This is a genomic window from Methylobacterium symbioticum (assembly GCF_902141845.1).
Taxonomy (GTDB): Bacteria; Pseudomonadota; Alphaproteobacteria; order Rhizobiales; family Beijerinckiaceae; genus Methylobacterium; species Methylobacterium symbioticum.
The window spans coordinates 1-56295 of sequence record NZ_CABFPH010000004.1; the positions used below are offsets into that span (position 1 = coordinate 1).

The window sequence follows — 56295 nt, forward strand, 5'->3', positions numbered from 1 at the left end:
CGCTTCAAGTCTGCCGGGGTGAGGCTGGGCGAGCCGGGCAACGGCGCTACGCAGTCCGCCACGATCGGGGTCGATGCAGGTGAGCAAGAGACCGCGACGATAAACGGACGAGGCCGGCCACACGCGGCCCCCTCGTCCGCGGGACGCCGGGGAGCTCGGTATCCGTACGCACATCAGTTTGGGTTCCGCGGCGTCCCGCGTCTCCCTCCAGCCATGCCTCCGGCGTCAGGCGACGCGCGGAGCCGAAACCGCGTGGGGTCCCGGGTGTCGAGAGGGGTCACCCCTCTCGCGGGTGCGGGCGGAGCCCGGAACAAGTGCCTGACGCGACGCCGGCCACCACCGCGAGCGGCCCTCGCCCAGGGCCTGGACGCTCAGTCGTCGCGATAGACCCGCTCGCGGCGCTCGTGGCGCTCCTGCGCTTCGAGCGACAGGGTGGCGATGGGGCGGGCATCGAGGCGCTTCAGAGAGATCGGCTCGCCGGTCTCCTCGCAATAGCCGTAGGAGCCGTCCTCGAGGCGGGCAAGCGCGGCGTCGATCTTGCCGGTGAGCTTGCGCTGGCGGTCCCGGGCCCGCAGCTCGATCGCCCGGTCGGTCTCAGAGGAGGCCCGGTCGGCGATGTCGGGATGGTTCTCGTTCTCGCTCTGCAAGGCGACGAGCGTGTCCTGGGCCTCGCGGAGAATGTCGTTCTTCCAGCTCAAGAGCTTGCGCCGGAAGTACTCCCGCTGCCTTTCATTCATGAAGGGCTCGACGTCGGAAGGCGTGTAACCTTCCTCCAGCGTTACCTTCGCCATGTGTCGCCCTCACACTCGCGTCTGTGCCTGCTGACGGCCATGAACCCGTGCCGTATAGTCGAGGCGCCGTCTTGCCACAACGGAGGCGAACGCAAGGTTCGGACCCGGGACATCACGCCGCGCGCAGATGCGGCATCCCGGACACGGTCGCGCAGCGGATTTCGGCTCCTGACCCCTGCGGGGCGCCGCTGTGGCATTCGGGCCACGCCTCACGGGCTCCGGAGCCGGGCGAGCGCCGCGGCGATGTCGTCGGCAACCCGGCGCGCCAGCGTGTGCCGGTAATGGCTCCCGTCGAAGAACAGGTCCGGGTCGCGCGCCTCCGGGCCGTCGCGGCGCCAGTCGAGGAGCGCGCTGCGCGGATGGCTCGCGAGCGCCGCGCCGATCGCGGCCTTGCAGGCGGCCTCCGCCGCCGCGCGCGGGCTGCCCGGCCGCGGCAGAGCGGCGTGGGCGACCGGGGGCAGCACGGCGATGACCGGCGTCTGCGCCGGCACCGTGCGCAGCGCCGCCCGCAGGGCGTCGGCCGCCGGGAACGGCCCGGCTCGTCCGGGTTCGGGCCCGTCCGGCACCGGCTTGTCGCGGTAGGGCGCCCGGTGCGCCTCCTCGCCGAAGCCGAGCCTCAGGTAATCCGGCTCGTAGTCCCACCAGCCGTCGGCGCGGGCAAGCGGGCGGCGCCGGCGCGTCAGCCAGCCGATCCGCTCGATCACCTCCTGGGCCACGGCGTAGCGCATCAGCCCGCGCAGGTAGCTCGGCAGGTCGGCCGCGAAGAGCCAGAACGGGAAGGGCTTGTCGTTGCGAAAGGCCGGATCGTCGCCGCACCAGAAATCGTCCGGTGCCAGCACGATCGCCTTCGGATCCGGGTGATGGCGCAGGAACCAGTCGAGGACGACGAACTGCTCGCCGGGCCCGGTGGCGGGAATCGCGAGCTGTACGAAGGGGATGCCGGTGAGCCCGCTCAGCCGCTCCGGCTCGATGAGCTGGATGTGCGAGTTGCCGATGATCGCGCCCTGGAAGGCAGGGTCGCGCCCGCGGCTCGCGGCGGCGGTGCGCGGCCCCTGCGGGCGGATGCCCACCGTGCCGAGAGGCGAGCGCCCGCTGTCATAGGGGTCGAGCGCGAAGGCCAGCACGAGGTAGCCCGCGACCAGGCAGAGCGCGGAGACGAGGAAGCCCCGCACGAAGCGGCCCCAGGCGGCGTCCGGACCGGAGGGAGGGACCGCCATCGCGTCAGAACTGGAAGTAGATGAACTCGTAGTTCGCATCGTCCCCGATCTTCAGGAGCACAACCACGAACAGGAGCCCGAACAGGATGGCGAGGCCGCGACGGGGCGGCAGGCGGTGCACGGCGGTCCAGGCGGTGGGGCCGACCATCGCGACCAGGGCCGCGGCGGCGATCGCCCGCCACTTGAAGCCGGAACCCGTGGGCCCGAGGCCGAGGAGTCCCTCGTAGATGCGCAGCGCCCCCCCGAAGCTGCCGGCCCGGAACAGCACCCAGGTCAGCACCACGAACAGGCTGGTGAGCGTCCAGCCGGCGAGTGCCGGCATCGGCAGCCGGGCGCGCCGCCAGAGCGTGCCGGCCCCGAGGCCGAGCCCGTGGAGCGCCCCCCAGGCCACGAAGGTGAGGCCCGCCCCGTGCCAGAGACCGCCGAGCGCCATGGTGGCGAACAGCGCGCCGACCTGGATGCCGAGCCCGCGCCGGTTCCCGCCCATCGGGATGTAGAGGTAGTCGCGCAGGAAGCGCGACAGGGTCATGTGCCAGCGGCGCCAGAACTCGCGCAGGCTCGTGGCGCGGTAGGGCACGTCGAAGTTCTGCGGCAGCACGACGCCGAACAGGAGCGCGATGCCGAGCGCCATGTCGGTGTAGCCGGAGAAGTCGAAATAGATCTGGAAGGTGAAGCCGAGCACCGCCTGCCAGGCCTCGCCCGCGCCCACCACGCGCCCCGCCTCCGCCGCCTGGAAGACCGGGTTGACGTAGGCCGCCAGCGGATCGCCGAGAAAGACCTTCTTGGCGAGCCCGACGGTGAGCAGCATCAGCCCGCGCCCGACCCGCTCCGCCGCATCCGGCCGCGCGTAGGGGCGCTCGTCGAACTGGTGCATGATCTCGCTCCAGCGCACGAGCGGGCCGGCGAGAACCTGCGGGAAGAAGGCGATGTAGAGAGCGTATTTCACGAGCCCGAAGCCCGGCGCGCGGCCGGCCCTCAGGTCCGTCAGGTACATGATGTGGTGGAAGGTGAAGAAGGAGATGCCGAGCGGCAGCACCCAGCCGGGCCGCGCGAGGTCGATCCCCGGCAGGAGGTCCGCGAGATCGGCGAAGAAGTCGAGATACTTGAAGAGGGCGAGCACCAGGAGGTTGCCCGCGATCGCCCCCGGAATCAGCCAGGGCCGCGGTGCCTTGAGGAAGGCGCGGGCGATCCCCCAGTTCAGCAGGATCGAAGCCGCCAGAAGCGGCACGAAGCGCGGGTCCCACCAGCCGTAGAATACGAAGGACAGGCCGACGAGGACCGGCAGCCGCCAGGCGGGGCGGTAGCGCTCGGCGAGCCCATGCAGCGCGAGGGCCGCCGGCAGGAAGGCCAGGAGGAAGACGAAGGAGTTGAACAGCATCGGCCGCCGAACCGGCGGCGCCGCCGGACAAGAGACGTCGTGGGCGCGCCTTGTCGGGGATCGCGGCCGGGGCGTCAATCGCACCCGGCCGCGGATCAGCCCGGACGGGCCCCGTCAGAAGGACCGGGGCAGGCCGAGGATGTGCTCGGCGACGTAGGAGAGGATCAGGTTCGTGGAGATCGGCGCCACCTGATAGAGGCGCGTCTCGCGGAACTTGCGCTCCACATCGTACTCCGCCGCGAAGCCGAAGCCGCCGTGGAACTGGATGCAGGCATTGGCCGCCTCCCAGCTCGCTTTGGCGGCCAGGTACTTGGCCATGTTGGCCTGCGCCCCGCAGGGCTCGCCTGCATCGTAGCGGCGGCAGGCCTCGTAGCGCATCAGGTTCGCCGCCTCGACCTCGATGAAACTCTCCGCGATCGGGAACTGCACGCCCTGGTTCTGACCGATCGGGCGGCCGAACACCGTGCGTTCCTTCGCATAAGCCGAGACCTTGTCGATGAACCAGTAGCCGTCGCCGATGCACTCGGCCGCGATCAGCACCCGCTCGGCGTTGAGCCCGGTCAGGATGTACTTGAAGCCCTGGCCCTCCTCGCCGATCAGATTCTCGGCCGGGATCTCGAGGTCGTCGAAGAACAGCTCGTTGGTCTCGTGGTTGACCATGTTGAGGATGGGCCGCACGCTCATGCCCTTCCTCTGCGCCTCGTGCAGGTCCACGAGGAAGATCGACAGCCCTTCCGACTTCTTGCGCACTTGGTCGAGCGGCGTGGTGCGGGCCAAGAGGATCATCAGGTCGGAGTGCTGGATGCGCGAGATCCAGACCTTCTGGCCGTTGATCACCCAGCGGTCCCCCTTGCGCACGGCGGTGGTCTTGATCTTGGTGGTGTCGGTGCCCGCCGTCGGCTCGGTCACGCCCATCGACTGCAGGCGCAGTTCCCCAGCCGCGATCTTGGGCAGGTAGCGCCGGCGCTGCTCTTCCGAGCCGTGCCGCACCAGTGTGTTCATGTTGTACATCTGCCCATGGCAGGCGCCGGAATTGCCGCCGGAGCGGTTGATCTCTTCCATGATCACGGAGGCTTCCGTGAGCCCGAGGCCCGAGCCGCCGTACTCTTCGGGAATGAGGGCGGCCATCCAGCCGGCCTTGGTCAGCGCCTCGACGAAAGCCTCCGGATAGCCGCGGGCCTCGTCGATCTTGCGGTGATACTCAGCCGGGAACTCGGCGCAGAGCGCGCGCACCGCGTCGCGGATGTCCTGATGCCGACCCTCGTCGATCGTCTGCATCGCTTCCTCCCTGGCTCGTCTTGTCGGTCGCGGCGCTGATGGCTCCTGCCGGTGGCCGCGCGCAACGCGGCACGCGAGGAACCGTCCCGGGCCGGCGCCGCACTCGTCTTCTGGATGTCGGTGAGCCCTAGCGAAGGCCCCGGTCCGGCGCCAATACAACCTCCGACAGCGCACCATATCGGAAAGTTATATCGTACCGGTGGACCGCTCCGGAGGTTGCGCGCGGGCGTCGATGGGCCCACTCAGGCGCCCTCCCCTCCCCGATCCGTCCGGAGCTTCCCCGCCGTGTCCCACCCTGCCCCCGATGCGGCCCAGGCCACGCGGCGCGGCGCGCCCACGCTTGCCAGGAACGCGGCACTCGGCATCACGCAGATCATCCTGTGGGGCGGCTCCTTCTTCCTGATCGCAGTTGTGGCCGATCCGATCGTCCAGAGCACCGGCTGGCCGCAGGCGATCGTGGTGGGCGCCCTGTCGCTGGCCATCTTGATCTCCGGCCTGCTCTCGCCCTGGGTCGGGCGCATGATCCGGCGGCACGGCGGCCGCCCGGTGCTGATCGCGGGCACGCTGACCATGGCGGGCGGTCTCGTCCTGATGGGCGTCGCGCCGAACCTGCCGGTCTTCCTGCTCGCCTGGACGGTAATGGGCCTCGGAATGGCGGGCGCGCTCTACGACCCGCTCTTCGCGGCGATCGGCCAGGCCTACGGATCGGCGGCGCGGGGCGCGATGACCCAGATCGCCATCGCCTCCGGCTTCGCCGTCACCCTGTGCTGGCCGGCCACCAGCGCCATGGTGGCCCAGATCGGCTGGCGCGGCGCCTGCTTCACCTACGCGGCTCTCTCGGTGGCCGTGGTAGCGCCCCTCTTCGCCTGGGCGCTTCCCCGACAGGCGCGTGCGGAGCCCGTTCCCGCTGTCGCCGCCGCGACGCTCGCCCTGCCCACCGCACCGGCCCGGCTGCCCGGCGAGCGGGTCCTCGCCGTCACTTTCACCACGGCGGCCGTTCTGATGACCGCGGTTTCCGTGCAATTGCTGCTGCTCCTCCAGGCCCAAGGCATCGCGGCCGGAACAGCGGTGGCCCTGAGCGCCCTGATCGGACCGTCGCAGGTCGGCGCGCGCATCCTGGAACTTGCCTTCGGGCGGGGGGCGCACCCGATCTGGGCGCTGCTCGTCTCGAGCGGCAGCGTGGCACTCGGCCTGTTGCTGCTCGCCGTCGCCCCCGGCCTCGCCTGGCTCGCCATCATTCTCTACGGAGCCGGCAACGGCATGCGCACGGTGGTGCGCGGCACGCTGCCGCTCGCCCTCTACGGCCAGCAGGATTACGCCGCAGTGATGGGCCGGCTGGCACGCCTCCCCCTGTTCGGACAAGCGGCGACGCCGGTGGCCTGCGGTGCCCTTTCGGACTGGCTCGGCCTCGACGCTCTGCTCGACATCATGCTGGGGATCGCCGCGCTGAACCTCACCCTGTCTCTGATCGTCGCCCGCCGCACCCTGTCGGAGCGGCCGACCTGAGACGGATCTTCACCGCTGTCTTGCCGCTTCGCCAGTGGGTCGCAGATCGGCCCGCCGGCGAGCGTCCACGGCCTTCGGGGACGCAGCGCGGGTCGTCTCCCGGCATCACAGAGATGCCGAGAGCGCACCGATGGTCAGCCCGGCACGACCTCGTCCGCCCGCCGCATCGCGCAAGCGGCCAGCGCCCGCGCCACCGCCTCTGGTTCGACCGGCTTCTGACAATGGATCGTCCGGCAATCCGCGGCCGGAAGGATCCCGCGATCATATCCGGTGGCGAAGACGATCGGCACGCCACGCGCGCGAAGGGCGTCGGCGACGGCAAATGCCATCTCGCCCTGCAGGTTGATGTCGAGGACGGCGGCGTCGATCCGTTGAGTCGCACCAGCGATGTCGAGCGCGTCCGCGACATTGCTGGCCGGTCCGAGCACGGTGGCGCCATGACGCTCCAGACCGTGTCTGAGGTCATCCATGATGAAATAGTCGTCTTCCACCACAAGTACGTGGCAGCCGGATAAGATTCCGCCGCTATCCATCGCCGCAGCCTCCTCATCCATCGGCCGCGCGCGGGAGCCGCTCATTCCGCGGCCGGCCCAGGACGGAGCCGACGCACCGTTGTCGGAATATAAATGGCATATCTGCGCAGATACGGAACGGAGAACCTCCAAAAACTTGATAATTTTTGCCCCTCTGTCGCGTACACCTGCACGGCTTTTTGAGGGATGCTCATTGATCCAGATCAACTACGCTCAGGCAACCTCGGCCGCACACAGCAAAAATCAACACCGTGGCGTTCTGATCTGACAGTTGCTTCAGATTGCCAGGAACCGCCTGAGCGCCATGAAGTTCAATTCCTAGCACTGACGGTTTGCCTTGCCCGTTTCATCCAAGCTCAGACAAAGGGACCAACACAACCTCTGCGTGCCGGCCCTTCCGATGACCGCCGATGAACAGGCGTCGCCACACGTCGCCTGCGGATGGGACACGCTCGGTGGGCCTACGGTGCAATGGGTGGGGTAGGCTCATGCGCGAGACGGCTGGAGCGGGCACGCCTGGACGGCGCGAAGCCGGCCCTCAAATCCATGGGGGCCACCACCGAAGGAGACGATTGTCGCGATGCAGTCGGGTTTGGGACTACGCTTTGGCCCCTTGGGCAAGCGGACGGTTCATCTCTGCGTCGATGCGCAACGCATGTTCGCGGAAGAGACCGACTGGCACACACCCTGGCTGCGCCAAGTTCTGCCGGCGATTGAGCGGATCGCCTCGAGCCATGCCCAACGCACGATCTTCACCCGCTTCGTTCCAGCGGAGAGCGCCGCGGCCTGTGCCGGGACGTGGCGGCGCTACTACGAGCGCTGGCCCAACATGACCCTGGAGAGACTCCCCGCCGACATGGTCGATCTGCTGCCGAGCCTCGCTGATCTGGTGCCGCCGGCCCGTGTCTTCGACAAGCGAACCTATTCACCGTGGATCGAGCCCGGCTTCGAAGCACTCCTATCGGAGGTGGAGACCGTCGTCGTCACGGGCGGCGAGACCGATGTCTGCGTCCTTGCCACGGTCCTCGGAGCGGTCGATCGCGGCCAGCGGGTGATTATCGCGGCCGACGCCGTATGCAGCTCCGCCGACGAGACCTACGATGCGACGGTGACTCTCTATTGCAGCCGGTACGGCGCGCAGATCGAGGTCGCGCCGACTTCGGAAATTCTGGAGGCTTGGCTCCCGACTTAAGCGACAGTGCGGATTTGGAGCGCAACGCGGGACCTGCATTGCCCTCAACCCTGGATCATGCCGGACTTGGCGACCGGGATATTCGTGGCGAACCCGCCCGCAGGCTGCGCTGCACCGATCACGCCATTCGCGAGCCGTCGAGATGACACATCTTCAGGAAGCCCTAAGGATCTTCGAGGATCTGCTGGTGGCCGAGCAGCCGGCCAATGCGGGTGAGGCCGATGCGGCGATCTGGGCCTATCTCACACCGTTCGAGGGCCTCGGCTCCCAAGCGGAGGCCCTCGGCCAGATGGAGCGCGCCGTAGCGGAACTCGACGCAGGCTCGGCCTTCATGCCGATCCTGCTCAACACCCTGGAACGGCACCGGGCTCGCCTGTCCGAACCCTCGGCCTGATCGCTGCAAGCACAGCCACGCTCTTGCCGGGGCGGCCTCGCAGAAGGCATGGGTCCGCCATGTTCCGGAGGTCCGTCACCGTGCCAAGCCGCCCGACCTGTCCGACGTTCCTGCTCGCTGCGCTCACTCTTCTGAGCATCGCGGCATCAGCATGGGCCGAGCCCGCGGACGGCCCGATCCTGCAGACCCTCGATTACGCGAACACTCGCTTCTCGCCCTTCGACCAGATCGACGCGGGCAATGTGGGCCGGCTCAAGGTGGCCTGGACCTTCTCCACGGGCGTGTTGCGCGGCCATGAGGGCGCGCCGATCGTCGTCGGCTCGGTGATGTACGTCCACACACCGTTTCCGAACACGGTCTATGCCCTCGACCTCGACCATGACGGGCGGATCCTCTGGCGCTACAGCCCGCGACAGGATGCGGGTGTGATCCCGGTAATGTGCTGTGACACGGTCTATCGCGGCCTCGCCTACGCCAACGGGCGTCTGTTCCTGCATCAGGCCGACACCACGCTCGTCGCCCTCGATCCCGGCAGTGGCCGGGTCCTCTGGTCGGTGCGGAACGGCGACCCGGCCCGCGGCGAGACCAACACGGCGACGGTGCTGCCCGTCAAGGACAAGCTGATCGTCGGCATCTCAGGCGGCGAGTACGGCGCCCGCTGTCACGTCACGGCCTATGATCAGACGACCGGGCGGCGGATCTGGCGCGCCTACGCGACAGGGCCGGACGCCGACATCCTGTTCGATCCGGAACGGACCACCGCCCTCGGGCGACCCGTCGGGCCAGATTCCTCGGTGGGAAGTTGGGAGGGAGACCAGTGGCGCATCGGCGGCGGCTGCAGCTGGGGCTGGTTCTCCTACGATCCGGATCTGAACCTCGTCTATTACGGCACCGGCAATCCCTCGACCTGGAACCCGACCCAGCGCCCCGGCGACAACAAGTGGGCGATGGCGATCCTGGCCCGCGACGCGGATACGGGCATGGCCCGGTGGGCCTATCAGATGACGCCCCATGACCAGTGGGATTACGATGGCGTCAACGAGATGATCCTGACCGAGCAGGAGATCGGCGGCGAGCGGCGCCGTCTCCTGACGCATTTCGACCGCAACGGCTTCGGCTACACCCTCGATCGTGGGACGGGTGCTCTGCTCGTGGCAGAGAAATTCGATTCGAGCGTCAACTGGGCACGTCGCATCGAGCAGAACCCGGCGAGCTCCGCCTACGGGCGGCCCGTTGTCGAGAAGCGCTACGCTCCTGAGGAAGCTGGTGAGGACGAGACCACCACGGGGATCTGTCCTGGCGCGCTCGGCGCGAAGAACCAGCAACCGGCCGCCTACGCGCCGACGACGGGGCTGTTCTATGTGCCGACGAACCACATGTGCATGGACTACGAGCCCTTCCGTGTGAGCTACGTGCTGGGCCAGCCCTATGTCGGCGCGACGCTGGCGCTCCATCCTCCGGCTGGCGATAGCCATACCGGCGCGTTCATCGCCTGGGACGGCGCGGCGGGCCGGATCATCTGGTCGATCCCCGAGACATTTTCGGTCTGGTCGGGCGCACTCGCCACGGCCGGCGGCGTCGTCTTTTACGGGACCCTCGAGGGCTACCTGAAAGCGGTCGATGCACTGACGGGCCGGGAATTGTACCGGTTCAAGACCCCCTCGGGCATCGTCGGCAATGTGACGACCTACCAGCATGGCGGCCGGCAGTACGTCGCGGTGCTCTCGGGCGTCGGCGGCTGGGCAGGGATCGGCCTCGCAGCCGGGCTCACCGACCCAGCGGACGGATCGGGTGCGGTCGGCGGCTACGCGGCGCTGTCGCAATACACGGCGACGGGCGGCCAGCTCACCGTCTTCGCGCTTCCGGACTGAGCGCGGCGAAGGCAGCCGACCGCCCGGATCGTACCGACCGCTAATGACAATAGAGGTTAATCTGCCTTAAAATCCGGGTGAGGCGCTGGGGAGCCATCGGGAATCGCGGAGTCGATAACGATGAGCAAAAACACCGACGCCATACGTCGCCGCCTATCGAGCGGACGATATCCGATTCTGATCGCGCTGACGCTATTCGTCATCGTGGGCTACGCGGCCGTGCTGATGCGCCTAGAATAGAACCAGCCTTGATCGCGCAGTGATCGGCGACAAGACCATCGCTCTCGTTTCATCGCGCCCCCCCGCGATGGAGCAGCACTGGGATCGATTCCGGTGGTGAGCTTCCTATGTCGGCAACTCCCCTCAGATCGGCTTGCACGAGCCGTAGCTCACACGCACCGCGGCGCGGTCCTCAGGGTTCAGCTGAGCTCTGACGAACCGGTTGCGATTCAGATCCAGTGTGATGAAATATATGCCATTCTGACACTTGATCGTGTTGCGCGGTCGCCCTTCGTTCAATCGAGGATTTGCAGCCGAACATTCATAGAATTCGGATCGACCTGAGGAGATCAGGGTCATATAATCGCCGCTGACCGTCAGAGAGAAAGTTTGCCTGACGAAGACGGCTGGCTTGATGTCATCGCCCTCGATGCTATTACCCAGACCGACAGCAGAATCCTCGACGCAGAGCACAGGCCGCTTCGATTGGGCATGAGCTGGTATAATGCTTAATGCCACAACAGCGATCGCGATTACCGCTCTCATGGCCCCCTCCGATCCGCACCGAAGCGGCCCGCGAGCATCGCACACGACTCCCGAGCATCAAAAGCCCGCCGTCGTCACGCAACGACGCGACGGGAGTTCGGCGAGAACTCGCGATGCCAAGTCTCCGCAGTTCCTACGTAGACGACGGCCAAGCCTTTGTCGCGACAAATCATCGCTCGGTCAGCCGCGACACACGGGCGTTTGATAGGGGACCCAGCGACGTCACGGAGGCCTCCGATCGCTCGCGGTCATCCGAACCGAAAAGGCGACCCGAGCGCGGGTGGGGCTCGGATCGCCGATGAACGCTGCCCCGGTGTTGAGACGGTGACCGGCAGCCTGAAATCTGCGCTACGCCAGTATGGTTAACGAGATCTTATGCCAGCCGGCAATCAGGACGAACCACAACCGTCCGGCACCACGTCTGCGGGCGATTGGCCGTCGGGCGCTCGGCTCTCAGCGGCTCGACAACTGAGCTGTCGGTGGCGCGAACTCACCGGACCACTGCGTGACGGCATCGGTCTTCGAGGTGAAAACCGTCGAGAAGGTGCCGCTGCCCTTCAGGCCGGTGAAGGCACCGTTGGCGTCCCGCGTTTTGAACCGGCCTTGCGCGGTCATGCGGCCCTGGGCATCGGTGGTCACCCGTCCTGAATAGCTGCTGACGGTCGAGCCAGCAGGCGTGTTGAAAGTGATCGTACCCTGAACCGGCCCATTTCCACGCTTCAGGACCACGATCTCGCTGATGCCGACGGCAGCTCCGTCGAGCGGCAATCCTGGACTGCGGTTGATGCCGGATCCACTTTGCTGAATCTCCAACCGATCGGGTGATCCGAGCGGTCGGACATCCTGCTTCCCGACATGGGTGTCGAAGGTGCCTGACATCGGCATCGCAATGGCCGGCGATGCGAGCGTCAGAGCCGGCAGAGCGACAATCGAAATGAGGAAGTTCCGCGACATGTCCAACCTCCCATGATCATTGCTTTCGTTGGCGAAGCATCCCGCTTCGCCAGCATCATCAGGAATTTGGACACATATGACTATAGCCCAGATGAGGTATCCGAACCGGTCATTGGTTCAAACCTCAGATATCTGCCTCCGACATCGGCCCGATGCTTCGACTCGCCGCGACCTCGGTCGGCGCGGACGGCCAAAGAGATCCCGACGACTGCAGGCAATGGCCGCCCCCCCGGCGGAGCTAGGGGATCGGCTACTTCAGGAACAGAGGCTGATCAGGCACTCGGATGAGCGGCCTCGCGCACGGCGAGATTACGCTTGACCGCTTCTTGGACTTTTTCGAACGCGCGCACCTCGATTTGACGAACACGCTCGCGCGAGACACCAAACTCGCCCGAGAGATCCTCAAGGGTGATCGGGTCATCGGCGAGCCGGCGCGCCTCGAAGATGCGACGCTCGCGTGGGTTCAGGACGCCAAGGGCGTCCCGCAGCGCGGTGAGTCGGTTTTGGCCCTCCTCCTCGCGCACCAGGACGGTCTCCTGGCTCGGGCTGTTGTCAACGAGCCAGTCCTGCCACTCACCCTCGCCCTCCTCGCGTAAGGGGGCGTTGAGTGAGGTGTCGCCGGACAGGCGCCGATTCATCTCGACCACGTCCTGCTCCGGCACCCCGAGGCGCGTGGCGATCTGCTTGACCTGATCGGGTTTGAGATCGCCCTCGTCGAGCGCCGAGATGCGGCCCTTGGCCTTGCGCAGGTTGAAGAAGAGCTTCTTCTGGTTGGCCGTGGTGCCCATCTTCACGAGCGACCACGAGCGTAGGATGTATTCCTGGATCGCGGCCTTGATCCACCACATGGCGTAGGTAGCCAGCCGGAAGCCCTTATCCGGATCGAAGCGCTTGACCGCCTGCATCAGGCCGACATTGCCCTCGGACACGACCTCGCCGATCGGCAAACCGTAGCCGCGATAGCCCATCGCGATCTTGGCAACGAGGCGCAGGTGCGAGGTGACCAACCGGTGAGCGGCCTCACGGTCGCCGGCATCACGCCAAGCTTTCGCCAGCGTGAATTCCTCCGACGGTTCCAGCATCGGAAACTTGCGGATCTCGTCGAGGTAGCGCGATAGCCCACCTTCGTTGGCGAGCACAGGCAAAGCGCCGGCCATATGCATCTCTCCTTAGTGGTCCCCCTATCGGGCGGACGCGTGAAGCGGACGACCGCTCCTTGAGCCGGCCTCCCGAATCCCCATCTGTACCGGGGAAGCCATCAGGCCGGTAGCGGGTCCACGCCCCGAATGTCGTGAACAACGCGTGACGGCCTGAAGAGGTTGACCCTGCCACGAACGGTCGCGGCGGGAGGTGTCCCAGCGCACCTATCCCGACGCCTGCCTTGACTGTGCTGCCATGGCAACGCCCTCCCCCGGATCTTCGCGCCCCAACCCGGGGGGTTACGTGGCGAGGGTTGCGAGGAGTCGCGCGAGGTCGGCCGGGGCCGGACTCTCGAACCGCAGAGGCTTACCCGTGCGCGGATGCGCGAATCCGAGGAGTCCGGCATGCAACGCCTGCCGATTCAGGGCGGCGAGCGCGGCGCGCGCCGCCTCGGGCAGCCGGGATGCCTTGGTCTTGAAAGCCCCCCCGTAGACGGCATCGCCGAGAAGCGGATGTCCGATATGGGCCAGGTGCACGCGGATCTGATGGGTGCGGCCGGTCTCCAGCCGGCAGCGGACGAGGCTCGCGGTGCCGTACCGCGCCTCGACGGCATAGTGCGTCACCGCGTGGCGCCCCTCGCCGGGACGCACCACCGCGATCTTCTCGCGGTTGTGGCGGCTGCGCGCGAGATCCGCGGAGATCGTGCCGCGGGCCGGCTCCGGGATACCCCAGGCGAGGGCGAGATAGGCGCGCTCCAGCGGGCCGCTGCGCCCATGGTCGGCGAATTGGGCGGCGAGGCCCTGATGCGCGGCATCGTTCTTGGCCACGACCATGAGACCGCTCGTATCCTTGTCGAGGCGGTGAACGATGCCGGGCCGCCGCACGCCGCCGATCCCCGACAGGCTGTCGCCGCAATGGGCGATGAGCGCGTTCACGAGGGTTCCCTCCTCGTGTCCCGGCGCGGGATGGACGACGAGGCCCGCCGGCTTGTCCACCACCACGAGATCGTCGTCCTCGTAGGGGATCGCGAGGGCGAGGGACTCGCCTTGCGGGATCGCGGACACGGCCTCCGGGACGGTCACGGTCAGCGCCGCCCCCGGGCCGACCTTGAGGGCGGGATCGAGCACCACGGCCCCGTCGCGCCGCACATGGCCCGCCCGGACGAGATCCTGCAGCCGGGCACGCGAGAGATCGGGGAACATCTGCGCGAGCGTCCGATCGAGTCGGCCCGACGCCGCATCCATCGCCACCACGCCCTGCCGCTCAGCGCCCGACACCCCTGGCTGCACGTCCGTTTCTCCGAACCGGTTCGAAAAAGCTGCGATACGGGCTTGCCCGCCCGTTCGGGCGTCGCTATAGGAACCCCGCGCCGCAGGAAAGCTCCCATCGTCTAGCGGTCTAGGACGTCGCCCTCTCACGGCGAAAACAGGGGTTCGAGTCCCCTTGGGAGCGCCAGCGGTTCAATTTCCTCACATTCGATCAATGACTTGCCGGGCGTGGGACCTGAACCTCGTTTGCCGGTGGGATCGTCCGGTCGACGCTCAAGCACCGACATTCCCTGCCCGCAGATCCGGCTCGGGCCGCGAGGGCCAGCCTCGCCGGCGCGTGCCGGCCGCTCCGCCCGGAACGGCGCCCGGTTCGACGGACCGCTCACGCGCATCGCCTTCGCGCAGCGGGCACGCGGCCTCATCACCGGGTCGAGGCGCAACGGGCGAGAACGTCCGGACCGGCCGGGCGCTCTACGGCGTCTACGCCGGCAGGACGCGGGCGGCCCATCCCTGCGAGCCGGTGCCCGAACGTGCGGTTGAACGGACGGCCGTGGGCACCGAACGACGACCGCATCCGATCCGTGAGATTTGCCTCGCCCCAGCGCCCGCCTGCATCTATCTCGTGCTGCCCCTTGCTGGAGAGGAACCATGTTCACGCACGTCATGATCGGCAGCAACGATCTGGAGCGGGCCAGGAGCTTCTACGACGCCACCTTCGCCGCGTTGGGAGGCCGGGCCGGCAAGATGGATGAGAGGGGCCGGCTGATCTACAGCCACGCGGGCGGTCGGCTGATGATCACGAAACCGATCGACGGCAATCGGGCGACCGCGGCCAATGGTGGGACCATCGGCATCGCCGCCGCGAGCCGCGACCAGGTTCTCGCATGGCACGAGGCCGGCACCACGCATGGCGGGACCGCGATCGAGAGCCCGCCGTCCGAGCGCCCGAACGGGGCCTTCGTCGCCTACCTTCGCGATCCGGACGGCAACAAGCTCACCGCCCGAACGCCGCCGGCGAAGTGAGGGACGGCCGCTCCCTGCAGCGGGCTTTCGCGCCGGCCGGCATCCCGGCGCGCATCGACCGTCACGCCCGCGCACCGCTCTCTCCGACGCCGCCGTTCCCATCTGCCGGCTGAACGGCCCGCTCAGACACGGCTCAGCCGCGCGGTCGCATCGTTCTGACATCCGGTCCGATGGGTTCGGACCGAGGGTTCAGGAGATCCCGTCATGGTGCGCTTCACAGTGCTCGGCGTCGCTGCGCTGGCCGCGGCCGGTCTCGCCTCCGCGACGGCGGCCAGCGCCGCCCCGTTCGGGCCCGGCTTCGGTCCGCCCGAGCGAGAGGCGATCATCGAGCGTGTGGCCGGCGGCTGCGGGCCGGGCTTCCACCCGAACCCGTGGGGCCATTGCCGGCCGAACGGCTGGGGCTGGGGCGGCGGATGGGGCGGCCCGCGCGGCTACCGCGGCGGATACGAGCGTGGCGGGTATGAGGGCGGCTATGGTCGCGGCCCCGGCGGCTACGGCTATGGCGGCCCGCGTGGCCCCTATGGCGGCTGGTGAGCCTCCGGGGCGGCGTGTGACACGGCGCCCGTGGTCAGGCGTGGAACCGACGGACACGGGCTGTGTCGGCCTCCGCGCAGCCCGTGCCACCGCCAGGTGACGCCAGCAGCGGCCCGCGCATACGGCCCGCGAAGCGATCACACCACGCGGTCGCAGCCGGGCTCACCTCATCCGCTCTGCTCGTGACCGGCTGGAGCCATTCCCGATCGCGCTGCCATCGGGGATGGCTCGAGAGCATGTTCTTTCGCGGAACCGGCGACCATGTCCGCGAAAAATGCTCTCCGCCCTTGTTCTCACGCGCTCTCGTTCACCGAACCGGCATCCCCATCGTCGGAGAGCGCTCCAACGCCTCGGCTCGGCATCGCGACACAGTGGCTGAGGGCTCAACCAAGCCGGCAGATCGGCGTTGATGAGCATCGTCCGGAAAAACCATGGGCCTTCAGATGCGCATCGCCTTGGCAGCCCTCATCGTCGTCGTGTCGGGCCCCGCCTTCGCCTTCGGGGGTGGAGGTGGCGGCGGCAGCGGCGGGGGTGACGGCCTCAACCCCTACGCCGAGCTGAGCGGCAATGGCCGCACCGGCGGCGTGAACAGCGGCCCGTACAATCCACCGGCCTACAACACCTATCTGAGAGCGTATGGACCGGACGGGCCCGGCAGCCGGCGGGTCCGCAACCCCGACCGCTATGCGCCGCGCCCCTACTACGGCTACCCCTATTGATCCGCACGGGATGGCGGCTCGTCGCAGCCATCCCGCGCCGTTCCGCTCAAGCGGCGACTCGTGCTTGGGCCGGGCTTCACGCGAGGCCCGACGGAGCGGCGGTCTCGCTGCGCTCGGACAGGCCAGCCTCTGAGAGCCTGTTTCCACCTTGGCCGCGGATCGCGGGGCCGAAGAGGATCTGCTTGAGGGGGCGATCGCCGGGCGCGCGGTTCGCAAGGTAATCCCAGACCAGGAACGCCGGGAACGGAAGCATAATCGCGAAGAAGATCCAGTCGAACATCTGCGGCATGGCCAAGCTCATCCATCGATTGGCGTCATCAATGCCAAGGATGGCAACGACCCGGAGTTCCACGACTTCGCTCGCCGGCCGCCGAGAGAGGCCGCTCGGCGGAGACCATCCGCTGAGACCTGTCCCGCGTCATTCCGCGCCGTGCCGCATTCGCGCCACAGAGCCTCAGCGGACGGGTGGCGACCAGATCGCGAGGGCGGTCGTGTCGACGGCGCGCGGCAGCAGCCCCTCGGACCGGAATGCATCGGCAATCACCTGCTGCTCGGCGAGGCCGTCGCGGGTGACAGGCTCGACCCGGTAGCTGCGATGCGCGTTCGCTCGGGCCACGACCTCGGCTTCGAGCTTCCAGAGCGGCGCCAGGCGCCCGGCAGCCTCGGCCGGGTTGGCCTTCACCCAGCTCCCGGCCTGGGCGAGCTTGGCGAAGAGCAGGCCGAGCACCGGACCGTTCGCCGCGACATAGGGGTCGGCCGCGAGGTAATAGCGCTTGTACAGCGACAGCCCGCGGCCATCGCGAAGGACACGCGCGCCCGCCTGCTGCTGTGCCGCCGTCAGGAACGGATCCCAGGCAGCCCAGGCCTCGACACCGCCGCTGGCCAGCGCGGCGCGTCCATCGGCCGGGGTCAGATAGGCGGGCACGATGTCCCGGAAGGACAGCCCGGCCTCCTTGAGAGCGGCGAGCACCAGAAAATGATTGCCCGCGCCTTTGGTCACCGCGACGCGCTTGCCCTTGAGGTCCGCGACGGTGCGCGCGGTGGAATCCGGTGGCACGACGATCGCCTGCGCCTCGGGCGATGGCGCTTCCTGGGCCAGATAGGTGATGCGGGCGCCGGCCGCCTGGGCGAAGACCGGCACCGTGTCGGCGACATCGGCCGAGACATCGATCTGCCCGGCGTTCAACGCTTCCATGATCGGCAGGCCGCTGGTGAATTCGTGCCAGGACAGGCCGGTGCCCTGCGCGGCCAGCGCCTGCTCCAGGCTCCCGTCCTGGCGCAGCAGCGCGATCAGAGTCGAGGAGCGCTGGTAACCGATGCGCAGCACCGGGGCGGCGCGGGCCGCGCGGCTCAAGAGGGCCGGAGCCGCGAGGCCCGCGAGTATGGTTCGGCGGGAGAAGGACATCGGCTCCTCGAAATGGAACGGACGGACGATGTGAAAGGGCCCGCGCGGCGGCGCGGGCCCGGTGGCGTGGAGGGCGGAGCCGGGTTCAGCCCGGCTGACCGAGGATGCCCAAGATCTCGCGGCGCAGGCGGACGAGCTCGGGGTCGTCGCGGTGGCGCGGGTAGGGCTGACCGACCCGGATGTCGGCCCGTATCGCGGCCGGGCGGTCGGAGAGCACGATCACCCGCTCGGCCAGCACCAGAGCCTCCTCCACATCGTGCGTGACGAGAAGCGCGCTGAACCGCGCCTCCTGCCAGAGGCGCAGGATCTCGGCCTGCATGGCGAGCCGGGTCAGCGCGTCGAGCTTGCCGAGCGGCTCGTCGAGGAGGAGGAGGCGCGGCTCGTTCACCAGGGCGCGGGCGAGCGCCGCGCGCTGGGCCATGCCGCCGGAGAGCTGGTGGGGATAGACCTCGGCGAAGCCGTCGAGCCCGACGCGGCGGAGCGCGGCATCGGCCCGCGACGCCCGCTCGCGGCCGAGCCCCCGGGCCTCGAGGCCGAGCGCCACGTTCCCGCGCACGGTGCGCCAGGGATAGAGCGTCGGGTCCTGGAAGACGAGGATCCGGGAGGGGTCGGGGCCCGCGACGCGGCTGCCGTCGACCGCGATGCGGCCCTCGTCCGGCGGCTCGAGGCCCGCCACGAGGCGCAGCAGGGTGGACTTGCCGCAGCCCGACGGCCCGAGCAGGGCGACGAAGCCGCCGGGCTCGACCGTGAGGCCGATCCGGTCGAGGACGGGCAGCGCCGTGCCGCGGATGTCGAAGGCGTGGCTCACGCCCTCGACCGTCAGGCGGGCGCCGCCCGCTCCGGCCGTGTCCCGGACGGCCGGACGTGCGCGTGTCGCCGCTACCATTGCACCAGCCCCTTCTGCCAGGAGAGCACGCGGTCGCGCAGGCGGAACAGCAGGGTGATCAGCCCCGAGCACATCAGCGCCATCACGATCAGCGCCGCGTACAGGTTGGCGTAGGCCGCCCATCCTTGCGCCCATTGCAGGTACCAGCCGAGGCCGGACTTCACGCCGAGCATCTCGGCGACGACCAGCACCGCGAAGGAGCCGCCGAGCCCCATGAACAGGCCGACGAAGACGTGGGGCAGCGCCGCCGGGATCGCGACGCGGAGCACGAGGAAGCGCGGCGTGGCGCCGAGCGTGCGGGCCACGTCGAAATAGGCCTTGTTGACGCCGGCCACCCCCGACCAGGTCAGCACGGTGACGGGAAACCCGGTGGCGAGCGCGACCAGGAAGGTGCTGGCCGACCACGAGGACGGGAAGACGAAGAAGGCGAGCGGCAGCCAGGCGGTGGCCGGAAGCGGCCCGACGAAGCGCAGCACCGGATGCGCCCAATAGCCCACCGCCTTCGACCAGCCGATGGCGACGCCCGCCGCGAAACCGAGGGAGGCCCCGATCAGGTAGCCGCCGAGCAGCAGCTTCAGCGAGGCGAGGATGCTGCCCCCGAGCTTCGGCCAATCCTCCAGGAACACCTCCAGGATCGCCTGCGGCGGCGGGAAGAACGGCATCGGCAGGAGGCCGGACTTCGCGGTGACGAGCTCCCAGGCGAGGAAGGCGAGCGCCAGGGCCGTGAGCCACGGCGTCCAGTGGGACAGGGCGGCGCCGATCCGGCCGAGCCGCCCGGCCAGGGCGGATGCGACCGGAAGCGCCAGAGCGAGGGCGAGCGCGGCGCCCGCGAAGGCGGCCGTGTAGGGGAAGTCGCCGTCCTCCGGCAGGAGGCGGGTCGCACCGGCGAGCGCGAGCCAGGCGGCGCCGGCCGCGAGGCCGCGCCACGGCAGCTGCGGGAGCCGGTGGGCCCCCTGCGGGGCCTCGCCCGCGACGCTGATGAGGCTTGCCATGCCGGTCCCTTCAGCTCAGCACGTCGGCGTAGACGCGCTCGGCGAACTTCGCCGTATCGGTGGTGCGCTTGAGGACGTTCACCTGCTTGAGCTCGTCCCCGTAGAGGATGAGCTGGCGCTTGAGGTCGGCCCCGACCGGGCGGTCGCCGTGGTGCTGGCTGCGCAGCATCGCGGCGAGATCCTCCACCGAGCCCTTGCCGCCGTAGCCGGAGAAGATCCGCGCGGCGTCCTCCGGGTTCTCGTGGACGCGGTGGCCGGCCTCGAGGATCGCGCGGGTCAGCGCGGTCGCCGCCGCGCGGTCGTTGCGGATCAGGCTGCCGCGCACGGCCACCACGCAGCAGGTGCGGTCGGCATAGGCGCCCGACAGGTTCGTGGCGACCTCCGCGAAACGCGGGTCCTTCAGCCAGATCCAGGTGCGCGGGTCGGCATCGGCAAGGGCCTGCGCCTCGCCCTTCTCCACCGCGAGATTGAGGAGGTCGGCCGGGTATTGCCGCCACTCGACGCCGCTCTCGGGATCGATCCCGGCCTTCGCCAGGAGCAGGCCAAAGAAGTTCTTGGCCGGGCTCGCATGGTCGCTGATCGCGATGGTCTTGCCCTTGAGGGCCGCGATCTCCGTGATGCCGGCCGACTTCGCCCCGAGCAGCCGCAGGCAGCCGCCGTGCAGGCCGGCGGTGATCTTCACGTCGAAGCCCTGCTCAAGCGGTTTCAGCCAGCGCAGAGCCATGCCGATGCCGGCATCGGCCTTGCCGGTGGCGATCGCCTCGAGCAGCGCCTCGGTCGAGCCGCCGAAATTGACGAATTCCACGTCGAGCCCGTGAGCCGCGAAGATGCCGCGCTCCTTGGCGAGCGGCGCCGCCGCGGTGCAGATCGCGGTGGCGTTCCAGGCGAGCTTGATCGGCTTCAGCGGCCCGGCGGGCCCCTCCGCGGCGGCCGGACGGCAGAGCGGGCCGGGATCGAAGGGGGCGGCGGGGCCGGGTCCCCAGGCGCGGCCCGCGCTCACGCCGAACAGGGGCAGCGCCGCCGCGGCCGCGCCCGCGCTCAGCAGGAACCGGCGCGACGGCTGGAGGCCGGGGCGCCGAGGCACGTCAGTCATGGTGGTCTCCAGGTGCCGCGCCACGCGCGGCGGGTCGCACGGACGAACGACGCGCGCGCAACGGTCCGATGACTGGGACGGCGCACTGGCGGCGTTCGGGAAGCGGCTTTCTGGTGAAGCCGATGTATTCAGTCTTCAATCACGCGGCCGCGATGTCAACGAAAGCGTATTCTCATTGTCGAGCCCATTCGGAGACAGCGCGATCGCGATGAACGCGCCTGCGAGAAGGTTCTCGCGGCACGGCATGACAGCGCAATCTCGGATCCCCCGCCACACGGAGGCCCTTTTTCCAGAGACGACGGACGATAATGTGCGCCCCTCGGAGCCGGCACCGCAGGTTTGTTCCGCTCCATCGCGCGAAAACAGCGAGACTGTCCTCTCGGCGAGCGGATCTTTGGAACTCTGGTTCGTTGACGGGCCGCCGGTCCGGCCCGACCCTTAGGGCGTGGCGCCCGGATCCCACCGCGGCGGCCCCTCCCTATCAGAGTCCGATGACCGTCGCCGTTCCGCCGCCCGATCCTGCCCGCGCGCTCGCCGAGGACTTCGCCGCCCGAGCCGCCGGCTACGACCGCGACGGCGCCTTCCCGCACGCGAACCTCGCGGCCCTGCGCGCAGCCGGGCTCCTCGCCCTGACGGTGCCGCTCCGGCTCGGCGGCGGCGGTGCGGGGCTCGCGCGCGCCGCCGCTCTGGTCGGGACGATCGGCGCGGGCGAGCCGGCCACCGCCCTCGTCCTGGCGATGACGCTGCTCCAGCACGGGCTGATCCACCGGGACGGCTCGCCCTGGCCGCGCGCCATCTCGGACGCGGTCGGCCGCGACGCGGCAGCGCGGGGCGCGCTGATCAACGCCCTGCGGGTCGAGCCCGAGCTCGGCACCCCGGCCCGCGGGGGACTGCCCGCGACGATCGCCCGACGTGACGGCGAAGGCTGGCGCGTCTCGGGCCGCAAGATCTACGCGACCGGGGCGCCGGGTCTCGCCTATGGCGTCGTGTTCGTGCGCACGGACGAGCCCGAGGTGCGGACCGGCTCGATGCTCGTGCCTTTCGGCGCGCCGGGCATCCGGATCGAGGAGACCTGGGACCACCTCGGCCTGCGCGCCTCGGGCAGCCACGACGTGGTCTTCGAGGACGTCGCCGTGCCCGGATCCCACGCCGTGGACCTGCGGCCGCCCGCCGGCTGGCAGGTGCCCGACCCGTTGCAGCAGGCGTGGAGCTGCGCGTTGCTGGCCGCGCTCTACGACGGCGTGGCGCGGGCCGCGCAGAGCTGGCTCGTGGCCTTCCTGCGCGAACGGAGGCCGGGCAGCCTCGGCGCGCCGCTCGCGAGCCTGCCGCGCGTCCACGAGGCGGTGGGCGAGAACGAGCGCCTGCTCGCGGTCAACGCGCGGCTGATCGCGGGCCTCGCCGCCGAAACCGATGCCGGACGCGTGCCCGCTCCGCGCGAGGCCGGCTTCGTGAAGGTCACCGTCTCGGAGAACGCGATCGAGCTGGTGCAGCGCGCGGCCGAACTCTGCGGAAACGCCGCGCTCTCCCGAAAGAACCCGCTGGAGCGCCACCTGCGCGACGTGCTCTGCGCCCGCATCCACTGGCCGCAGGGCGATGCCGTGCGCTCCGCCGCCGGCCGCGCCGCCCTCGGCCTTTGAGTCCTCCGGAGATGACCCCATGAGCCTGCTGCATCCCGAACAGGCCGAGTTCATCGGCTTCGTCGCCCCGCGCGAGGTCTCGGAGACACACGCCGCGCGAGGGCCCGCCATCGACCGCGGCTACCTGCGTCTGCTCGCACAGGCGCATGAATGGGGCGGCTTCGACCGCGTGCTCGTCGCCGCCTACGCGACGGCGCCGGATCCGCTGCTCGTCGCCGCGCAGGTCGCCGCGGTGACGGAGCGGATCGGCCTGATGATCGCCCACCGCACGGGCTTCGTCGCGCCAACGGTCGCCGCGCGCCAGTTCGCGACTCTCGACCAGCTCACGGGCGGCCGTGTCGCGATCCACGCGATCAGCGGCGGCGACGACCGCGACCTCGCGAAGGACGGCGATCATCTGACGAAGGACGCGCGCTACGCCCGCACGCAGGAATTCCTCGACATCGTCCGCCTGTCCTGGACCTCGCAAACGCCCTTCGACTACGCGGGCGCGCATTACCGGGTCGCGGGCGGCTTCTCGGAGGTGCGGCCCGTCACGCAGATCCCGGTCTATTTCGGCGGCGCCTCACCGGCCGCCCTCGCGGTTGCCGGGCGCCATGCCGACACCTACGCGCTCTGGGGCGAGACGCAGGATCAGGTGCGCGAGCTGATCGGCCGCGTACGGGCCGCGGCGGCCCCGCACGGGCGGTCGCCCCGTTTCAGCCTCTCGGTGCGCCCGATCCTCGCCGAGACCGAGGAGCGGGCCTGGACGCGGGCGGAGGCGATCCTCGCTCAGACGCGGGCGCAGCGGGCGGCCCAGGGCCTCGGCCCCGCGGCGCGCCCGCAGAACGAGGGCTCGCGCCGCCTCCTGGCAGCCGCCGCCGCGGGGCCACGCCTCGACAAGCGCCTCTACACGGCGATCGCCGCCGAGACCGGCGCGGCGGGGAATTCCACCGCCCTCGTCGGCACGCCCGAGCAGGTGGCGGACGCCCTCCTCGACTACCACGCCCTCGGGGTGCGCACCTTCCTGATCCGCGGCTTCGATCCGCTGGAGGACGCCCTGCATTACGGGCGCGCGCTGCTGCCGGCCTTCAAGGACCTCCTCGCCCGCCGCGGCAACGCGGCGGAGGCCGCCTGATGCGCGCGCTCGTCCTTTCGCTGCTGGCTCTCCTCACCGTCGCGCCGGCCTTCGCCGAAACGGTGCTGCGGGTCGGCGATCAGCGTGGCAATGCCCGCGCCCTGATGGAGGCGGCGGGCGTGCTCGACGGCTTGCCCTACCGGCTCGAATGGAGCGAGTTTCCGGCTGCGGCGCCCCTCCTCGAGGCGCTCAATGCCGGTGCGATCGACGCGGGCGGGGTGGGCGACGCGCCCTTCACCTTCGCGGCCGCCGCCGGGGTGCCCGTGAAGGCGTTCCTGGCCTTCCGCAACCGTCAGGACGGGCTGGCGATTCTTGTCCGGCCGGATTCGCCCATCCGGCGCGTTCAGGACCTGAAGGACAAGCGCATCGCCACCAACCGCGGCTCGATCGGGCATCAGATCGTGCTGGCCGCCCTCGAAGAGGCGGGGCTGCCCGCCGACAGCGTGCGCTTCCACTTCCTGCCGCCCGCCGACGCCAAGCTCGCCCTCGCGGCAGGCGCCGTCGACGCCTGGTCGACCTGGGAGCCCTACACCTCGGCGGCCGAGCTCGCGGGCCTCGTGCGCGTGGTGCGCGACGGCAACGGCATCACGCCGGGTCTGAGCTTCGCGGTGGCGAGCGACTCAGCGCTCAAGACGAAGCGCGCGCTGCTCGCCGATTATGCGAGCCGCCTCGCCCGGGCGCGAGCCTGGGCGCTCAAGGATCCGGCGCCCTACGCGGCCGTTTGGTCGGCCTTGATCGGATTGCCCGAGGCGGTGCCGCTGCGCTGGTTCGGGCGGGCGCAGTACCGCACCGTGGCGATCGATGCCGCGGTGATCGCCGACGAGCAGCGCATCATCGATCTCTATGTCCGCGCCGGGCTGATCCCGCAGGCCCGCGCGCCACGGGCCGAGACCATCCTCGACCCTTCGTTTTCGGAAGCGCTGGCGGCCGTGCGATGATGCGGCCGGAGGAACGCGACATGCACGACAGCGGCGACGGCCACAGCCACCACGGTCACGACCACAGCCACGACCATGGCCACGGGCATGACGCCCCTGACGAGCGCTGGAAGCACGACGGGGTGCGGGTGATCCCGGGCGACCGGCTCGACCCCAACACCGCCCAGACGCCGGGGATGTTCCGGCAGGCGGCCATCAACGCCGCCCGCGTCGGCGCCCAGAAGATCTGGGCCGGCACCGTGGCCATCGCGCCCGACGCCAAAACCGGCGTGCACCATCACGGCGCCCTGGAGAGCGTGATCTACGTGGTCTCCGGCCGCGCCCGCATGCGCTGGGGCGAGCGGCTCGAATACGTGGCCGAGGCGGGGCCGGGCGACTTCATCTTCGTGCCCCCTTACGTCCCCCATCAGGAGATCAACGCCTCCACCGACGAGCCCCTGCACTGCGTCCTGGTGCGCTCCGACAACGAGGCCGTCGTCGTCAACCTGCCCGATGTCGCCGCCGCGGAGGCGCCCGAGACCGTCTACTGGGTCGATCCCATCCACAAGCATCCGTGAGACGCGGGCGCGCGCAGGCATGAGGCGGGGCCGCCTGCGTCTCGGCGGCCCCCACGCGTCCGGCCGGCCTCCACACCGCGGGGTGGCGCGATCCGGCCGGGCGGATGCGAACGTCGAGCGCGGGACGCATCTCGCCAGGAGCCTGGAGGCCGCGACGCTCGACGCCTTTACCACCAGTTGGCACGGCCCTCCGGCGTGAGGTCGCGCCGGGTCTCGACCGGGCGGAGCGACCGATCGAGGGCAGCCAGCACCCGGCGCACCGCCTCCTCGTAGCCGGCCGCCGCCGGCGCGCGCGGCCGGGCGACCTCGACCGCGACGGTCTCGTCGAGACGGCCGGGCCGCGGTCGCATCACCACGACCCGGTCGGCCAGGGTCACGGCCTCGCCGACATCGTGCGTCACGATCAGGATCGTGGGCTTGGCCTCGGCCCAGAGGTCGAGGAGTTGCTCGTGCAGCCCCTTCCGCGTGAAGGCGTCGAGCGCCGAGAAGGGCTCGTCCAGAAGCAGCACGCGTGGGCCCGCCACGAAGGCGCGGGCGATGGCAACCCGCTGCTGCTGGCCGCCGGACAAGTCCCGCGGCCAGCGGTGGGACTGCTCGGCGAGGCCGACGCGCTCGAGGGCGGCGGCGACCCGTGCCCGGCGCTCGGCCCGCCGCAGATCGGCGAGACCGAAGCCGACATTGCCCGCGACGTCGAGCCAGGGCAGGAGCCGCGGCTCCTGAAAGACCACGCCAACGGCGGGATGCGGTCCGCGGATCGTCTCGCCATCGACCTGCACGGCACCGCGGCTCGCCTGATCGAGACCGGCGATCAGCCGCAGCAGCGTCGTCTTCCCGCAGCCCGAGCCGCCGATCAGCGCGACGATCTCCCCCTGCCGCACCTTCAGGTCGATGCCGGCCAGCGCCTCGGTGCCGTCCGCATAGGTCTTCGAGAGATCGTTGACGATGAGCACGGGCGTCTCTTGCTGGGCAATCCTTCGCACGACCGGGGCGTTCGGCTCGAGACGCGGGACCTCGGCGGGCTCGGCGTCCCGCCCGGGCTGTGCGGCCGTCACAGCCTGTCCCGCACAGTATCCTGCCAGCGCGTCAAGGGCAGCGTCAGCGAGACGAGGACCATGTCGGCGAGCTTGCCCACCAACGCGAAGGCGATGATCGCCGCGACGATCTGGTCGGGCTTGCTGAACTGCTGGCCGTCGACCAGCAGATAGCCGAGTCCCTCCGAGGCGCCCATCAGCTCCGCCGCGACCACGAACAGGAAACCGAGCCCGAGCCCGGTGCGCAGGCCCACCAGGGTGGCCGGCAGCACCGCCGGGAGCAGGATGCGGCGGGCCAGCGCGAGGCGCGACAGCCGGAAGATCCGCCCGACCTCGATCAGCTTCCGGTCGACGGAGGCGATCGCCCCGGAGACCGCGACATAGACCGGGAAGAAGACGCCGACCGCGATCAGCAGCACCTTCGGCGTCTCGAGGATGCCGAACCACAGGATGAAGAGCGGAACCCAGGCCAGCGACGGGACGGCGCGCAGGGCCTGCAGGCTCGGGTCGACCAGCCAGCGCAGAAGCGGGACCGTCGCCACCAGGGCGCCCGCGACGATCCCGGCGACGGCACCGAACAGGAAGCCGAGCCCGACCCGGACGAGCGTCGCCTCGACATGCAGGCGGAGATCACCCGAGCGTGCGAGGTCCCACAGGGTCGCTCCGATCCGGCTCGGCGGCGGCAGCAGGCGCCCGGGGGCGGCACCGCTGTCGACGGCAAGCTCCCAGCCGATCGCCAGGACGAGCGGCAGCAGGAGAGCCAGACCGACACGGTAGCCCTGTCGCAGCAGCGGCCCCCTGTGACTCACCGCGTCGCGACGGGATTGAAGCCGGCGTCGAGCAGGCCCTCGACGGCGGCGGCCACATCGGTGGTCGCCGGGATCACGCCGGCCTGCTGCAGGGCGAGACCGGCCGCCCTGATCGAATCCGCCTGGGCCTGGCCGATCGTCGGCTGGGACAGGTCCGTGCGCTCGATCTGGCGGGCGATCACAGGCTCCGGCAGCTTGGTCGCCGCCACCAGCGCGGCGCTCAGCGCCTGCGGGTTGGCCAGCGCGTAGGCGCGCGCCCGCTCATAGGCCGCGATCACGGTGCGGACGAGGTCCGGATGCGCCCGGGCGAACTCCTCGCGCACGTCGAGCAGGCCCCAGGTGTTGGCCGCCGCGTCGCGGTAGAACAGCAGGTCACCGTTCTCGATCTCGGCCGCCGCCATCATCGGGTCGAGGCCGGCCCAGGCATCGACGTCGCCACGGTCGAGGGCCGTGCGCCCGTCCGGATGCTGGAGCAGGACGAGCTTCGCGTCACGCTCGGTGAGGCCGGCGCTCTGCAGGGCCCGGATCAGGAAGATGTGCGGGTCGGTGCCCCGGGTGACGGCGACGCGCTTGCCCTTGAGATCGGCGGGCTTGGCAATGCCCGTGTCCTTCCGGGTGACGAGCGCCGTCCATTCGGGCCGCGAGAAGGCATAGACGGCCTTGATCGGATTGCCGTTGATCCGCGCGACAAGGGCCGCCGCGCCCGCGGCCGAGCCGAAGTCGATCGCGCCGGCATTGAGGAATTCCAGCGCCTTGTTCGAGCCGAGCGACTGGACCCAGCGCACCTTGATGCCGCGCGAGGCCAGCGCCTCCTCGAGGAAGCCCTTCTCCTTCAGGACGAGGCCCACCGGGTTGTAGGTCGCCCAGTCCAGCCGAATCTCCTTCGGGTCCTCCGCGCGGACCTCGCGCCCGAGCAGGCCGCCCAAGGCCGCCAAGGCGAGGGCGGAGACCAGAAGCGATCGACGGGTCGGGATCATCGGAGGACCTTGCTCAACGGGCGCCACGGGATCTGTGTCGGCTTCGCGGCTCGCATCAGGCGGGGCCGAGCATCGGCCACGACCAGCGGACAGATCTCCCGACGACGCGTCTCATCCAATCTCGTCCTGGAGAGCAGCGTATCGGGACAGCACCACAGCCTGTGTTCAAGCTCGGGTTATCGAAGCCTGGCCGTATCGAGTCAACGAAAGCATCTTCTGAACTTTCCCGCGACTTGGCGAAATTCTTCGCCGGGTGGCCGCAACGACGCGCGGCTCCGTCTCAGGCGGCCTCGGGGGCCCTCTGCTCCGGACTCGACAGGGCGCTGTGCGTGAGAGCGGCGAAGTGCTCGATCGGCGCCGGTTTGCCCATCAGGTAGCCTTGGGCGGATTGGCAGTTCTCATCCGCCAGGAAGCGCAGCTCGGCCGCCGTCTCGACGCCCTCGGCCAGGACAGGCAGGCCGAGGCCGCGACCGAGGCCCAGCACCGAGCGGACGATCGCCTTGGTCTGCTCGTTGCCGTCCACCGCCCGGATGAACGAGCCGTCGATCTTGATCTTGTCGAAGGGATAGGTGCGCAGGTTCGACAGCGACGAGTAGCCGGTGCCGAAATCGTCCATGGCGATGCGCACGCCCAGGGCCTTGAGCTGACGCAGGGTGGATTGGGCGCGCGACGGATCGCGGATCAGCGCGGTCTCCGTGATCTCGACCTCCAGCCGCGCGGGCTCGAGGCCGGTCTGAAACAGCACCTCGTGCACCACCTGGACGAAGTGCGGGGCATGCACCTGCACGGCCGAGACATTGACCGCCACCGATAGCGGGTTCGGCCAGCTCGCGGCCTCGCGGCAGGCTTCGCGCAAGACCCACTCCCCGATCGGCAGAATCGCGCCGCTCTCCTCGGCGATCGGGATGAACACGGCCGGAGACACCGCCCCGCGCTCGGCATGCCGCCACCGCAGCAGCACCTCGAAGCCGATCGTGGCGCCCGTCTGCACGTCGGTCTGCGGCTGGTAGACCAAGTGCATCTCGCCGCGCGCCACCGCATGGCGCAGGTCATGCTCGAGAAGGCGGCGCTCGCGCACCTGGGTGCCCAGCTTGGCCTCGAAGAACCGGTAGGTCCCGCGTCCCTCGGACTTGGCCTTGTAGAGCGCGGTATCGGCGTAGCTCAGGAGCAGCGCGCGCTCCTGGGTGTCGTCGGGATAGAGCGCGATGCCGACGCTGGTGGCGATCACCGGACCAGCCGCATCCGTGCTGCCGTTGCGCAGGGCCTCCAGGATCTGCTCTGCCAGGCGGCCGGCGGCCACCGCGTGCTCGCAGGGCATCAGGATCGCGAACTCGTCGCCGCCGAGCCGGGCCATCATCTGGGTGTCGTCGAGGAGAGCGGTGACCGAGCGGGCGACCGTCACCAGCATGGCGTCACCGGCAGCGTGACCGAACAGGTCGTTGACCTCCTTGAAGCGATCCAGGTCGAGACAGAGCACCGCCAGCTTCCGCCCGGTCGCGTCGGCGAGTTTGAGTTCCTGATCGAGGCGCAGCGCAAAGCTTGCCCGGTTCGCCAGCCCGGTGAGCGCGTCGTGATGGGCGAGGAACTGGATCTGACCCTCGGCCTTGCGGCGGGCGCGCAGATCGCGCACGGCCACGGCGTAGTGGGGCTGGCTCCCGTATGTGACCGGCCGCATGATCACTTCGACCGGGATTGTTCGGCCCTCCGCCGGCTTCAGTTCGGCCTCGACCGGCTGGTCGCCCTGGCCGCCCAGCGCGAGCCGCCCCGCCGCACCGGGCAGGAAGCGGGACAGGTCTGCGCCGGAGAGTTCGGCCGCGCCGAGGCCGACCAGCCGGGCAAAGCTCTCATTGGCACTGGCGATCACCTCGCCGCGGCACACCACCAGACCCTCGACCGCGGCGTTGGCGAGGCTGTTCAGCCGCTCGTGCTCGAGGGCGGCTTGGCGACGCTCGCGGATGTCGAGCGCCAGAGCGGCGCAGGCCAGAAGCAGGATGGTGAGGCTGGCGAGCGCGACCCCCACGCCCAGCCAGCGGGACGGCAGGGCCGTCTCCGAGATCAGGATGGCGGGATCGGGCTCGATCGTGACCGCGCCCATCGCCGTGAAGTGGTGGCCGACGATGGCAAGCAGCAGCAGCGCGGCCCCCACGATGTGCATGCGTCCGTCCCGGCGGGACAGGGCGACCTGCAACGCGGCGGCGCCGAGCAGCGTGCCGAGCCCCAGCGAGACGGCCACCAGGGTCGGATCCCACTGGATGTGGCCGGCGACTTCGTAGGCGGCCATGCCGGTGTAATGCATGGCGGCGATCCCGCCGCCGAGCACGCCGCCGCCGAGAAGCGCGGCAAACGGGATGAAGCGCACCTGGGCGAGGGTGAGGCCGATGCCGGTCAGAACGATCGCGTAGACGAGGGAGAGGGCCGTGAGGCCGAGGTCGTAGCCGTTCGGCACGCTGGGCTCGAAGGCCAGCATCGCGACGAAATGGGTCGCCCAGATGCCCGAACCACCGGCCACCGCGGCCACGCCCAGCCACGTGGCATGCAGGCGCCCCGTCGCCCTGCGGGTATGACGCAGGAGTTCGACGCAGGTGGAAGCAGCCAAGGTGCAGATCACGGCAGCCAGGCTGACCAACCAGAGGTCATGCGCCCCGACGAAGCAACCGACGACCTTGAGCATGACATCTCACGACAAAAGCACCTGAATCTCGCCGAGCACATGCGACAAAAGTTCTTACCAACCGTTAATATATAAGAAGATTCCGCTATTATCCAAGACATAACCGAGATCGATTGGCGCTGAACGGATTCTCTGCTTGCGATCAAGAATCTCACCTGAAGTCGAACCAAACCCAAAATACACAACCAAAGATGGAATCAAACAACCTGTCCGTCAGGCGGCCCACCTCACCCCGCGTCGCGCCATGACAGGAAGCTGGCGGCTTGCCCCGCCGACGAGCCATCTGCACGGAGCAGGCGCCAGACCACGCCATCCTCGATCCAGAAGCGCCGGCCGGACTTCGCCACCCGAACCCCTGCGTAACCCGCGGCAAATCCATCCCGCGTCACCCGGTCGAGCAGGGCCTGCCGCTCGCCGCGTGCGGGCGCCTCGGCCGAAAGGCGGGACGGCAGACCCACAATCTCGTCCCAGCCGTACTCGAAGCAGGCCTGCGCGGTCCGGTTGGCGTAAATGAACCGGGGGTCCGTCGACCCGTCATGCGCGAGGACGGCAAACGGCGCCTCCTCGTAAAGCCAAGCCGGATCACGCACCGCAAGTGCCATCGGGCGTCCCACGAGCGTCAGGTGGCTGCCGGCAAGGAGCTCAAAGAAATCGCGATCATACGCGAGACTGATGCCGGGCTGGCTGGCGGACATGGCTCGGGCCTTCATGCGCTTCGACCACAATCAGCGAGCAGTGCCGTCCTGCGGGCCGGCTGTCCACGTATCGGACGCCGCGGCGACGGGCCGGTCGGATGGGGCGCGGTCAAGCCACCGCGAAGTGCAACCGCGTCAGCGCCGCCGTGGCCATGTCGGCCAGGGCCTGCAACCGCTGCACCGTATCCGGGTCGGGCTCGACGAAGGTGCACCAATAGGAGCCGAGCGCCGCGACCGGCACGGGTGCTCCGATCGGAACCATGACGAGGCTGCGCATGGAGGCGGCCTTGTAGGCCCAGGCTGGAACGCGCGGATCCCGCTCGATGTCAGGGACGACGGCCGGCTGCCGGTTCAGCATCGCCCAGCCGGAGATGCATGCCTCCAGCGGGAACCGTTGCCCTCTCCAGAGTGGCCCGACAGCATCCTCGGCCACGTAGCGGCAAAACGCGCCGTCGCGCAGCACCACCGCGATGCCGTCCGAACCCGCGATCTGCCGGGCTGTCTCGCGCAGGACAATTACCAGCTCATCCAGGGATCGCACGCGCAGCAAGCGATGATGCGCTTCCTCAAGTTTGACCTGACTGCGATCCATCGAACTCGCGTGACGGTGACGATCCTTCGCCTCCAGAGCTAACAATGGGTCCCTCCGGACGCAAATCGGGGGCAGACGCGATCGTCGCGTCAGTGCAGGGTGCCGCCCTCCGTCTTCGGAACCGGCTCGGTTGCCAGGGCCTCGGTCAGCGGGAATTCCAGCACGACATCCTCCGCCTCATCGGCCACGAACAGCACGGCCTTCAGCAACGCGGGATCACTGTCGGCGCCCTGGAGGAGTTGCAGGGCCAGCACCCTGGCGGCCTCCCAGGCGGCATCCGCATCGTCCAGCTCGCGGCCATCGGGGTCCACCACCACGTCATCGCCGATATGGGTGTGGAAGAAATAGCGTGGCATCCGCGCTCAGCCCTCGGCCTTGTCGCCCTGACCCGTCTTAACGCCACCTTGCGGGTCCGTCTCATCCTCCGCGCCATCGGCATCCCGGCCCTGGGGCGTGAGCCTCGGGCGGTCGATCCCGGCCTCCTCGCCGGTCTCGGGCGGGGTCGTCTTCGGCGTGTCGGCCATCGGAGCGCCTTTCGGTTCCTGATGAGCCAACACGAGCGGGCCGGGAGAGTTCAGGCCTCGCAGCCGCCGCATTGCGACAGGGCCGGCTTCAGCGGGATGTTCGACGGATCAGGCGGCGCGCTTCCACGACACTTCGAAAGACGATGCGGCGCGATTGTCGCCAGGCTCGGATCGGCCAGGGATCGGTGCATCGCGCCCTGACCCGAGCCAAGGGAGCTGCAAGGAGGCTGTATCAGGGCTTTGTGTCGCAGCGCGAAATGCGCTGGCGGCTCCCACGTTCGGGTCTATGGAGAACGCACCCTTCAACATCGTCATTCGCGGACGAGGCTACGAGTGCCGCGTGTCCGGGGCAACAGAGGGAGAGGCGGCGGATGCGGCCGAGACCATCCTTCATCAGCTCCGGCAGCAGCCGAAGGTCTGGCCCGCCCAGGTTCACATCGAATGTGAAGACTTCGCGGCGGCGAAGCGGTTGGCCGGATATTTTGCTGCGATCACCGTGGAGCCCGACCTCGGCTGAGAGGCTGTTCGAGCCGATCGCGCGGGTGTCGATCCGGCGTATCCTCTCCTCGACCTCATCCTGACGCCACGGCGGTCGGGACATGCTTGTCCGGCCCCTCGGCGAGGGGCTCTCGTGGCGGTTCGGCCCGAGCGTGTCATCGATCTCGCGGACGAGGACACACTCTCGCCACGCTGCGAGCGCGTCCTGACGGCCGGGGGGATGCCAGAGGAGGTTGCGTATGACGATCCTCGATCCGACAACCGGCAAGCTCATCACGATCAATCTGCCGAAGCCACGACCCTAGAGCCGTCTCCGATCGCGGTGCGGTCGGAGAGCGCTCCAAGTCTTTGGTGTGACGCGCTCTCTGTCGCTGAGCCGGCATCCACGTCGTCGGAGAGCGCTCCCAGAGCGCCGGGCCCGGATGGCCGAGATGCCATGCCAGCGCCCGAACGTGAGCGCCTTGCAGGCATCAGCCCTCGCCGGGCTCCGGCCGGTCCACGTTCTGCTCAGGCTCGTCGACGGTGAAGCCGGCAAGCCAATCGGCACTCTCTTGCGAGCCCGGCCGGTAGGGGTTCGCATTGACCGGCTGGCCAGCGCCCTTCGCTGCCTTGCCCTCCTCCCAGTGCGTGGATTGGCCCGCCATGGGCAGCCTCCTCTGCTGAACGGCGCCCGCGGTCTACCTGCCGCCGCCGCCCCCCTGAGGCGCGACCTGGTTCGGCTGGTTGGCATTGCCGGCCGCAGACGAGCTGTTCGATATCGAGTCCTCCGGGCGCCCGGTCGGCGAGTAGCTGCCAGCGGCTGGAGCGCCCGTCGCGCCCGTGGTCGGGGCCGCAACACCAGGGACCGGACCGGGCGTCGCCGGAGTGGTCGGCCCTGGTGCTCCGCTGGTCTGAGCGGATGCCAGAGCGGTGAAGGAGAGAACGAGCGGAACGGCGAACAGGACGGAACGCATGAAAACCTCGCTGTGCAGTCCGAGAGGCGAACGTGCGAACAGCCCGAGGGTTCAGAAGCAGGGTGCGAGGACAGGAGACCAGACGCAGTCTCGACTTGCTTCAAGATCTCCCAGCCTGGACCTCGCTCATTCGCCCGATGAACGGCGCTCCTCATCGAGATCGAGCGGCGAGAGCATGATCAAGCGCGACTCGGCTTCGATCTCCCGGGCGAGGTCTCGCAGGTAAGCCAGCAGGCGCCCCTTCTCGTCGGCGTTCTGCGTCTCAACCCAGAAGGCGACTGTCCCACGGCGGGCAGCCTCCAGATCGCGCAGCATCGTCTCAGCCATCTGCGCGGCTTCGCGCTCGCTCGGCGCCGCGATGGTGAACCGGCTGGCCGGGTACCAGATCCGAATGCGAACGGTCGCCATGGTGCTACCGCCCGCCGTGATTGGGCTGAGGACGGGCGTTGAGTTGGGGGTGTCCCTTCTCCGACCACCTCAAGCGCGGCTCGCAATGCGGCTTGTGCGTCACCGTCAGCACCACATGGGCATGGTCGTCGCGGACCGAGACCACGGCATGGCTGCTTGTGCCGAGGTCCGTCTCCGGCAGGGTGTTCAGCAGCCTCAGCGCATGGCGCAGAATCTCGTCGGTGCCCGCGCACTCCTGACCATCATCGTCCCAGGTGGAGAGGCTGTCGCTATGCAGGTCGAAGAAAAAGTGCGGCACGGGCAAAGCTACCAAGGCTGGGGTTGCGCTTGAACAGCCAGAGGGGCCCGAGGACGCTCTCGGACAACGAGGGTTCAAGAGCATAAAGCCAATAAGCGCCAAGCGTTCCGCGTCGGGCGATCAGCAAGCGGGGCCAGCAAGGGCGTCGAAGTGTTCCAGGAAGCGCAGCCCGTCCCAGACTTCGACAGCGTGGCCGTCGATCAGTTCGCTGGCCAATGTCAGGGCTGCTTCATCGGTCTCGGCAAAGAGGTGCTCGGTGCGGACCACGTTGCCATCCGCGTCGAGGAGGAAGGCGCGGTAGCGGCACTGGTCATGGAGGTGCGGCGGCTTCGGAGGCTGCACGTCCATCATCGCCCCCATCGTCTCAACGCGCCCATGCAGGGTGCCGTCCCCATCATCACAGTACCCCATTTGTTCACGGATGAGTAGGGTATGCCGGCTCTGAACCACAGCCGGCCGTCAGGGTCGGTGAGAGCGCTCTCCGCCGACGTGGATGCCGGTTCGGCGAAAGAGTGCGCGCTGAAACAAGGACGGAGTGCCACTCCCCCCTCGGGCTGGTCCGCCGCCCCGCGCGCGCGGGGACAGGGATCGGCCCCGAGCCGGCGGCGATGGTCAGGAGCCACCGACACGGGCCGTCAGCGCACGCGCCTGCGCTCGTTTATCGCGGCCTTCCCCGCGATGGCGCGTGGCGCCCGAGCCCTATCCTCCCATCGACTGCCCGCGTGGCAGTGCCGTTCCGGTCCTGAACTGCGAACGTCGGAGCAAGGGAGAGCGCGCGTGAGGATAGCCCTAGTCGTTGCTACGGCCGGGATGGCGGTCGGGCTGATGTCGTTCGCGGGCAGTGCATCGGCAGCGCCGGTGGGGCCGTCCAGCGTCGTCGCATCGTCCGGAGACAGCCTGCAGGTCGAGGCCAAGGCGATGCGGAAGTCGGCCGCGCGGAGCACGCGCGGGATGCGGAAGATCCCGAAGAAGAAGGGCCTCTGAGGGTCGGCGGGCGGCTGGCTCGAGGCCGGCCGCCCGGTTCAGGCCATGGCGGCTCGGATGGACATGAGGACGCGCGACCCGCGCGGGATGGTCTCTCGTCCTCGAACCGGGGCATCCCCGCCGATCAGGCCGGTTTCGGCTGCGGGACCGGGCCGACCTTGGCGAGCGTTCTCCAATTCTGGGCAGAGTCCACAACGTGGAACGCGTCTCTCGCTCCGGTCAATCCGCGCAGCCGGAGGCGATCCAGCGTCAGAGCTTGCCGAGGGGAAGAACTTGGCGTCCCTGTACATGGACACTCGATAATTGACTCAGACATAGCTCTTCAGATGCACCTGTCAGCATCTGTGAACTCAAGATCGAGATCATATGTTTTATATTCATATGTTTTAGAAATATCAACTGCCATCTCGAAGATGTCGATTGGCAATCATCGATGCCGCAGTCCTGTTTTCGACCCCGAGCTTGGCGTAAATAGCCTCCAGATGCTTGGTCACGGTCCGGTGGCTGAGACCTAGAATCTCCCCGATGTCGCGGCTCGACTTGCCTTGGGACAGCCAGAACAGGACTTCCGCCTCGCGCGCGGTGATCGGCAGGTTCACCCGTAGCCGGGCGAGGCTCAGGGCGGGATCGTCACACGACAGCCGGAGCAGGATTTCCTCGGCCGTGCCGCCGACGAAGCCCAGGGTGTGCGGCGGCCCGTTCGCTCCCTTCAGCGTCAAGGGACCGGTGGTCGTGCCTGCGAGACAAGCCCTCAGCCAATCGACGGCCTCGGACGGCAGGGACAGGACGCCGTCGGGTGTCGGAGCCAGGGCGGCGATGAGTTGTCTGGCCTGCGGCGTACACCACAGGACCCGCCCGTTCGCGGAAACCGCCAGCAGGGTCCGGCCCATCGCGTCGAGGGCGTGGCGTGCGCTGCGCGTGGATCGCGCCCCGGCAAGATGGGTGCGGATGCGGGCCAGGAGTTCGTCCGGGGCAATCGGCTTCGTCACGTAGTCGACCCCGCCGGCATCGAGACCCCGGACGATGTGCTCGGTCTCGCTCAGGCCGGTCATGAAGATCACCGGAACGTCGGCGAGTTGCGGCTTCGCCTTGAGGCGGCGGCAGGTTTCGAACCCGTCGAGGCCGGGCATCACCGCGTCGAGCAGGATCACGTCGGGCGTGACCTCATCGACGAGGGCGAGCGCGAGATCCCCCGCCACCGCGATCAGCACCGTCGCGCCGGAGCGCTCGATCGCCTCGGTGAGGAAGCTCAGGGCCTCGGGGGAGTCGTCGACGACGAGGACCACGTCGCGGCCGGGCTCAGTCATCGCCCGCAAGCTCCTTCAGCACGGCCAGGTAGCGGCGCAGGTCGTAGCCGGCGATCAGGCCGCGCATCTGCGCGACGAAGGCCTGCGGCCCGGTCCCGTCCTGCTCCATCGCCGAGAGCTTCGCCTCGATGCCGCGGATATGCCCGATCCGGCCGAGCCGCAGCAATTCGCCGACATGGTCGGCGCCGGGACGTGCCGTTAGGGGCGAGACCTCCGGCACGGCAACCGGCGACACGGTTGTGGCCGCTTCCGCCCAGTCGAGGCGCAGCAAGGCTCTGGTCCGGTCCAGCACGTCGCGCAGGTCGAAAGGCTTGGCGAGGATCGCGTCGTGGGGCGGGCTGTCGCCCCGGTGGGGACCGAGTTCGTGGACGTTGGCCGACATCATCGCGATCGGCCCGGCATGGCCCCGCGCGCGCAGAGCCGCCGCGACATCCCAGCCGCTCATGCCCGGCATCGCGATGTCGAGAAAGATCAGGTCGATACCGCCCGCGTCCTCCGCCTCGGCCACGGAGGCGAGGCAGGCCATCCCCGTCTCGGCCTCGCACACCGTGAGCCCGCGCGGTTCGAGGATGGCGCGCATCAGGGTGCGGTGGGCAGGATCGTCGTCGACCACGAGGACGGTCCGGCGTGGCCCCGCATAGGTGGATTCCGCGCGCGCCGCCGGTGCGGCGAGCACGGGGTGCGGCACGGCGGCCAGCATCAGGCGCAGGCGCGCCCGCGTCCCGCCCCCCGGCGCTGCCGTCAGGGCGATCTCGCCGCCGAGAAGCTGCGCCAGCAGGTTCGCGATGGTGAGGCCGAGCCCGGTCCCGGGCGTGTTGCGGGCGGCCGAGGTCGAGCCGCGCTCGAAGGGCTCGAAGATCCGGGCGAGGTCCGCCTCCGGGATACCGGGCCCCGTGTCGCTGATCGTGAAGACCGCGACCTGGCTGCGGTAACTCAGATCGAGGGACACCGTCCCGCGCGGCGTGAACTTGATGGCGTTCGACAGGAGGTTGAGCAGCACCTGCCGCAGGCGCTTCTCATCCGTGGCGACGACCTGGGGCAGGATCTCGGGCCGGCTGAACCGGAAATCGAGTCCGGCCTCGCGCGCCTGGAGCCGGACCATGTCGGCGAGCTGGTCGAGGAAGTCCGAGAGCCGGATCTCGTCGCGGTTGATCTGCAGGCGGCCCGCCTCCATCCGCGAGATGTCGAGCAGCCCGTCGATCAGGCCGGAGAGGTGCTGGGCGCTGCGCCGGATCACCCGGATGCCGTTGAGCCGGGCCGCGGGCATCGCCGGATCCGTCTCGAGGAGCTGGGCATATCCGAGCACGGTGGAGAGCGGGGTGCGCAACTCGTGGCTGAGGCCGACGACGTAGCGGCTCTTCGCCTGGTTGGCGGCCTCGGCCCGTTCCTTGGCCTCCTGGAGCTTCGCGTCGGTGACCTTGTGGGCTGCGATCTCGGCCTCGTAGAGGGCCGTCTGTCGCCGGGTCTCGGCCTGGGCGACGCGCCGGCTCTCCTGCGCCAGCACGAACAGCCACGCGACCACGCCGAGGATGACCACGAGGATGAAGAACACGCTGGTCAGGGCCGTGCGCAGCACCTCGCGATGCTCCGGATGGGCCATGCTCGCGCCCGCATGCACGATGCCGAGGATCAGCCCGATCACCGCGCAGAGCGTCAGCATCACCGCGAGGTAGCGCCCGAGCGGAGCCCCGATCCAGGCGGCGGTCCGGCTCGGCAGGACGCGGCCGAGCGCGCGCCGGGCCTGGGCCTCCAGCCGGCCGTTCGGCTTGCAGAGATCGCCGCAGCGCGCGTCGAGGGAGCAGCAGAGCGAGCAGATCGGCGCGTTGTAGGCCGGGCAATGCGCCATGTCCTCGCCCTCGAAGGGCAGCTCGCAGACCCGGCAGGTGATCTCCCCCGCGCCCCAATCCTGGCGCGGCCGGCGCGCAAGGTACCAGCGCCCGTCCGTCGCCCAGGCGATGGCGGGCGCCGCGCAGAAGGCGATGATGAGGGTCAGCATCGGGGCGAAGGCCTGCATCACCGGCCCGAGCAGCCCGAGATGGAGCAGGCAGCCCGCCACCAGGGCGAGCAGCATCGCCCCGGTGCCGACCGGATTGACCGCGTAGAGATGCGCCCGCTTGAACTCGATCCCGGGCGGGGACAGCCCGAGGGGCTTGTTGACCGCAAGGTCGGCGGCCAGCGCCCCGACCCAGGCCGAGACGATGCAGGCATAGAGCGGCAGCGTGCTCTCGATCGTCTTGTCGATGCCGAGCACCATCAGGAGCACGGCGATGGCGACGTTGAAGACCAGCCAGACCACCCGGCCCGGATGGCTGTGGGTGAGGCGCGAGAAGAAGTTCGACCACGCGATCGAGCCCGCATAGGCGTTGGTCAGGTTGATCTTGAGCTGCGAGAGGAGAACGAAGAGTCCCATCAGCAGCAGCGCCGTGCGGCTGCCCTCCCCGGCCACGTAGCCGAAGGCGATCCGGTACATCTGGGTCGGCTCGGCCGCGTGCTCGGGCAGAACCCCGTGCGAGAGGGCCAGAACGGCGAGACCGGCGCCGAGCAGGAGCTTGACCATGCCCGGCAGGATCCAGCCGGCACCGCCCGCCAGCACCGCCAGCCACCAGCGCCGGTCGTGCGGGGCCGTCGGCTCCGGCACGAAGCGCAGGAAATCCACCTGCTCGCCGATCTGCGCCAGCAGCGCGAGCAGGACGCCGGTGGCGGCGCCGAAGCGCACGAGGTCGAAGCCCGCCCCGCCACCGTCGAGGCCCGGGAACACGGCGAGCGCCCGCAGCGCGGTCGGATCCTGGGCGGCGATGCAGGCAAGCGGCAGCAGGCTGAGGCCGATCCAGAGCGGCTGGGTCCAGATCTGGAACCGGCTGATCAGCCGGATCCCGTAGACCACCAGGGGAATCACCGCGCCCGCGCAGACGAGGTAGCCGAACCCGAGCGGCAGCCCGAGGCAGAGCTGCAGCGCCAGCGCCATGATCGCCGCCTCGATGGCGAAGAAGAGGAACGTGAAGCTCGCATAGATCAGCGAGGTCACCGTCGAGCCGAGGTAGCCGAAGCCGGCCCCGCGGGTGAGCAGGTCCATGTCGACGCCGTGGCGCGCGGCGTAGGCGGCGATCGGCGCGGCGGTGGCGAAGATGATCAGGCCGACGACCAGGATGGCCGCCAGCGCGTTCACGAAGCCCGCGGTGAGAACCAGCGTGCCGCCGATCGCCTCCAGCGCCAGGAAGGAGACCGAGCCGAGCGCCGTCTGGGCGACCTCGAATCCCGACCAGCGCCGTGCCTTCTTGGCGGTGAAGCGGAGCGCGTAATCTTCCAGCGTCTCGTCCGCCACGAAGCGATTGTAGTCCCGCCGGATCGGGATGATGCGCTGCGGACCGCTCATCGCGCGCCGGCCCGATCCGGCCATCGATCGCCCGCGCGCGGTCGAGCGTCCGCGCGCGCGGTGGCACGCGCGCCGCAACACGCCGCGACGCGGCTCGGATCCTGTGCCGTCGGTGTCATCGGTCCCTTGGATATGCAGCCCGACGATGCGGCAGAGGCAAGGGGCCGGCCATACGCAAAACAGCGTATATGCTGCGCCGCGGGAGCCCCCCTAGCCTGACCGTGTCGATCCGCGGCCGCCCTCACAGGCCCGGACGCCAACAGGGTCAGGCACGATGGCAGACGACACCGACACCGGCTTCGATTCCGGCCTGCGCTCGCCGCTGCGGCGCAGGCTGCTCATGGGCTTGGCCGGCCTCCCGGCGCTGGCTCTGCTGCCGGGGACCGCGCGGGCCGCCGCCCCGACCGCGGCGGTCAACACCACCGGGCTCGCGGTGACGGACAGCGAGGTCACGGTCGGCATCCTGCACTCGGTCACCGGCACGATGGCGATCTCCGAGACGGGGGCGCAGCAGGCCGAGAAGCTCGCCATCGCCCAGATCAACGAGGCGGGCGGCGTGCTCGGCCGCAAGATCAAGATCATCCAGGAGGACGGCGCCTCGGACTGGCCGACCTTCGCCGAGAAGGCCAAGAAGCTCCTCGTCAACGACAAGTGCGCCGCCGTGATGGGCTGCTGGACCTCGGCCTCCCGCAAGGCGGTTCTGCCGGTCTTCGAGCAGTATAACGGCCTGCTCTACTATCCGACTTTCTACGAGGGTCTGGAGCAGTCGAAGAACGTCTTCTATACCGGCCAGGAGGCGACGCAGCAGATCCTCGCCGGCCTCGATTGGGTGCACAAGGAAAAGGGCGGCGACACGTTCTACTTCATCGGCTCGGACTACATCTGGCCGCGCACCTCGAACAAGATCGCCCGCAAGCACGTCGAGAACGTGCTCAAGGGCAAGGTCGTCGGTGAGGAGTACTTCCCGCTGGGCCACACGCAGTTCAATTCGGTGATCAACAAGATCAAGCTCACCAAGCCGAAGGTGATCTTCACCGACGTGGTCGGCGGCTCGAACGTGGCCTTCTACAAGCAGCTCAAGGCGGCCGGCATCGATCTGTCGAAGCAGGTCCTGATCACGATCTCCGTCACCGAGGACGAGATCGACGGCATCGGCGGCGAGAACATCGCCGGCGCCTACGCCTGCATGAAATACTTCCAGTCGATCGAGAACGAGAACAACAAGGCCTTCGTCGCCGCCTTCAAGAAGATGTGGGGCGAGAAGACCGTCATCGGCGACGTGACGCAGGCCGCCTATCTCGGGCCGTTCCTGTGGAAGATGGCCTGCGAGAAGGCCAATTCCTTCGACGTGGACAAGGTGGTGGCGGCCTCGCCCGAGCTTGAGTTCAAGGGCGCGCCCGAAGGCTACGTGAAGATCGATCCGAACCATCACCTCTGGTCGAAGACCCGCGTCGGCCGTGCCAAGACCGACGGCCAGTTCGAGATCGTCTACACCAGCCCGGACCTGATCAAGCCCGACCCGTTCCCGAAGGGATACCAGTAGTCGTGCCGGCTCCCTCCCCCTCTCCGGGGGAGGGAGGGCGTTCTGCGGAGCGCCACGAGACGCCATCGGAGAGCAGCACTGCCCTCGATCCCGCTTCGCCTTGGAGGCCTGTAACGGCATGTTCGGCGACTATTCCATCGGTGACCTCGGCGCGATCTTCGCGATGCAGGGTTTTGCCGGCCTGATCCTGTTCTCCGTCTACCTGTTGATGGCGCTCGGCCTCGCGATCATCTTCGGACAGATGGGCGTGATCAACATGGCGCACGGGGAGTTCATGATCCTGGGCGCCTACGTGACCTATCTCTGCTCGACCTTCTTCCAGTCCTACCTGCCAAGCCTGTTCCCGATCTCCTTCTTCGTGGCGATGGGCCTCGCCTTCCTGGCCTCGGGCGCGATGGGCATGCTGGTCGAGTGGGGCCTGATCCGCTTCCTCTACAAGCGGCCGCTGGACACGCTGCTCGCCACCTGGGGCCTGTCGCTGATCCTGCAGCAGGCCTACCGCTCGATCTTCGGCGCACGCGAAGTCGGCGTCGAGCTGCCGGCCTGGCTGATCGGCTCGGTGCAGGTCACCGACACGATCGAGGTTCCGATCAACGGCCTGTTCGTGATGGCCGTCACCATCCTGATCACCTGCGCGGTCGCACTGCTGATCTTCCGCTCGCGCTTCGGCCAGCAGGTCCGCGCGGTGATGGCCAACCGCGCCATGGCGGGCGCCGTCGGCATCGATACCGAGAAGGTCGACCGCTACACGTTCGGCCTCGGCTGCGGCATCGCGGGGGTCGCGGGCTCGGCCTTCACGATGATCGGCTCGACGGGGCCGACCTCCGGGCAGCTCTACATCGTCGACACCTTCCTCATCGTCGTCTTCGGCGGCGCGGCGAGCCTCGTCGGCACCATCGCCTCGGCCTTCTCGATCTCGCAGACCCAGTCCACGCTCGAATTCTTCCTCTCCGGCTCGATGGCGAAGGTGCTCACCCTGCTGGCGGTGGTCGGGATCCTGATGCTGCGGCCGCAGGGCCTGTTCACCCTCAAGGTCCGGCGCTGAGGAGGCCCGCGATGACGAACCCGGTCCAGGCGCTGACGAAATCCGTCACTGTCAACGACAACCCCTTCATGAAGCCGGTGGAGTGGCTGAGCCTGCTCGTTCTCGCCGCCCTGATCCTGGTGGTGCTGCCGCTGCTGCTCGACGGCTTCCGTCTCAACCTCGTCGGCAAGTATCTCACCTACGCCTTCGTGGCACTCGGCCTGGTGATCTGCTGGGGCTATGCCGGCATCCTCTCGCTCGGCCAGGGGGTGTTCTTCGGGCTCGGCGGCTACTGCATGGCGATGTACCTGAAACTCGAGGCGTCGAGCGTCGAGAACACCAAGATCCAGTCGACGCCGGGCATCCCGGATTTCATGGACTGGAACCAGCTCACGGCGTTGCCCTGGTTCTGGCAGCCGTTCAAGAGCCTGCCGCTGACCCTGATCCTCGTGATCGCGGTTCCGGTCCTGTTCGCCTTCGTGATCTCGTTCGCGATGTTCAAGCGCCGGGTCGGGGGCACCTACTTCGCCATCATCACCCAGGCGATCGCCGCGATCCTGACGATCCTGATCGTCGGCCAGCAGGGCTATACCGGCGGCATCAATGGCATCACCGACCTGCGCACCCTGCACGGCTGGGACATCCGAACGGATGCGGCGAAATTCGTGCTGTATTTCATCAACGGCGGCTTGCTGATCGCCTGCATCCTGGCCGCGCAATACGTGAAGAAGTCCAAGCTCGGGCGCATCCTCGTCGCCATGCGCGACAAGGAGGACCGGGTCCGCTTCTCCGGCTACTCGGTCGCGGGCTTCAAAGTCTTCGCCTTCTGCCTCGCCGCCGGCTTCGCGGCAATCGGTGGCGCGATGTTCACGCTCCAGGTCGGGTTCATGTCGCCCTCCTTCGTCGGCATCGTGCCCTCGATCGAGATGGTGATCTACACGGCCGTCGGCGGGCGCCTGTCGCTGTTCGGCGCGGTCTGGGGCACGCTCCTCGTCAACTGGGCCAAGACGAGCTTCTCCGAGAGCTTCCCCGACCTCTGGCTGTTCGGCCTCGGCGCGCTGTTCATCGCCGTGGTGCTGGCCTTCCCCAACGGGCTGGCGGGACTCTGGCGCGAGCGGATCGAGCCGCGCCTGACCCGGCGGGTGAAGGCCCTGCGGGCGCCGCCGCCCGCGATCCTCCCGCCGCATGGCACCCCACCCCATGGCGCCCCGGCCGAGTGAGAGCCCCCGAGGAGACTCCCATGAACGCCGCGATCCTCCCCTCCCCCGCCATCGGCGCCGACTCGGCGGCGCCCGACTTCCTCCTCGCCGTCGAGGCGCTGACCGTCTCCTTCGACGGGTTCAAGGCGGTCAACGACGTGTCGTTCTACGTCGACCCGGACGAGATCCGGGTGATCATCGGCCCGAACGGGGCCGGCAAGACCACGGTGCTCGACCTGATCTGCGGGCGCACCCGCGCCAGCGGGGGCTCGATCCGCTACAAGGGCCAGGAGCTGACCCGGCTCTCCGAGAGCGCGATCGTCCAGGCGGGCGTCGGCCGCAAGTTCCAGACGCCGTCGATCTACGACGACCTCACGGTGTTCGAGAACCTGGAGATCTCGTTTCCGCGCGGGCGCTCGGTGCTCGGCGCGCTGACCTTCAAGCGGGATGCGGTGGTGCGCGACCGCATCCATGAGATCGCCGAGACGATCTTCCTGAAGGACCAGCTGCGCGAGCGGGCGGAATTCCTGAGTCACGGCCAGAAACAGTGGCTCGAGATCGGCATGCTGCTGATCCAGGACCCGGAACTGCTGATGCTCGACGAGCCGGTGGCCGGGATGAGCGTGGCCGAGCGCGTGAAGACCGCCGAGCTTCTCAACCAGATCATCAAGGGCCGCTCGGTGCTGGTCATCGAGCACGACATGAAGTTCGTCGAGGACATTGCCCACAGGGTCACCGTGCTGCACCAGGGGAAGGTGCTCTCCGAGGGCTCGATGGAGCGGGTCAAGAACGATCCCAAGGTCATCGAAGTCTATCTCGGCCATTGAGGAGCCCATGATGCTGCAGACCGTCGCCGCGACGATGCCGCCTCCGTCCGTGCTGCCGGGAGCCGACCCGATCCTGGCGATCCGTGGCCTGCACGCGGCCTATGGGCAGAGCGAGGTGCTGCACGGCCTCGATATCGCGGTCGCGCCCGGCGAGATCGTCGCGGTGATGGGCCGCAACGGCATGGGCAAGTCCACGCTGATGAAGACCCTGATGGGCATCCTGCCCGCGAAGTCCGGCACGATCGCCGTCGACGGCATCGACGTGACCGCCCTGAAGAGCCATGCCCGCGTCGCCCGCGGCCTCGCCTACGTGCCGCAGGGCCGGATGATCTTCTCGACCATGACGGTGCAGGAGAACATCGAGACCGGGCTGACCGTCACGGGTGCCCGCACGGTGCCCGAGGACCTCTACGCGATGTTCCCGGTCCTGCTCGAGATGAAGGGCCGGCGCGGGGGCAACCTCTCGGGCGGACAGCAACAGCAGCTCGCCATCGCGCGGGCTCTGGCGAGCCGCCCGAAGGTGCTGCTCCTCGACGAGCCCACGGAGGGCATCCAGCCCTCGATCATCCGCGAGATGGGGCGGACCCTGAAGACGATCCGCGACGCGCGCGGGCTGTCGATCGTCGTCTCGGAGCAGGTGCTGAGCTTCGCGATGGACGTGGCTGACCGGGTGCTGGTCATCGAGAACGGCACGATCGTCCACGAGAGCCTACGCGCCGACATCGACGAGCGCCAAGTCGCGCGCTTCCTCTCGGTCTGAGGGACGCGTCGCACGAGCCGACGGCTGAGATTCGCGCAACGGCGCGCGGATGGAGTCCGCTCCGGGCGGACAGGGAGCTGGAGACACGAACATGCCCGAGACGCTGATCAAGGTCGATCTCAGCCAGTCGGCCTACGACAACGACATGGTGCACAACCGCTGGCACCCGGACATCCCGATGGTGGCCACCGTCAAGCCCGGCTCGGACTTCATCGTCGAGACCTATGACTGGACGGGCGGCTTCATCAAGAACAACGATTCCGCCGACGACGTGCGCGACATCGACCTGTCGATCGTGCATTTCCTCTCCGGCCCGATCGGGGTCGAGGGCGCCGAGCCCGGCGACCTTCTGGTGGTCGACCTCCTCGACATCGGCGCCAAGCCCGACAGCCAGTGGGGCTTCAACGGCTTCTTCTCGAAGAAGAACGGCGGCGGCTTCCTCACCGAGCATTTCCCCCAGGCACAGAAGTCGATCTGGGATTTCGAAGGCCTCTACACCAAGTCACGCCATGTGCCCGGCGTGCGCTTCCCGGGCCTGATCCATCCGGGCCTGATCGGCTGCTTGCCCGACCCGAAGATGCTCGCCACCTGGAACGCGCGCGAGCAGGGCCTCTACGATACCGATCCCGGCCGCGTCCCGGCGCTCGCGACGCTGCCCTTCGGCCCGACCGCGCATATGGGCCGGCTCTCGGGGGACGCGAAGGCGAAGGCCGCCTCCGAGGGCGCCCGCACCGTGCCACCGCGCGAGCATGGCGGCAATTGCGACATCAAGGACCTCTCGCGCGGCTCGAAGATCTACTTCCCCGTCTATGTTCCGGGCGCCGGCCTCTCGATGGGCGACCTGCATTTCAGCCAGGGCGACGGCGAGATCACCTTCTGCGGCGCCATCGAGATGGCGGGCTGGGTGCACCTCAAGGTCGACCTGATCAAGGATGGCATGGCCAAGTACGGGATCAAGAACCCGATCTTCAAGCCGTCGCCGATCACGCCCCAATACGACGATTACCTGATCTTCGAAGGCATCTCGGTCGACGAGCAGGGCGGCCAGCACTATCTCGACGTGCACGTCGCCTATCGGCAGGCCTGTCTCAACGCGATCGAGTACCTGAAGAAGTTCGGCTATTCGGGTGCGCAGGCCTACTCGATCCTCGGCACCGCGCCGGTCCAGGGTCATATCTCGGGCGTGGTCGACATCCCGAATGCCTGCGCGACACTGTGGATCCCGACGAAGATCTTCGAGTTCGACATCAACCCGAGCGCCGCCGGTCCGACGAAGTTCCTCGACGGGTCGATCCAGATGCCGCTCTCGCCGGATCTCTGATCATGCCGGTCTACGACTACGCCTGCGAGAGCTGCGGCCCGTTCACGGTCATGCGGCCGATGGCCGAGTTTCAGCACCCGCACGACTGCCCCGATTGCGGGGCGACGTGCCGCCGCGCCTTCCTCACCGCACCGCGCCTCTCGGGGCTCGACCCGGCGACACGGGCGGCCCATGCCACCAACGAGCGCAGCCGGCACGCACCGCGGCGCTCGGGGAGCCATGGGCCGGGTTGCGGCTGCTGCGCGCCGAGGAAGACGGCGGCATCCGCACCCGCGGCCGCCAAGAGCTTCCCGAACGCGCGCCCCTGGATGATCAGCCACTGACAGGACGCCCCCGCGCCGCCCCCGCGCCGCGGGCGGCGAGGGGGCGGCGACCCGCAATCGCAGAGGACAGTGCCATGATGCACGGTGACATCTCGTCGAGCCAGGACAGCGTCGGCGTGGCTGTGGTGAACTACACGATGCCGCGCCTGCACACGCGGGCCGAGGTTCTGGAGAACGCCAAGGCGATCGGGCGGATGATCGTCGGCATGAAATCCGGCCTGCCCGGGCTCGACCTCGTCATCTTCCCCGAATACTCGACCCATGGGATCATGTACGACGCTGCGGAGATGTACGACACGGCCTCGACGGTGCCCGGTGCCGAGACCGAGGTCTTCGCCGCCGCCTGCCGCGAGGCCAAGGTCTGGGGTGTGTTCTCGCTCACCGGCGAGCGCCACGAGGAGCATCCCCGCAAGGCCCCGTACAACACCCTGATCCTGATGAACGATCAGGGCGAGATCGTGCAGAAGTACCGCAAGATCATGCCCTGGACCCCGATCGAGGGCTGGTATCCGGGCGACCGCACCTATGTCTCGGACGGGCCGAAGGGGCTGAAGATCAGCCTCATCATCTGCGACGACGGCAACTACCCCGAGATCTGGCGCGACTGCGCCATGCGCGGGGCCGAGCTGATCGTCCGCTGCCAGGGCTACATGTATCCGGCCAAGGAGCAGCAGATCGTGATCTCGAAGGCGATGGCGTTCGCCAACAACACCTACGTGGCGGTCGCCAACGCCGCCGGCTTTGACGGCGTCTACACCTATTTCGGGCATTCGGCGATCATCGGGTTCGACGGACGGACGCTGGGCGAATGCGGCGAAGAGGCGATGGGGATCCAGTACGCCGCCCTGTCGAAGTTCCTGATCCGCGACTTCCGCGCCCACGGCCAGTCCGAGAACCATCTCTTCAAGCTGCTGCACCGGGGCTATACCGGCATGATCAACTCGAAGGAGAACCGGCACGGGATGTCGGAATGCCCGTACGACTTCTACCGCCGCTGGATCGAGGATCCCGACGCAACCCGCGATGCCGTCCGCGCCATCACCCGCCAGAGCGTCGGCACCGAGGAATGTCCGATCGAGGGCATCCCGTTCATCGGCAAAGGCGAGGCGCCGCCCAATCCCTGAGCCGCCGGGGCGGAGCGCGTTTTCGGTTTGAACCGAGGCGGCCGGGCGGGCGCCACGCGGTCGTCGGCCGATATCGGGCACGGAGCGCGACGTGCCCACGATGACGGTCGATGCGAACGTTCCGCCCTCCCGGCCGGGGTTTTCGATGATTGTGCGGCACACTTCACGCCCTCTGTGGCGGTTATGTGCTAGCCGATCGAAGGTGATCCCCCTAAAGCTTCCCGCCGTGCTCACTTGAGAGCTTCGCGGGGCCGGTTTCATGATTCGCCAATGCATCGGAGCAGGGAACGCAGCAGGATCCGGCGGCTACCTCACGATCCGGCGCGCTCGCCCCATGCGCCGCGGAGCGTTCCGGGCCGGGTTGCTGGCCGGCTTCTCCCTCGCCGCTCTGAGCGCGGCCCTGGGACCTGCGGCGGCGCAGACCCTGCCGGCGCGATCGCCCTCGACCGAGGGCTTGACGGCGGCGCAGTTCGATACGCCCGAATACCGGGCGGATTACGGGCTCGCACACATCAACGCGGCCACGGCCTATGCGCGCGGCTTCACGGGGCTCGGCGTCACGGTGGCCGTGGTCGATACCGGCATCGACCCGAGCCATCCGGAATTCCGCGGCCGGCTCTCCCCCTTCTCGCGAAACTTCATTCCCGGTGAGGACCCCACCCGCCTCTTCGATACCGATCTCGGAAACATCCTTGTCGGGCACAGGGGCGGGCACGGCACCCATGTGGCCGGGACGGTCGGTGCGGCCCGCGACGGTGTCGGCATGATGGGCGTCGCCTTCGACAGCACGATCCTGTCCCTGTTCAATCTCCTGGATACCACATCCGCGATCCGATACGCGACGCAGCAGAACGCCCGCGTCCTCAACGGCAGCTACGGGCCTAGCTTTCCGCGCCCCTGGGACCCGGATTATGTCCGACTGGGCATACAACCCGTCTACGGCGCCGACGTCCTGCAGCATCAGGCGATCAAGGAGGCCGTCGACCGCGACATGCTGCTCGTGTTCGCGGCCGGCAACGATCGCCAGACCCAGCCGGACATCTCGCACAATCCGAGCGGCGCGGCCCTCTATCCCTATATCCGCCCCGCCAACGCCGGCAGCGGCGTCTATCAATTCTTCGATCATGACGACAATCCGGTCGATCAGAGCCGGATCGACTTCTCCGATCTTGCCGGATCGATCATCTCGGTCGTCGCCGTCGATCGCAACAACGCGATGGCGCCGTTCAGCAACCTGTGCGGCGTGACGGCGGCCTGGTGCATCGCCGCACCGGGGTTCCAGATCTACTCGACGCTGCGCATGGGAACGAGCGGGAATCCCGCCGACCCGGATTACGGCCTCATGAGCGGCACCTCGATGGCGGCGCCCCATGTCGCCGGGGCAGCCGCCGTGCTGCGTCAGGCCTTCCCGTTCCTGACGGCGCCGCAGATCGCCCAGACCCTGCTCACCACCGCGACCCATCTCGGCGACGGTCCCGTCGGCGTCCCGAACGACACGTTCGGCTGGGGCCTGCTCAACCTCGGCAAGGCCATCGACGGGCCGGGCCAGTTCACCGCCACCTGGACGGTGAACACCCAAGGGTATGCCGGCCGCTTCGCCAACGACATCTCCGGCGTCGGCGGCCTGATCAAGACCGGGCTCGGCACGCTCGAACTCGCCGGCGACAACACCTATGCCGGCGGCACCGCGATCTACGGCGGCACCCTGGCCGTATCGCGCGACGCCAATCTCGGCGCGGCCGGCACCGGGCTCACCCTCGGTGGCGGCACGCTGGAGGTCCTGGCCGACGGCTTCGCCAGCGCACGGCCGCTCACCCTCACCGGGACCGGGACCCTGCAGATCGATGGCGGGAGCGCGCGCTTCTCGGGCGTCATGACGGACGGGGCCCAGGCGGGACTGCTCGTCAAGGCGGGGGCCGGCACCCTCGCGCTCACCGGCACAGGCCACTTCTCCGGGCCGACCATCGTCCAGGCCGGCACCCTCGCGCTCGACGGCATCTGGAGTTCGCCGGTCATGGTCGCGGCCGCCGGCACCCTGCGCGGCACCGGCACCATCGCGGCCTCGGTCGCGGTCGCCGGCGCGCTCCGGCCGGGCCATTCGCCCGGCACCCTCACCGTGCTCGGGCCTGTCAGCTTCGCGCCGGGCAGCACATTCGGGATCGACATCGACGGACCGAGCACCGGCAGCGGCGCGGGCAACTTCGCGCGCCTCCTGGCGCTCGGCCCGAGCGGCACGGTGTCGGCCAACGGCACCCTGGTGCCGGTCCTGCGCGGCATCAGCGGCGATGCCGGCAACGGCTTCACCCCCGCGCTTGGGCAGCGCTTCGACGTGCTGGCTGCCCAGGCCGGGCTGTCGGGCTCGTTCACGGGACTGGTCCAGCCCACAGCCGGGCTGGCCTCGGGCACGCGCTTCGATGCGCTCTACGCCGCCAACGGTCTCGAGCTGGTGGTGACGCCGACCGCCTACGGCAACCTCGCCGGGTTCGGGCTGATCCAGACCGGCAACGCGCGGGCGGTCGGAGCGGCCCTCGACCTTGCCCGGCCCGAGGCGGGCACGCGGCCGGACGCGGCCCGCGCCCGCGTCTACGATCCGCTCTACGCCGCCGCCCCGGCGACACTGCCGGGCGGGCTGGCCAGCCTGTCGGGCCAGAGCTACGGCGACGCCATGATGACCGATCTGGCTGCCCGGCGGCTGATCGCCGACACGGTCGACCGGCACCTGCGCGGGACCGGCGGCGGCGGGGCGGCCTTCAGCACGGGCGAGCCCGGCCTGGGCCCGAACCGCTCGGCGCTGCAGGTGCGCGGCGGTGCCGGGGCGCCGGACCAGCCCTTGGCCGCGGGCGAGGGGCGGATCTGGGCGGACGCGCTGTACGGGTTCGGGGCGCGCTCCGGCGACCGCTCGGCCGCGGGCGCGGCCTTCGACGCCGGTGGGCTGATCCTCGGCGTCGACCGGCAGGTCGGACCCGATACGCTCGTGGGTGCGGCGTTCAGCTACCTGCGCGAGAGCGGCAGGTCGGATGGCGCGGGGCTTGGCCGGTTCGCCACCGACAGCTACGGCGGCGCGCTCTATGCCAGCACGCGGCTCGGCGCCGTGGTGCTGCGCGGCGTGGCGGGCGCATCCTATGCGGATGGTCGGATCGACCGGACGACGGCCCTGGGTGCCGCGGTCTCGCAGGCGAGCGGACTGGCGGCAGGCTGGAACGCGGGGGTGTCGGGCTTTGCCGGGTACGCGCTCGCGACCGGCCTGCCACTGGAACTCGTGCCGGAGGTCGGGTTCAGCTACGACCGGCTGACGCGGGCGCGCGTGGCCGAGCAAGGCGGCCTGGCCGGGCAGAGCTTCGCCGGCGCCGAGCTCGACGCCGCCCGCAGCCTCGTCGGCGGGCGCGTGACGAGCCTGCCGCTCGCAGGGAGCGCGGGGCTGCGCCTCGAAGGACGGGCCTACTGGGCGCATGAACTGGCCGACACCTCTGCGGTGGTGCGCTCAAGCCTGTTCGGCGCCCCGTTCACGACGCGCACGAGCGCGCTCGGGCGGGACGGCGCGGTCCTGGGGGTGAGCCTCACCGGCCCGGTCGCGGAGGGCGTGGCGCTGTCGCTCAGCTATGCGGGCGAGCTGCGTCCCGGCGCCAATGCCCAGGTCGTCACCGCCGGGCTGCAGGCGCGCTGGTAATACGCGAGAGCGCTCTTCGCCGAAACGGTAACCGCTTTGGCGAAGAGCGAACAATCGCGCCCGAACATCGAGAGGCGCAGATCGAAAACCAATACCGACAAGTATACGCACAAGATCATCAGACCAAAATTCGATCTTTATAACACGCTAATCATTCATTAGCGAATGAATGGCATAAGACGCGGCTGCCGAATTGAACTTGGACCGGGGTGCCGATGTCGGGGCTTCTCTACCGTCAGGAAGCGCTCGCCAGTCTGGCGGGGCCGGACCAGCTCGACGAGATGGTGGAAGTCACCTCGCCGCTCGGTTGGGCGGCCCTGAGTGCGGCCTTGGTCATCGTCGGCGGCTGCCTCGGATGGTCCGTCTTCGGCAGCTATCGCACCACCGTCAGCGGGCAAGGCCTGCTCGTCCCGGCAGGGGGGGCCTTCGTCAGCGTCCACGCGCCCAAGGCCGGCTGGATCGAGAGCTACCGCCAGCGCGGCGACGCCGTGAAGAAGGGCGAACTCCTGGCGCGGCTCAGCGCGCCGGAGGATGCCGCCCGGCTGGCCGACGTCGATGGGCGGGTGAGCCAGCTCGCCGCCCAGCGCAAGGAACTCGCCGAACGGCTCGCGGATCACCTCGGCAAGGAGACGGTGGCGGCGCAACGCAAGCGCGAGGCCTTGCAGGAGACGATCGATCTCGGCGAGGCGCGGGTGCGTGAACTGACCGTGCTGCTGGAGCAGCGCGAATCCCTGCTCGCCAAGGGACTGACGCCCTCGGAGCGGGTGATCGACGCCCGCGAGCGGCTGTTCGCCGCCCGTCAATCCATCTCGCGGGCCCGCTCGGACCTGCTCTCCCTCGATGCCGCGCTCCTCTCCCTGCGTCACAAGTCGCAGGAGGATCTCGCGGCCCTGGACCGCCAGCTCCGCGACGCGGAGGGACAGCGGACACAGGCGCATCTGAGCGAGCGCCTCGCGACGACGATCGTGGCGCGCGCCGACGGCGTCATCACGACCAACGAGGCCGGCGACCAAGCCCTGGTCGCGGCCGGACAGAAGCTGATGGTGATCGAGCAGGGCGGCCCCCGGCTCGAGGCGCTGCTCTACGTGCCGGCCGACAGCGGCAAGGCGGTCAAGCTCGGCATGGAGGTGCGCCTGTCCCCCTCGACCGCCAAGAAGGAGGAATACGGCACGCTCATCGGCACCGTCATCCAGGTCGACGAGAGCCCCGAGAACGAGAGCGCCCTCGCCCAGCGCCTCGGCAATCCCGACCTCGCCCGGCTGTTCATGCGCGGCGGCCCGCCGCTTCAGCTCGTGGTGCGGCTCGAACCGGGCGCTGGCGGAGCCGGCAGCTACGCCTGGACCTCGCAGCGGGGCGGAGAGGTCGCGCTCGCCTCGACGACCCTGATCGAAGGCCAGGTCACGGTGAAGTCCGGCGCGCCGATCAGCCTGTTCATTCCGGCCCTGCGCCGCTTCATCGGCGTGTGAGCGCGCCGATGACCACGGTCTCCGAGCCGCGCTTCCCGCGAACCACCCGCGCCCGGGTCCCGACGATCCTCCAGATGGAGGCCGCCGAATGCGGCGCGGCCTGCCTCGCGATGATCCTCGCCCATCACGGCCGGTGGATCCCGCTGGAGGAGCTGCGCGTCGCCTGCGGCGTCTCCCGGGACGGCAGCAAGGCCCGGAACCTTGTCCAGGCGGCGCGGCGCCACGGCCTGGAAGCCGCGGGCTGGCGCACCGACCCGGCCAAGCTCGCGGGCAAGCCACTGCCCGCGATCCTGTTCTGGGAGTTCAACCATTTCGTCGTTCTGGAGGGGATCGGCCGCAACGTCGTCTACCTCAACGATCCGGCGAGCGGTCCGCGCACGGTGACGCACGCGGAGTTCGATCGCGCCTTCACCGGCGTGCTGCTGACGATGAAACCGGGCGCCGCGTTCGTGCGGTCGGGCGCCCGTCCGAGCGCCTGGCGTTCCGTGCGCGAAGGGCTCGCCCATTCACGCGGCGGCGTGGCCTTTCTGGTGCTCGCCGGCGCGGCGGCCCTGGCGCCCGGCGTCTTCGTGCCGGCCGCGACCAAGATCTTCGTCGATGACATCCTGCTCGATCGGCTGACCGACTGGACCCGTCCGCTGCTCCTCGGGCTCGCCTTCGCGGCCCTGCTGAGCGGCCTGCTCGGCTGGCTGCAGGGCCACTTCCTGGCGCGCCTCCAGTGGAAGCTCGGCGTGTCCCTCGGCCTGCGTCTGACCTGGCACCTGCTGCGCCTGCCGCCGAGCTTCTTCGCGCAGCGCTACGCAGGCGACGTCGCGAGCCGGCTGGCCACGACCGAGCGAGCCTGCGACCTGATCGGCAGCCAGGTCTCGGCTCTGCTGGTGACCGGGCTGGCGACCGTGTTCTACGGGGGCCTCATGGCCCTCTACGATCCGGTCCTGGCCGCGATCGGGCTCGGGCTGGCGCTGATCAACGTCGCCTTCCTCCGCCTCGTCGCCCGGCGCCAGGAGGATTCGGCGCGCGCCGTGCTGCGCGAGCAGGCCGCGCTCGGCAGCCTGTCGATCACCGGGGTGCGATCGATCGAGACGATCAAGGCGACCGCCTCGGAGGAGGACTTCCTCGACCGCTGGTCCAATGCCCAGGCCCGGACCATGAACGCGCTGCGGCGGATGCAGGTGCCGCTCCAGCTGCTCGGCGTGATCCCCTCCGTCCTGGGTGCCCTGACCATGGCAGCGATTCTCGGCGTCGGCGGCCTGCGCGCCATGGACGGGCTGATCACGGTGGGCACCCTCGCGGCCTTCCAGGCCGTGCTGTCGAGCTTCCTCGCACAGGTGAACGGGCTGGTGGGCGTCGCCTCGGGGATGCGCGAGCTGCGCGTCGCGATGGAGCGGGTCGATGACGTGCTGCGCCACCGTCTCGGCCACCAGGCCGCGCCCGACGACGACGCCGTGCCGCTCCGGCGCCTGTCGGGCGCCGTCACGATCGAGGACCTCGCCTTCGGCTACAATCCCCTCGACCCCGCCCTCGTCGCGGATGTCTCCCTCTCGATCAGGCCGGGCGCCCGTATCGCGCTGGTCGGCCCCTCCGGCAGCGGCAAGTCGACGATCGCGCGCCTGCTCGTCGGCCTCGCCGAACCGTGGTCGGGCCGCATCCTCTTCGACGGCGTGGCCGCCGAGCGCCTGCCCAGTGGCGTGCGCAGCGCCTCGATCGCCTATGTCGACCAGACCGTCGTGCTGATGGAGGGGAGCGTGCGCGACAACCTCTCCCTGTGGGATCCGCGGCTGAGCGAGCGCGCCCTCGTCGCGGCGGCGCGCGATGCCGAACTCCACGAGACCATCGCGGCGCGCCCCGGCGGCTACGACGCGCCGGTCAGCGAGGGCGGCGCCAACTGGTCGGGCGGCCAGGCGCAGCGTCTGGAGATCGCGCGCGCCCTCGCGCTCGAACCGAGCATCCTCGTGCTCGACGAGGCGACGAGTGCTCTCGACGCCGTGACCGAGGCGCGGATCCTGGAGAATCTCCGCCGCCGCGGCTGCACCCTCATCCTGGTCACCCACCGGCTCAGTGCGATCCGCGGCTGCGATGAGATCCTGGTGCTCGACAGGGGACGCGTGATCGAGCGCGGGACGCATGCCGCGCTCTACGGGCAATCCGGCACCTATGCGGAGCTGATCCGTGCTGCTTGAGCTACCCGAGCGGGCGGCTGCCGGAGGCCTGCATGCCGATGAGTCCGTCATCGTCGGCAGCGACGGCCTGCGGATCGAGGCCGGCACGGCCGAGCTCTACTGCGAGCGCCCCGGACGCGCCGGACACCGCCGCCGCCTCGCGACGCTGCGCGCGGGCGAGATCGCGCTTCCACTCCCACCCGGAGCGGAGATGCGCCTCCGGGCCTTCCCGGAGCCCGGCGCGCAGCTCTCGAGCTTCCGGCCGGACGCGTTTCTGGAGCAGCTCGATGCGGGCGCCTCCGAGGCCGTCGCCGCCGCGGATGGATGGATCGCGCACACGATCCGCGTCCTCGCCCGACCGCTTTCCGGTCGGCCAGCCTCGCTCAGCGAGGGCGCCGGCCTCCTTGAGCCGGGCGTCTCCGCCCGGCCCGAGCACGGATTGCTCTGGATCACGCTGGATTCCGGGTGCGTCGATGCCGGCCTTCCAGGCGCCGATCCCTGCGGTCCGGGCGAGCCGCCGATCGCGGTCGCGGCGTCTGCCGGCGGCATCGCGGCAACGGAGCCGGCGCGGATC

Annotated in this window: 53 protein-coding genes and 1 tRNA gene (1 of these 54 only partly in view); 26 read left to right on the forward strand and 28 right to left on the reverse strand. The window is 69.3% G+C overall.

The window, feature by feature from the left end; all coding sequences use genetic code 11:
* Nucleotides 1-371 precede the first annotated feature (371 nt).
* From dksA to MET9862_RS02480, 4 genes are all read right to left on the reverse strand, one after another.
* Nucleotides 372-791 (reverse strand): RNA polymerase-binding protein DksA, encoded by a 420-nt coding sequence (dksA, locus tag MET9862_RS02465; RefSeq protein WP_142581532.1) that lies wholly within the window; start codon nt 789-791, stop codon nt 372-374.
* 209 nt (nt 792-1000) lie between these two features.
* The gene (locus MET9862_RS02470) at nt 1001-2008 is read right to left on the reverse strand and encodes a hypothetical protein (protein WP_142581533.1); all 1008 of its coding nucleotides are present in this window, start codon (nt 2006-2008) and stop codon (nt 1001-1003) included.
* A 4-nt stretch (nt 2009-2012) separates the two neighbouring features.
* Nucleotides 2013-3386, reverse strand: coding sequence for an MBOAT family O-acyltransferase (locus MET9862_RS02475; protein ID WP_142581534.1), 1374 nt, complete (start codon nt 3384-3386; stop codon nt 2013-2015).
* Nucleotides 3387-3500: 114 nt separating this feature from the next.
* Complete coding sequence (locus MET9862_RS02480) at nt 3501-4664, reverse strand: acyl-CoA dehydrogenase family protein (RefSeq protein ID WP_142581535.1); 1164 nt, start codon at nt 4662-4664, stop codon at nt 3501-3503.
* 285 nt (nt 4665-4949) lie between these two features.
* On the opposite strand from MET9862_RS02480, the gene MET9862_RS02485 reads away from it, so the two are divergent.
* On the forward strand, nt 4950-6170 hold the full coding sequence (locus MET9862_RS02485) for an MFS transporter (RefSeq protein WP_244612528.1): 1221 nt from the start codon (nt 4950-4952) through the stop codon (nt 6168-6170).
* Between the two features lie 134 nt (nt 6171-6304).
* On the opposite strand, the gene MET9862_RS02490 is transcribed toward MET9862_RS02485, so the two are convergent.
* Nucleotides 6305-6910, reverse strand: coding sequence for a response regulator (locus MET9862_RS02490; RefSeq protein WP_306438887.1), 606 nt, complete (start codon nt 6908-6910; stop codon nt 6305-6307).
* Between the two features lie 373 nt (nt 6911-7283).
* Here MET9862_RS02490 and MET9862_RS02495 point away from each other — a divergent pair, with 373 nt between their 5' ends.
* The 3 genes from MET9862_RS02495 (at nt 7284) to MET9862_RS02505 (ending at nt 10160) form a co-directional block, all read left to right on the forward strand.
* Nucleotides 7284-7895 (forward strand): cysteine hydrolase family protein, encoded by a 612-nt coding sequence (locus MET9862_RS02495; protein WP_142581536.1) that lies wholly within the window; start codon nt 7284-7286, stop codon nt 7893-7895.
* A gap of 142 nt (nt 7896-8037) precedes the next feature.
* On the forward strand, nt 8038-8289 hold the full coding sequence (locus MET9862_RS02500; protein WP_142581537.1) for a hypothetical protein: 252 nt from the start codon (nt 8038-8040) through the stop codon (nt 8287-8289).
* Between the two features lie 131 nt (nt 8290-8420).
* The gene (locus tag MET9862_RS02505) at nt 8421-10160 is read left to right on the forward strand and encodes a methanol/ethanol family PQQ-dependent dehydrogenase (RefSeq protein WP_244612534.1); all 1740 of its coding nucleotides are present in this window, start codon (nt 8421-8423) and stop codon (nt 10158-10160) included.
* Nucleotides 10161-10523: 363 nt separating this feature from the next.
* On the opposite strand, the gene MET9862_RS02510 is transcribed toward MET9862_RS02505, so the two are convergent.
* The 4 genes from MET9862_RS02510 to MET9862_RS02525 all read right to left on the reverse strand — a co-directional run bounded on the left by MET9862_RS02510 (nt 10524) and on the right by MET9862_RS02525 (nt 14263).
* Nucleotides 10524-10925: a hypothetical protein gene (locus tag MET9862_RS02510; RefSeq protein WP_142581539.1), complete on the reverse strand. Its 402-nt coding sequence runs from the start codon at nt 10923-10925 to the stop codon at nt 10524-10526.
* Nucleotides 10926-11378: 453 nt separating this feature from the next.
* Nucleotides 11379-11879, reverse strand: a complete 501-nt coding sequence (locus MET9862_RS02515; protein WP_142581540.1) for a hypothetical protein — start codon at nt 11877-11879, stop codon at nt 11379-11381.
* 272 nt (nt 11880-12151) lie between these two features.
* Complete coding sequence (rpoH, locus tag MET9862_RS02520; protein WP_142581541.1) at nt 12152-13036, reverse strand: RNA polymerase sigma factor RpoH; 885 nt, start codon at nt 13034-13036, stop codon at nt 12152-12154.
* A gap of 282 nt (nt 13037-13318) precedes the next feature.
* Nucleotides 13319-14263, reverse strand: a complete 945-nt coding sequence (locus tag MET9862_RS02525; RefSeq protein WP_142581638.1) for an RluA family pseudouridine synthase — start codon at nt 14261-14263, stop codon at nt 13319-13321.
* Between the two features lie 135 nt (nt 14264-14398).
* Between MET9862_RS02525 and MET9862_RS02530 the strand changes: the two genes are divergently transcribed.
* From MET9862_RS02530 to MET9862_RS02545, 4 genes are all read left to right on the forward strand, one after another.
* Nucleotides 14399-14474: transfer RNA gene (locus MET9862_RS02530), tRNA-Glu, on the forward strand.
* A gap of 461 nt (nt 14475-14935) precedes the next feature.
* The gene (locus tag MET9862_RS02535) at nt 14936-15310 is read left to right on the forward strand and encodes a VOC family protein (protein ID WP_142581542.1); all 375 of its coding nucleotides are present in this window, start codon (nt 14936-14938) and stop codon (nt 15308-15310) included.
* 204 nt (nt 15311-15514) lie between these two features.
* Nucleotides 15515-15844 (forward strand): GCG_CRPN prefix-to-repeats domain-containing protein, encoded by a 330-nt coding sequence (locus MET9862_RS02540; RefSeq protein ID WP_142581543.1) that lies wholly within the window; start codon nt 15515-15517, stop codon nt 15842-15844.
* A 431-nt stretch (nt 15845-16275) separates the two neighbouring features.
* Nucleotides 16276-16563 (forward strand): hypothetical protein, encoded by a 288-nt coding sequence (locus MET9862_RS02545; RefSeq protein ID WP_142581544.1) that lies wholly within the window; start codon nt 16276-16278, stop codon nt 16561-16563.
* A 76-nt stretch (nt 16564-16639) separates the two neighbouring features.
* Here the strand turns inward: MET9862_RS02545 and MET9862_RS02550 are convergent, their stop codons facing one another.
* The 5 genes from MET9862_RS02550 to MET9862_RS02570 all read right to left on the reverse strand — a co-directional run bounded on the left by MET9862_RS02550 (nt 16640) and on the right by MET9862_RS02570 (nt 20939).
* A complete protein-coding gene (locus MET9862_RS02550) occupies nt 16640-16915 on the reverse strand; it encodes a hypothetical protein (protein ID WP_142581545.1) in 276 nt (91 codons plus the stop codon).
* A 102-nt stretch (nt 16916-17017) separates the two neighbouring features.
* Nucleotides 17018-17968 (reverse strand): aliphatic sulfonate ABC transporter substrate-binding protein, encoded by a 951-nt coding sequence (locus MET9862_RS02555; protein WP_142581546.1) that lies wholly within the window; start codon nt 17966-17968, stop codon nt 17018-17020.
* An 85-nt stretch (nt 17969-18053) separates the two neighbouring features.
* On the reverse strand, nt 18054-18854 hold the full coding sequence (locus MET9862_RS02560) for an ABC transporter ATP-binding protein (protein WP_142581547.1): 801 nt from the start codon (nt 18852-18854) through the stop codon (nt 18054-18056).
* A complete protein-coding gene (locus MET9862_RS02565; protein ID WP_142581548.1) occupies nt 18848-19846 on the reverse strand; it encodes an ABC transporter permease in 999 nt (332 codons plus the stop codon). The genes MET9862_RS02560 and MET9862_RS02565 overlap by 7 nt, the downstream gene beginning before the upstream one ends.
* 10 nt (nt 19847-19856) lie before the next feature.
* Nucleotides 19857-20939 (reverse strand): ABC transporter substrate-binding protein, encoded by a 1083-nt coding sequence (locus MET9862_RS02570; protein WP_142581549.1) that lies wholly within the window; start codon nt 20937-20939, stop codon nt 19857-19859.
* A gap of 491 nt (nt 20940-21430) precedes the next feature.
* On the opposite strand from MET9862_RS02570, the gene MET9862_RS02575 reads away from it, so the two are divergent.
* From MET9862_RS02575 to MET9862_RS02590, 4 genes are read left to right on the forward strand one after another with little or no spacing between them, the layout of a single operon-like run.
* On the forward strand, nt 21431-22576 hold the full coding sequence (locus MET9862_RS02575; protein WP_142581550.1) for an acyl-CoA dehydrogenase family protein: 1146 nt from the start codon (nt 21431-21433) through the stop codon (nt 22574-22576).
* Nucleotides 22577-22595: 19 nt separating this feature from the next.
* Nucleotides 22596-23693 (forward strand): LLM class flavin-dependent oxidoreductase, encoded by a 1098-nt coding sequence (locus MET9862_RS02580; RefSeq protein ID WP_142581551.1) that lies wholly within the window; start codon nt 22596-22598, stop codon nt 23691-23693.
* Complete coding sequence (locus tag MET9862_RS02585) at nt 23693-24631, forward strand: ABC transporter substrate-binding protein (RefSeq protein ID WP_185156725.1); 939 nt, start codon at nt 23693-23695, stop codon at nt 24629-24631. The genes MET9862_RS02580 and MET9862_RS02585 overlap by 1 nt, the downstream gene beginning before the upstream one ends.
* A 20-nt stretch (nt 24632-24651) precedes the next feature.
* Nucleotides 24652-25188, forward strand: coding sequence for a cupin domain-containing protein (locus MET9862_RS02590; protein ID WP_142581552.1), 537 nt, complete (start codon nt 24652-24654; stop codon nt 25186-25188).
* A gap of 167 nt (nt 25189-25355) precedes the next feature.
* Here MET9862_RS02590 and MET9862_RS02595 read toward each other — a convergent pair whose 3' ends face one another.
* From MET9862_RS02595 to MET9862_RS29125, 8 genes are all read right to left on the reverse strand, one after another.
* The gene (locus MET9862_RS02595; RefSeq protein ID WP_142581553.1) at nt 25356-26138 is read right to left on the reverse strand and encodes an ABC transporter ATP-binding protein; all 783 of its coding nucleotides are present in this window, start codon (nt 26136-26138) and stop codon (nt 25356-25358) included.
* A gap of 98 nt (nt 26139-26236) precedes the next feature.
* On the reverse strand, nt 26237-27028 hold the full coding sequence (locus tag MET9862_RS02600; RefSeq protein WP_142581554.1) for an ABC transporter permease: 792 nt from the start codon (nt 27026-27028) through the stop codon (nt 26237-26239).
* The gene (locus MET9862_RS02605) at nt 27025-28005 is read right to left on the reverse strand and encodes an aliphatic sulfonate ABC transporter substrate-binding protein (RefSeq protein WP_142581555.1); all 981 of its coding nucleotides are present in this window, start codon (nt 28003-28005) and stop codon (nt 27025-27027) included. Before MET9862_RS02605 ends, MET9862_RS02600 begins: the two co-directional genes overlap by 4 nt.
* A gap of 280 nt (nt 28006-28285) precedes the next feature.
* Nucleotides 28286-30676, reverse strand: a complete 2391-nt coding sequence (locus tag MET9862_RS02610; RefSeq protein WP_142581556.1) for a sensor domain-containing diguanylate cyclase — start codon at nt 30674-30676, stop codon at nt 28286-28288.
* Between the two features lie 227 nt (nt 30677-30903).
* Complete coding sequence (locus tag MET9862_RS02615; RefSeq protein ID WP_142581557.1) at nt 30904-31371, reverse strand: MEKHLA domain-containing protein; 468 nt, start codon at nt 31369-31371, stop codon at nt 30904-30906.
* A gap of 109 nt (nt 31372-31480) precedes the next feature.
* On the reverse strand, nt 31481-31963 hold the full coding sequence (locus MET9862_RS02620; protein ID WP_142581558.1) for a GAF domain-containing protein: 483 nt from the start codon (nt 31961-31963) through the stop codon (nt 31481-31483).
* A gap of 89 nt (nt 31964-32052) precedes the next feature.
* Complete coding sequence (locus MET9862_RS02625) at nt 32053-32319, reverse strand: DUF6894 family protein (RefSeq protein WP_142581559.1); 267 nt, start codon at nt 32317-32319, stop codon at nt 32053-32055.
* Nucleotides 32320-32325: 6 nt separating this feature from the next.
* Entirely contained in the window at nt 32326-32487 is a 162-nt protein-coding gene (locus tag MET9862_RS29125) for a hypothetical protein (protein WP_185156726.1), read from the reverse strand.
* 286 nt (nt 32488-32773) lie between these two features.
* Between MET9862_RS29125 and MET9862_RS02630 the strand changes: the two genes are divergently transcribed.
* Nucleotides 32774-33004, forward strand: a complete 231-nt coding sequence (locus MET9862_RS02630; RefSeq protein ID WP_142581560.1) for a hypothetical protein — start codon at nt 32774-32776, stop codon at nt 33002-33004.
* 451 nt (nt 33005-33455) lie between these two features.
* Here MET9862_RS02630 and MET9862_RS29130 read toward each other — a convergent pair whose 3' ends face one another.
* The 4 genes from MET9862_RS29130 to MET9862_RS02650 all read right to left on the reverse strand — a co-directional run bounded on the left by MET9862_RS29130 (nt 33456) and on the right by MET9862_RS02650 (nt 34995).
* Entirely contained in the window at nt 33456-33629 is a 174-nt protein-coding gene (locus MET9862_RS29130) for a hypothetical protein (RefSeq protein WP_185156727.1), read from the reverse strand.
* 435 nt (nt 33630-34064) lie between these two features.
* The gene (locus MET9862_RS02640; protein WP_142581561.1) at nt 34065-34346 is read right to left on the reverse strand and encodes a hypothetical protein; all 282 of its coding nucleotides are present in this window, start codon (nt 34344-34346) and stop codon (nt 34065-34067) included.
* Nucleotides 34347-34350: 4 nt separating this feature from the next.
* Entirely contained in the window at nt 34351-34644 is a 294-nt protein-coding gene (locus tag MET9862_RS02645; protein WP_142581562.1) for a DUF6894 family protein, read from the reverse strand.
* A 120-nt stretch (nt 34645-34764) separates the two neighbouring features.
* A complete protein-coding gene (locus MET9862_RS02650; RefSeq protein WP_142581563.1) occupies nt 34765-34995 on the reverse strand; it encodes a hypothetical protein in 231 nt (76 codons plus the stop codon).
* Between the two features lie 426 nt (nt 34996-35421).
* Here MET9862_RS02650 and MET9862_RS02655 point away from each other — a divergent pair, with 426 nt between their 5' ends.
* Nucleotides 35422-35628, forward strand: a complete 207-nt coding sequence (locus MET9862_RS02655) for a hypothetical protein (RefSeq protein WP_142581564.1) — start codon at nt 35422-35424, stop codon at nt 35626-35628.
* Nucleotides 35629-36023: 395 nt separating this feature from the next.
* Here MET9862_RS02655 and MET9862_RS02660 read toward each other — a convergent pair whose 3' ends face one another.
* Complete coding sequence (locus MET9862_RS02660; RefSeq protein WP_142581565.1) at nt 36024-36935, reverse strand: response regulator transcription factor; 912 nt, start codon at nt 36933-36935, stop codon at nt 36024-36026.
* The gene (locus MET9862_RS02665; RefSeq protein ID WP_142581566.1) at nt 36928-40308 is read right to left on the reverse strand and encodes a hybrid sensor histidine kinase/response regulator; all 3381 of its coding nucleotides are present in this window, start codon (nt 40306-40308) and stop codon (nt 36928-36930) included. The genes MET9862_RS02660 and MET9862_RS02665 overlap by 8 nt, the downstream gene beginning before the upstream one ends.
* Before the next feature lie 274 nt (nt 40309-40582).
* Here MET9862_RS02665 and urtA point away from each other — a divergent pair, with 274 nt between their 5' ends.
* From urtA to MET9862_RS02725, 12 genes are all read left to right on the forward strand, one after another.
* Nucleotides 40583-41851, forward strand: coding sequence for an urea ABC transporter substrate-binding protein (urtA, locus tag MET9862_RS02670; RefSeq protein WP_142581567.1), 1269 nt, complete (start codon nt 40583-40585; stop codon nt 41849-41851).
* 118 nt (nt 41852-41969) lie between these two features.
* Complete coding sequence (gene urtB, locus MET9862_RS02675) at nt 41970-42896, forward strand: urea ABC transporter permease subunit UrtB (RefSeq protein ID WP_142581568.1); 927 nt, start codon at nt 41970-41972, stop codon at nt 42894-42896.
* 11 nt (nt 42897-42907) lie between these two features.
* A complete protein-coding gene (gene urtC, locus MET9862_RS02680; protein ID WP_142581569.1) occupies nt 42908-44095 on the forward strand; it encodes an urea ABC transporter permease subunit UrtC in 1188 nt (395 codons plus the stop codon).
* A gap of 20 nt (nt 44096-44115) precedes the next feature.
* Nucleotides 44116-44901, forward strand: a complete 786-nt coding sequence (urtD, locus tag MET9862_RS02685; protein WP_142581570.1) for an urea ABC transporter ATP-binding protein UrtD — start codon at nt 44116-44118, stop codon at nt 44899-44901.
* 70 nt (nt 44902-44971) lie between these two features.
* Nucleotides 44972-45661, forward strand: coding sequence for an urea ABC transporter ATP-binding subunit UrtE (urtE, locus tag MET9862_RS02690; RefSeq protein WP_185156733.1), 690 nt, complete (start codon nt 44972-44974; stop codon nt 45659-45661).
* A gap of 91 nt (nt 45662-45752) precedes the next feature.
* Nucleotides 45753-46982, forward strand: coding sequence for a formamidase (fmdA, locus tag MET9862_RS02695; protein WP_142581572.1), 1230 nt, complete (start codon nt 45753-45755; stop codon nt 46980-46982).
* 2 nt (nt 46983-46984) lie between these two features.
* Entirely contained in the window at nt 46985-47305 is a 321-nt protein-coding gene (locus tag MET9862_RS02700) for an FmdB family zinc ribbon protein (protein ID WP_142581573.1), read from the forward strand.
* Nucleotides 47306-47379: 74 nt separating this feature from the next.
* A complete protein-coding gene (locus MET9862_RS02705) occupies nt 47380-48429 on the forward strand; it encodes an aliphatic amidase (RefSeq protein ID WP_142581574.1) in 1050 nt (349 codons plus the stop codon).
* 334 nt (nt 48430-48763) lie between these two features.
* A complete protein-coding gene (locus MET9862_RS02710; RefSeq protein WP_244612529.1) occupies nt 48764-52096 on the forward strand; it encodes a S8 family serine peptidase in 3333 nt (1110 codons plus the stop codon).
* A gap of 215 nt (nt 52097-52311) precedes the next feature.
* Nucleotides 52312-53562, forward strand: coding sequence for an NHLP bacteriocin system secretion protein (locus MET9862_RS02715; RefSeq protein ID WP_142581576.1), 1251 nt, complete (start codon nt 52312-52314; stop codon nt 53560-53562).
* 8 nt (nt 53563-53570) lie between these two features.
* Nucleotides 53571-55742, forward strand: coding sequence for an NHLP family bacteriocin export ABC transporter peptidase/permease/ATPase subunit (locus MET9862_RS02720; protein WP_142581577.1), 2172 nt, complete (start codon nt 53571-53573; stop codon nt 55740-55742).
* Nucleotides 55732-56295, forward strand: the 5' end (the start) of a protein-coding gene (locus MET9862_RS02725; protein WP_142581578.1) for an NHLP bacteriocin export ABC transporter permease/ATPase subunit. 2280 nt of this gene lie beyond the right edge of the window; 564 of the gene's 2844 nt are visible here — the first part of the coding sequence; it begins with the start codon at nt 55732-55734; the stop codon falls past the right edge of the window. The genes MET9862_RS02720 and MET9862_RS02725 overlap by 11 nt, the downstream gene beginning before the upstream one ends.

What these genes read in the sequence shown, in the direction of transcription:
- fmdA (WP_142581572.1), top strand. Translation starts at nt 45,753, where the DNA reads ATGCCCGAGACGCTGATCAAGGTCGATCTCAGCCAGTCGGCCTACGAC.
- urtB (WP_142581568.1), top strand. Translation starts at nt 41,970, where the DNA reads ATGTTCGGCGACTATTCCATCGGTGACCTCGGCGCGATCTTCGCGATG.
- MET9862_RS02660 (WP_142581565.1), bottom strand. Translation starts at nt 36,935, where the DNA reads ATGACTGAGCCCGGCCGCGACGTGGTCCTCGTCGTCGACGACTCCCCC.
- MET9862_RS02715 (WP_142581576.1), top strand. Translation starts at nt 52,312, where the DNA reads ATGTCGGGGCTTCTCTACCGTCAGGAAGCGCTCGCCAGTCTGGCGGGG.
- MET9862_RS29125 (WP_185156726.1), bottom strand. Translation starts at nt 32,487, where the DNA reads ATGGCCGACACGCCGAAGACGACCCCGCCCGAGACCGGCGAGGAGGCC.
- urtA (WP_142581567.1), top strand. Translation starts at nt 40,583, where the DNA reads ATGGCAGACGACACCGACACCGGCTTCGATTCCGGCCTGCGCTCGCCG.
- MET9862_RS02480 (WP_142581535.1), bottom strand. Translation starts at nt 4,664, where the DNA reads ATGCAGACGATCGACGAGGGTCGGCATCAGGACATCCGCGACGCGGTG.
- MET9862_RS02545 (WP_142581544.1), top strand. Translation starts at nt 16,276, where the DNA reads ATGGGCCTTCAGATGCGCATCGCCTTGGCAGCCCTCATCGTCGTCGTG.
- MET9862_RS02705 (WP_142581574.1), top strand. Translation starts at nt 47,380, where the DNA reads ATGATGCACGGTGACATCTCGTCGAGCCAGGACAGCGTCGGCGTGGCT.
- MET9862_RS02605 (WP_142581555.1), bottom strand. Translation starts at nt 28,005, where the DNA reads ATGATCCCGACCCGTCGATCGCTTCTGGTCTCCGCCCTCGCCTTGGCG.
- MET9862_RS02710 (WP_244612529.1), top strand. Translation starts at nt 48,764, where the DNA reads ATGCGCCGCGGAGCGTTCCGGGCCGGGTTGCTGGCCGGCTTCTCCCTC.
- MET9862_RS02515 (WP_142581540.1), bottom strand. Translation starts at nt 11,879, where the DNA reads ATGTCGCGGAACTTCCTCATTTCGATTGTCGCTCTGCCGGCTCTGACG.
- MET9862_RS02590 (WP_142581552.1), top strand. Translation starts at nt 24,652, where the DNA reads ATGCACGACAGCGGCGACGGCCACAGCCACCACGGTCACGACCACAGC.
- urtC (WP_142581569.1), top strand. Translation starts at nt 42,908, where the DNA reads ATGACGAACCCGGTCCAGGCGCTGACGAAATCCGTCACTGTCAACGAC.
- MET9862_RS02640 (WP_142581561.1), bottom strand. Translation starts at nt 34,346, where the DNA reads ATGGCGACCGTTCGCATTCGGATCTGGTACCCGGCCAGCCGGTTCACC.
- MET9862_RS02565 (WP_142581548.1), bottom strand. Translation starts at nt 19,846, where the DNA reads ATGGCAAGCCTCATCAGCGTCGCGGGCGAGGCCCCGCAGGGGGCCCAC.
- MET9862_RS02610 (WP_142581556.1), bottom strand. Translation starts at nt 30,676, where the DNA reads ATGCTCAAGGTCGTCGGTTGCTTCGTCGGGGCGCATGACCTCTGGTTG.
- MET9862_RS02585 (WP_185156725.1), top strand. Translation starts at nt 23,693, where the DNA reads ATGCGCGCGCTCGTCCTTTCGCTGCTGGCTCTCCTCACCGTCGCGCCG.
- MET9862_RS02625 (WP_142581559.1), bottom strand. Translation starts at nt 32,319, where the DNA reads ATGCCACGCTATTTCTTCCACACCCATATCGGCGATGACGTGGTGGTG.
- MET9862_RS02580 (WP_142581551.1), top strand. Translation starts at nt 22,596, where the DNA reads ATGAGCCTGCTGCATCCCGAACAGGCCGAGTTCATCGGCTTCGTCGCC.
- urtD (WP_142581570.1), top strand. Translation starts at nt 44,116, where the DNA reads ATGAACGCCGCGATCCTCCCCTCCCCCGCCATCGGCGCCGACTCGGCG.
- MET9862_RS02620 (WP_142581558.1), bottom strand. Translation starts at nt 31,963, where the DNA reads ATGGATCGCAGTCAGGTCAAACTTGAGGAAGCGCATCATCGCTTGCTG.
- MET9862_RS02720 (WP_142581577.1), top strand. Translation starts at nt 53,571, where the DNA reads ATGACCACGGTCTCCGAGCCGCGCTTCCCGCGAACCACCCGCGCCCGG.
- MET9862_RS02615 (WP_142581557.1), bottom strand. Translation starts at nt 31,371, where the DNA reads ATGTCCGCCAGCCAGCCCGGCATCAGTCTCGCGTATGATCGCGATTTC.
- MET9862_RS02575 (WP_142581550.1), top strand. Translation starts at nt 21,431, where the DNA reads ATGACCGTCGCCGTTCCGCCGCCCGATCCTGCCCGCGCGCTCGCCGAG.
- MET9862_RS02570 (WP_142581549.1), bottom strand. Translation starts at nt 20,939, where the DNA reads ATGACTGACGTGCCTCGGCGCCCCGGCCTCCAGCCGTCGCGCCGGTTC.
- MET9862_RS02470 (WP_142581533.1), bottom strand. Translation starts at nt 2,008, where the DNA reads ATGGCGGTCCCTCCCTCCGGTCCGGACGCCGCCTGGGGCCGCTTCGTG.
- MET9862_RS02535 (WP_142581542.1), top strand. Translation starts at nt 14,936, where the DNA reads ATGTTCACGCACGTCATGATCGGCAGCAACGATCTGGAGCGGGCCAGG.
- MET9862_RS02540 (WP_142581543.1), top strand. Translation starts at nt 15,515, where the DNA reads ATGGTGCGCTTCACAGTGCTCGGCGTCGCTGCGCTGGCCGCGGCCGGT.
- MET9862_RS02525 (WP_142581638.1), bottom strand. Translation starts at nt 14,263, where the DNA reads ATGGATGCGGCGTCGGGCCGACTCGATCGGACGCTCGCGCAGATGTTC.
- MET9862_RS02555 (WP_142581546.1), bottom strand. Translation starts at nt 17,968, where the DNA reads ATGTCCTTCTCCCGCCGAACCATACTCGCGGGCCTCGCGGCTCCGGCC.
- rpoH (WP_142581541.1), bottom strand. Translation starts at nt 13,036, where the DNA reads ATGGCCGGCGCTTTGCCTGTGCTCGCCAACGAAGGTGGGCTATCGCGC.
- MET9862_RS02475 (WP_142581534.1), bottom strand. Translation starts at nt 3,386, where the DNA reads ATGCTGTTCAACTCCTTCGTCTTCCTCCTGGCCTTCCTGCCGGCGGCC.
- MET9862_RS02665 (WP_142581566.1), bottom strand. Translation starts at nt 40,308, where the DNA reads ATGAGCGGTCCGCAGCGCATCATCCCGATCCGGCGGGACTACAATCGC.
- dksA (WP_142581532.1), bottom strand. Translation starts at nt 791, where the DNA reads ATGGCGAAGGTAACGCTGGAGGAAGGTTACACGCCTTCCGACGTCGAG.
- MET9862_RS02510 (WP_142581539.1), bottom strand. Translation starts at nt 10,925, where the DNA reads ATGAGAGCGGTAATCGCGATCGCTGTTGTGGCATTAAGCATTATACCA.
- MET9862_RS02500 (WP_142581537.1), top strand. Translation starts at nt 8,038, where the DNA reads ATGACACATCTTCAGGAAGCCCTAAGGATCTTCGAGGATCTGCTGGTG.
- MET9862_RS02495 (WP_142581536.1), top strand. Translation starts at nt 7,284, where the DNA reads ATGCAGTCGGGTTTGGGACTACGCTTTGGCCCCTTGGGCAAGCGGACG.
- MET9862_RS02650 (WP_142581563.1), bottom strand. Translation starts at nt 34,995, where the DNA reads ATGATGGACGTGCAGCCTCCGAAGCCGCCGCACCTCCATGACCAGTGC.
- MET9862_RS02560 (WP_142581547.1), bottom strand. Translation starts at nt 18,854, where the DNA reads ATGGTAGCGGCGACACGCGCACGTCCGGCCGTCCGGGACACGGCCGGA.
- MET9862_RS02700 (WP_142581573.1), top strand. Translation starts at nt 46,985, where the DNA reads ATGCCGGTCTACGACTACGCCTGCGAGAGCTGCGGCCCGTTCACGGTC.
- MET9862_RS29130 (WP_185156727.1), bottom strand. Translation starts at nt 33,629, where the DNA reads ATGGCGGGCCAATCCACGCACTGGGAGGAGGGCAAGGCAGCGAAGGGC.
- MET9862_RS02630 (WP_142581560.1), top strand. Translation starts at nt 32,774, where the DNA reads ATGGAGAACGCACCCTTCAACATCGTCATTCGCGGACGAGGCTACGAG.